The sequence below is a fragment of the Gilliamella sp. B2923 genome (assembly GCF_026536565.1).
In the GTDB taxonomy this organism is placed as follows: domain Bacteria; phylum Pseudomonadota; class Gammaproteobacteria; order Enterobacterales; family Orbaceae; genus Gilliamella.
The window spans coordinates 403,701-461,371 of the sequence record NZ_JAFNNZ010000001.1 but is presented as its reverse complement, the minus strand read 5'-3'; the positions used below and the strand labels follow the sequence as shown (position 1 = coordinate 461,371).

Genomic DNA, 57,671 nt, shown 5'->3' with positions numbered 1-57,671 from the left:
GTCACCAATTCGGAAATTTTCACGTGGTAACATATCATGACGTGACATCATAGCATCAGCATTGTTACCTAAATCAAGAATAACGCTATCGCGATTTGTCTTTTTAACAATACCTGTAACAATATCACCAATTCGATTTCTGAACATGTCAATTACCATTGCACGTTCAGCTTCACGGACTTTTTGTACGATGACTTGTTTAGCCGTTTGCGTTGTTATACGGTCAAATGCTACAGACTCAATTTGTTCCTGCACATAGTCACCAACTTGCACTGTTGGGTCTTCATACTGCGCAGCTTCGAGTGTCATTTCTTTAGTCGGTTGCGTGACTTCATTAACCACTTGCCAACGGCGAAATGTGTCATAATCACCTGTTTTGTGATCAATTTTAACAACAACATCAATATCTACCGCATGTTTCTTTTTGGTTGCTGTCGCTAATGCTGTCTCTAGCGCTTCAAAAATTTTGTCTCGCGTTAGTGCTTTTTCATTTGATACCGCTTCAACAACAGCTAAAATTTCTTTATTCATCCTTTACACCCGTACTCTATTTAAGGTTAAAATTCGGTACAATATTTGCTTTTTGAATATTACTAAAAGCAAATACTTCATCACTACCATCCACGGTCAATGTAATCATTTCATTTTCGATAGACTTAATTCGTCCTTTCCACTTACGACGATTTGCAACTGCAATACGCAAACTAACCGTGATTTCTTCGCCGATAAAACGTTGATAATGTTCAATTGTAAACAGTGGTCTATCCATACCCGGCGATGACACTTCAAGATTGTAGGCATCTTTGATAGGATCTTCGACATCAAGTACTGCGCTAATTTGTCGACTAACATCAGCACAATCATCAACAGTAATACCATTTTCACTATCAATATAAACTCGTAACACTGGGTAACGGCCACGAATGTATTCAATACCGACCAGTTCAAAACCAAGTGCATTGACTGGTTCTTGAATGATATCGGTCAATTGCTGTTCTATATTAGCCAAACAAACCTCCACTGCAGAAAATAAAAAAGGGCATAAAGCCCAACATTCCTTTTAAACTTACGCTTAAATTATTACATACAAAAAAGCCTCGACAAGCGAGGCTACATTCAAAACAAACTATAATGAAGCCACTTGATATGAACTTTCAGACAATAATAGGATAGTTAATATATGAATGAAAATTTAAAGTGGTTGCGGGGGCTGGATTTGAACCAACGACCTTCGGGTTATGAGCCCGACGAGCTACCAAGCTGCTCCACCCCGCGATAGATGGCTGAAGATTATACTGTATTTTCCAAAAAATGCAACTCAAAATCACAGTGATTTTGGTAATTACGCTTAAACTAAGTGAAAAATAGCACCCCAAATTTTGTTGCTATTTTAACAATAACTGAACAATATCTGAATCTCATTATGGGTGCTATTTTCCACTTTTCAAGTCAGCAGGCATAGCTGACCAATTCGCTAAAAAACTACTGAGCGGTTGCCATTTTCATACTTTTAACAAAGTGGGCTAACTCATCAAGCATTTTTTCAGGATTATCTAAGTTTTTCTCAATTAGTTTTACAGTAGCTGAGCCGGCAATGGCGCCGGCTGCACCGGATTGAATCGCTTCGCTTACTTGACTAGGATCGGAGATACCAAATCCTTGTATAGCCGGCGGTGCATTAAATTCAACCAATTTTTTTAATAAATGGGTGAGCGGTTTATTGGCTCTGTTTTCTGTTCCGGTCACACCAGCACGAGACACTAAATAAGTATAACCCTTACCTTGTTGGGCAATTTTTTTCATGACTTCATCATCAGCATTCGGTGGACAGATAAATATTGGGGCAATGCCATGTTTTTCTGCATACTGAGTGAATTCTGAAGCATATTCCACCGGTAAATCAGCAATTAAAACTGAGTCGACACCTGCTTGGGCGCATTTGGCATAGAAGTTATCAATGCCTTGTTTGAAAACTAAATTTGCATAAATCAATAGCCCGATAGGAATATCGGCATTATCTTTTCTGATTTGAGTTAACATAGCAAAACATTTATCCACAGTGATTCCACCATGAAAAGCCCGAATATTGGCATTTTGAATGGTTGGTCCATCGGCCATAGGATCAGAAAATGGTATTCCTAGCTCCAACGCATCCGCGCCGGCATCGATTAGAGTCTGTATAATTTTTAATGAAAGCTCAGGGTTAGGATCGCCAACTGGGACAAAAGGAACAAATGCACCTCTTTTATCTTGTTTTAATTTATCAAATAGTTTTTGATAACGGTTCATTCGACTTCTCCTTTTGCTTTTAAAATATCATAAACAGTAAAGATATCTTTATCCCCTCGACCAGAGAGATTGACAATCAATAATTGCTCTTTATTTGGATTTTCTTTGATCATCTTAAGTGCATAAGCTAATGCATGAGACGATTCTAACGCCGGAATAATACCTTCACTACGTGATAATGCTTTGAACGCATCTAAAGCTTCATCATCAGTAATCGACACATAATCTGCTCGGCCAATACTATCTAAATAAGCATGCTGTGGCCCGACAGACGGAAAATCCAACCCGGCTGAAATCGAGTATGATTCTTCAATTTGTCCTTCATCTGTTTGCATCATTGGGGATTTCATTCCAAAGTAGATACCCAGTTTTCCATGTTTTAACGATGCACCATGCTCACCACTTTCAATACCATGACCACCCGGCTCTACACCAATTAATCTGACCGATTTATCTTCGATAAAATTCGCAAACATGCCTATAGCATTCGAGCCACCGCCAACACAAGCAATAACCGCATCAGGTAACCGCCCTTCTTTTTCAAGGATTTGCTGTTTTGCTTCACGGCTAATCATTTGTTGAAATTCACGTACAATAGTTGGGAAAGGGTGTGGGCCTGCGGCAGTACCTAACATATAGTGTGCTTTTTCGTAGCTGCCAGACCAGTCACGCAAAGCCTCATTACAGGCATCTTTTAACGTCGCTGAGCCAGTTTCAACCGGAATCACTGTCGCCCCCATTAATCGCATTCTAAACACATTAGGCGCTTGACGTTTTACATCTTTTGCACCCATGTAAATTCGACACTTTAAGCCCAGTAAAGCACAAGCCAAAGCTGAAGCCACGCCATGTTGTCCTGCGCCCGTTTCGGCAATAATTTCCGTTTTTCCCATTCTTTTAGCCAGTAACGCCTGCCCTAAAACTTGATTTGTTTTATGCGCCCCACCATGCACCAGATCTTCTCGCTTTAAATAAAGTTTAGTTTTGCTGCCGGCAGTTAAATTTTTACATAAGGTCAGTGCAGTAGGCCGACCGGCATAATTTACTAAAAGATCATTAAACTCTTTTTGGAAACCGGGATCATTAATTGCTGATATAAAGGCATCCTCAAGTTGCTCAAGCACTGGCATTAATATTTGGGGAACATATTGCCCACCAAATTCACCAAAGTAAGGATTTAATTTAGACATAACCATTCCTTTTTTAATTTAATTTAATTTGTTCAAATACGGCTGTAATTTTTTGTTTGTCTTTAATGCCGGGTGACGCTTCTACACCAGAGTTAAGATCAACACCAATGACATTTGTTGCTAAGGCAGATTTTATATTTTGAGGATTAATGCCACCAGCTAAAATCACATTATCTAAATTGTGACCATTTAACAAAGACCAATCAAAACACTCACCTGTTCCACCCGCACCATTATCAAAAATATAGCGACTCACCAAAGGATTATGATGCTGAGGAATCACGCTACTAATGCTTATTGCCTGCCAAATTTGGCACGATTGAGGCAGTTGTTGGCGTAAAGCTTGTAGATAGTTATCATCTTCACCACCATGCAACTGAACAGCATAAAGCGATAACTGCTGGGCTATTTGGCTAACTTGATTAACGCTCTCGTTTTTAAAAACCCCAACCCAATTAAGTGGTGCTGCTGCGATGACAGAACGAGCTTTTATTGGTGAAATATAGCGTGGTGATGTAGGTGCAAAAATTAAACCACCATATACCGCACCCGACTGATAAGCAGCGACAGCATCTTCAGCTCGGGTTAAACCGCATACTTTATTTTCACCAAACATTACTTTTCTAATCGCTAATGTTAAATTTGATTCTGACATTAAGGCACTACCAATCAAAAAACCATGGGCATAGGCACTTAATTCCTTGACTTGATTATGTGTATAAATACCCGATTCACTGATAATAATACGATCATCAGGAATAGTTTTAGCGAGAGTTTTTACCCGATTTAGATCAACACTCAAATCACGCAAATTCCGATTATTGATTCCAATCACCTTAGCACCAAGCGCAATTGCTCGTTCGACCTCTTTTTCGCAACTCGCCTCAGTTAATATCCCCATATTGAGTTGATGCGCAATTTCACTTAAATAACGATACTCATCATCAGATAAAACAGACAACATTAATAAAATTGCATCGGCTTGATAATGACGGGCTAAATAGATTTGGTATTCATCGATAATAAAGTCTTTACAAAGAACGGGTTGAGTAACTTCATTGCGGACTATTGGCAAAAACTCAAAACTACCCTGAAAATATTTTTCATCTGTTAGCACCGAAATAGCCGAAGCATAATCTTTATAAACTTTAGCAATATTAGCGGGATCAAAATCATCACGAATCAATCCTTTAGACGGCGACGCTTTTTTGCACTCTAAAATAAACACAGTTTTAGGCTGACTTAATGCTTGATAAAAATCACGATCGCTCGGTTTTATAGCCGATTTAAATGTTTCTAACGGCTTTATTGCTTGTTGCTCGGTTAACCATGCCTGCTTATCATCGATGATCTTTTTTAATACCGTCGCCATTTCAACATTTTTGGTCAATGCTGCAATTGCCATAACACTCTCCCTTCCTATCTCGCCGCTAATTGTTGTAAAAGCGAATAAGCCTTGCCACTACGCATCATATCAATGGCCTGTTTAGCGTTTTGTTTTAAATCTGTTTGACCAAACAAGCTCATTAACATTGCGACATTAGCTGCAATAGCCGCTTCGTGAGCTGGTTTGCCGTGTCCTTGTAAAATTGCAATTAACATATCACGATTCATCTCTGGAGTGCCACCTTCAATATCTTTTAAGGCATACGTATTGAGTCCAAAATCTTGTGGCGTCAACGTAAAATAACGGATTTCACCATTTTTAACTTCGGCAACTTGAGTCTCACCATGAATAGCAACCTCGTCCATACCTGCGCCATGAACCACATAAGCATGAGTATAACCTAGCATTTTTAACGTTTCGGCAATCGGTTTAATCAAATCCGGATGATAAACACCTAATAAAATACGTTTTGGTCTGGACGGGTTAATCAACGGTCCCAATACATTAAAGATTGTTCTTGTTTTTAACTGTTGACGAACTGGGGCTGCATGGCGAAAACCGGTGTGATACTGTTGTGCAAATAAGAAACAGACACCAAGCTCATCTAACGCCTTTCGTGACGCTTCGGCTGGCATATTTAATTTAATCCCTAAAGCCGATAAGACATCTGATGAACCGGATTTACTCGATACTCCACGATTACCATGTTTTGCCACTTTATAGCCTAAGGCAGCAGCAACAAAAGCGCTGGCTGTTGAAATATTAATACTATTAGTTCCGTCACCGCCAGTTCCCACTATATCGGTAAAATCATAATCCGGAATATCGAAACTATCAGCATTTTCAAGTAATGCTTGAGCCGCTCCCGCTATCTCATCAGGTTTTTCACCACGAACTTTCATACTAATCACTGCGGTGGCAAGTACTGTAGGCTCAATTTTTCCTTGAATAATCAGATTAAACAGCATTTTACTCTCTTCTTGAGTTAATACTTGTCCTAAATACAATTTATTAAGGATTGGTTGAATATTGTATTCTTGTTTATCAACTATCGCTTCTTGTTTTGGTTGTACTTGAGGTTGTGGCGGATTAAGTGCCCATTCAATCGTCTGTTCTAATAGTTTTACACCTTGAATAGTTAAAATTGATTCGGGATGAAACTGAAAACCGCAAACTCGGTCTTGATCGTTACGTACAGCCATAACAATATTATTGCAAAGGGCATTAATCGTTAATGTTTTAGGAATATTTTCCCCTTTTAATGAATGATAACGAGCAACCGGTAATGGGTTAGGTAACCCTTTAAACATTGCTTGTTCATCGTGTTCTATCAGCGAAGCTTTACCATGCAAAATATCACCAGCTGGCACGATAGTACCACCGTAAGACTCAACAATGGCTTGATGACCTAGACAAATACCAATGATTGGTAACTGCCCTTTTAAACGTTTAAGCAGTTCCGGCATACAGCCTGCTTCGCTCGGCGCACCAGGTCCAGGGGATAACATTAAAATAGGGTTATGCATTTGAGATAATTTTTCGATAATAACATCGGCAGGTATCGTATTACGATAAATCGTCACACAATGTTTGCTATTACGTAATTGATCGACTAAGTTATAAGTGAATGAATCCACATTATCAATAAATAAAATATTAGCCATTAAAATACTCCTTCTACATTATGTGCTGCCATAATTGCTCGCACGACTGCACGTGCTTTGTTACGGGACTCATCGGACTCTAATTGAGGTTCAGAATCTAAAACCACACCAACCCCAGCTTGAACGGTTGCAATTCCGTTTTCAACATAGGCACTTCGAATAACAATACAAGTATCAAGATCGCCATTAGCGGTAAAATAACCTACAGCACCGGCATAACTCCCTCGTTTAACTTTCTCCAATTCAGCTATCAACTGCATTGCCCGAACTTTTGGAGCACCGGTTAACGTTCCCATATTCATCGTAGCTCTATAAGCATGTAAGGCATCTAAATCATGACGCAGTTGACCCACAACTCTTGACACTAAGTGCATAACAAAAGAGTAACGGTCTACTTTTAATAGTTCCTTGGTGTAACGCGTGCCGGGCTGGCAAATTCTCGCTAAATCGTTCCGTGCTAAATCAACTAACATTAAATGTTCAGCCAGTTCTTTTTTATCTGTTCGCATCTCAAGCTCTAATCGACTATCAAGATCATGATCGACTTCGCCGTTCTGTTTTAAGCCTCGAGGGCGAGTACCGGCAGTTGGATAGATTTCAACTTGATTAGTCGCCTTAGTATATTTAAGTGCACTTTCAGGAGATGCACCAAATAACACAAAATCCTTATCTTGCATATAGAACATATAAGGACTTGGGTTACTGGCTTTTAAAACTTGATAAGCCGATAATGGTGCCGGACAAGGTAATGAAAAACGTCTGGATGGCACAGCTTGAAAGATTTCACCTTGCTCAATCGCATCCTGCATTTTTTTAACCGCTGTATTAAAATCGTCATCACTTTTATTACACATTACTTTAACATTTGCCAATGATTGGGTCTTAATCGGTTTAACGGGTTGTTTCAGCATTGACTGTAATTCGGAAAATCTATCAGTTAATCGTGAAATTTCTTTGTCGTCAGAAGTAAAAGCGGTAGCTTTGAAAATTGATACATGGGATTGGTGATTAATTTCTAATAGGGTTTCTGCTAAGTAAAAGCAGAAATCTTCACAATGTTGTTCCGTTGGTAAAATCGGTAAGTTTTCAAAACCTGCAACTAAGTCATAACTAAATAGGCCACCAACAAAAACGGCATCGGCATGGCTGTGTTGTGGAATGTTAACCAGATTTAGCAATGCTCGTAATGCATCAAAAATGGATTGTGATTTTAAGCGAGAATCCTCATCTTGCAGATCATCTACAGCAGGAAAAACCAACGTTAATTTTTGGGGAGTAACAAGCTTTTGTTCGACACTATCTGAAAAAGTATTTTGCAATAAAGGCAGCAGTTTTTCACCATTGGTTGTCAATGCCTCGAAAGTCACTTCGTTATTTAACGCCGATATGCGCATCGCACTATCGACAATCATCACACTTTTAATACCTTGCTTGTTATCAATTTCCGCTGATTCTAACAACAATGTTGCTGGTCGATTATCACATAATTGATTAAACACTTGAGTCGGATCTTTTAGATAATCAATAGTCTTGGTTATCTGGGTTAACGTTGGCTTATTCATTGTTGACTCTCCTATTATGCAAATTTTTATTTACAATTTATTTTTTAACTTATCAGAAACTAAAAAACCCGCAGTTAGCGGGTTTAAGAAAAAACAATAATTCATCACATCACCCGCAAAAAAGTAATGCGCCACCAATCAAAGCTAGTGAACATACGGGTAGTTAAGCGTAAATATTGTGTTTTCATTTTAGTTATCAGTTTTAAATAAATTTTGTACTATTAAACTAGTTCATTAGTTTATTGTCAAGAGGATATTTTGTGTGCAGCATAAAAATTAACTTTAATCGATTTAACTAACCAAATGATATAGTCAAAGACACTCGTTAAAAGTCGTGCTTTGCTAATAAAAATTATCTTGTTTCAACAAGGCTTAAGGAGGTCTAACGTTAGTTAGGCACAATGGTATAACCTTTGACAGATATTTCAATCGATTACACGATAAAGCCGCTTTAACTTTATTGGTTTATTTTTATTAGTAGATGAATAATTTTATGCCAATCAAACGTTAATTTAACAGATTATTAAAAATATACTTACATTGTTAATTAAAACTAGTCAAATAGGGTAAGAACGATTAGAATGACTCACTTACTAAACCAACCATAAATTTTGAGAGATTTAGATATATGCCAATGTTTTATATTCTTATCGGTATCATTGTTTTACTTGCAGTTGTAACAGTACTAAAAGCCATTACTATCGTTCCACAAGGTTTTCAATATACTATTGAACGTTTTGGAAAATATACGCACACTCTAGAACCTGGTTTAAATATTATTATTCCATTTATGGATGGTGTGGGTCGTAAAATTAATATGATGGAACAAGTACTTGATATTCCGTCGCAAGAAGTTATCTCTAAAGATAATGCCAACGTACAAATTGATGCAGTGTGCTTTATACAAGTTCAAGAAGCAGCCAGAGCAGCTTATCAAGTTAACCAATTAGAGCGCGCAGTAATAAACTTAATGATGACTAACATTCGTACCGTTCTTGGTAGTATGGAGCTGGATGAAATGTTATCACAACGTGATCATATTAACTCAAAATTATTGAGTATTGTTGATGACGCAACAAGCCCTTGGGGAATTAAAATTACTCGTATTGAGATTCGAGATGTTCGCCCGCCAGCTGAGCTAATCGCTGCCATGAATGCGCAGATGAAAGCTGAACGTAATAAACGTGCGGAAATTCTTGAAGCAGAAGGTGTTCGTCAAGCAGCAATTTTACGTTCTGAAGGTGAAAAACAATCAGAAATATTAAAAGCTGAAGGTGAAAGACAAGCTGCATTTTTACAAGCTGAAGCCCGTGAACGTGCTGCTGAAGCTGAAGCGAAAGCAACTCAAATGGTTTCTGAAGCGATTGCCGCAGGTAATATCAATGCAATTAATTACTTTGTTGCACAAAAATATACCGAAGCGCTACAAAATATCGGCTCATCAGATAATAGTAAAGTTATCATGATGCCACTCGATGCAGCAAGCTTAATGGGTAGCATTGGCGGCATTGCTGAACTTATCAAAAATACTAAATAATTATCGTAAGATTTAGAAAATCTATCTCCTTGACATCATTGACTTGATGTAAGGAGATAATTATTAGTTTTTAATCAAATAAGTCTTGTAGGAAATCGATCATGACAGATTTTGCACTAATTATCTATAATTCACCTCATTGGGTATTTTTTATTTTAGGCGGTATTTTGTTGATCGCTGAATTACTTTGTTCTGGTGGATATTTACTTTGGAGCGGTATTGCAGCCATTATCGTTGGTTTAATCGCATGGTGTTTACCACTTTCTTGGCCTATCCTTTGGATTTTATTCTCTATTTTTACTTTAGTTTCAGCTTATATTTGGTGGGGTTGGCTCAAAAAGAAGGGACAGGATAAATCGAGTAAAGGTGAGATTAATCAACCACAACAAGACTTAATTGGTACTAAAACCGTTGTTACAAAAGCCATTGTTAATGGTTCTGGTCGAGTTAAAATAAAAGACGGTACATGGTCAGCTACCTGTGATAAAGATTTACCAGTAGGACAAGTCGTGATTGTGACTTCTGTGGATGGAATAACATTAAATGTTGAACCTATCCTTTAAAAAGTTTCAATATTTAATCATGTAGGAAAATAAAGAATGATGAAAAAATTTACACCAATTTTAGCGCTGTTAATTTCCGTTAATATTCACGCGGATCCAAAAGATGATTATAAAGAGGCTTATGTCACACCTGTATTTAAAGATATAGCGGGTTTTCCGTTTCCTGATATTACGCTTAAAGAATGGAATATTGAAAACAATATCTTTCTTTTAAAATACAAAGAAGAAGATATTGATAAAGTAATCGATATTTGTAAAAAAGAGAAAATCCCTGATTATAGTGAAAATGGTGATCAGACATTATTGGTGAAAACCAAAATATGCAACAAAGCAAAAATAATGAGTAAACTTTATCATATATCTCAAGATGAAACTTCTACTACACCTGATCCAGCCTATAGTGAAGCATGGATCACGCCAGTGTTTAAAGATATACCCGATTTTCCACTTCCGGATATCACAGCCGATGAATGGCAATATACGCCTCTATCTGTATTGAAAAACAAATATGAGAAAACCGACATTGAGAAAATGATTAAAATTTGTAAAGAAAATAAAATCCCTTTTTGGACTGATGATACTAAAAATGCACCAAAATTTATGCAATCGTTATTGTGTAACAAAGCAGAATCATTGATTAGATACTACTAACTTTTACATTAATTTATTTTATTAGCCAATATTAATTATTGGCTGATTTTTTAATGAATAAACTGCAAATATTTACCTATCAGTAAAAATAAATTATTCACATTCTTTTTACCTATCCATGCTACTTGCTATCAATCTATAAATGACAAATAGATAGTTAAAGCGGCATCGCTAAATTAGCTGATTTGACACTCGTTATTTTCAATAGTTGAAGCACTTTTTTAAAGCCAAAATAAAAAAGCCCAACAATGATCGATTGTTAGGCTTTAGCTAAAATAATTTGAGTTTACTGTTGAGATGCAATATCGCTACTACATCCTAATTAGCTCAAACTAATGTGACATTGATGTTTTTACACCACCTTTAGGAATTGGTATATACATTCTTTCTTTATCTGTTCTTTGTTTATTTTTGAAGGCTTTGATTGCCGTTTTAATACCAAAAAAGATAATACCATAAACAACAACTAAGAACAGGATACTTAATCCCGCATTGGTGTAGTTGTTTATTACAATGTGGTGCATATTATCGATTTGTTGTGGTGTTAAATCGCTACCTTCGGCAATACGACGATTATATTCATTCGCTAAATAGAAGAATCCTTCAAGTTGTGGATTGTTGCTAAATAGTTTCAATCCTAATGCCCATGTTGTACAAATTAATAACCATATAGCAGGAATAATCGTTACCCAAACATATTGAGCACGTTTCATCTTAATTAACACAACTGTTGCTAAAACTAAGGCTACTGCGGCTAACATTTGATTAGAAATACCAAACAATGGCCACAAACTCTTAACACCGCCTAATGGATCGACAACACCTTGATATAACAGATAACCCCATAAGCCAACACAACCTAGCGTACCAATGAAACCGGCAACTAACGAATCAGTTTTTTTCAAGAATGGCACAAAATTGCCTAACAAATCTTGAAGCATAAAGCGACCTGAGCGGGTACCTGCATCTAAGGCTGTTAAAATAAATAAAGCCTCAAATAAAATACCAAAGTGATACCAAAAGCCCATATCAGCACCAGGAATAATCTGATGAAATACATGTGCAATCCCAACAGCTAAAGTTGGCGCACCGCCTGCACGATTTAAGACTGAAGGCTCACCAATATCTTTTGCGGTCTGTAGTATCTCTTCAGGTGAGATCACAAATCCCCAAGAACTGACCGTTGCAGCGGCATGAACGGTTACCTCTTTCAATTGTTCAATAATCATCGGAGCTTGATCGGTACCTAATTTATGAAGATCGGGCATAGTAATACCTAAAGCTGCCGGAGGCGTATTCATGGCAAAATAAAGTCCCGGCTCAATGATCGATGCCGCAACTAAAGCCATCATAGCGACAAATGATTCCATTAGCATTGCACCGTAACCAATAAAACGGGCATCGTTTTCATTTGCCAGTAATTTTGGCGTAGTACCCGATGCAATTAATGCATGGAATCCGGAAACCGCACCACAAGCAATAGTAATAAATAGGAATGGAAATAATGCGCCTTTCCATACCGGACCTGTTCCGTCGACATATTGTGTGATATCAGGCATTTTAAGATCAGGATTTAAAATAACGATACCAATGGCTAGCCCAACAATAACACCAATTTTTAAGAAAGTAGCAAGATAATCACGAGGCGCTAAAATTAACCATACAGGTAACATGGCAGAAACTAATGCATAACCAACTAGTGCATAAGTAATCGTGGTTGCTTTAAAAGTTAAAGCTGGTCCCCAATATGCATCATGAGCAATTACACCACCAAACCAAATTGAGAGAATTAATAAAACAATCCCTATAACCGAGACCTCAAGAACACGGCCTGGTCTGATAAATCGCATATATATTCCCATAAATAAGGCAATAGGTACGGTTGAACAAACCGTAAATACACCCCACGGGCTTTCAGCTAAGGCTTTAACTACAATCAATGCTAATACCGCAAGGATAATAAGCATAATCAGGAAACAGCCAAATAATGCGATAGTGCCGGGAATAGATCCCATCTCTTCTTTAATCATTTCACCTAATGAAGAACCATTACGGCGAGAAGACAAAAATAACACCATAAAGTCTTGTACAGCACCCGCCAACACAACCCCGGCAAGTAGCCAAAGGGTACCAGGCAAATAACCAACTTGAGCAGCTAAAACAGGGCCAACAAGCGGTCCGGCTCCGGCAATAGCAGCAAAATGGTGACCAAATAAGACATATTTATTAGTTGGTACATAATTCAAACCGTCATTATTTATGACAGCAGGCGTTGCTCGAGTAGGATCTAATTGCATCACCTTCTTTGCAATATACATACTGTAATAACGGTATGCGACAAGATAGATTGAAACAGCAGCGGCAACTATCCATAGTGCACTGACATGTTCTCCACGTCGTAATGCAACTACCGCCAGACAGCATGCACCGACAAAAGCTAGGATCAACCATGGAATATGTTTGAAAACTTTATTATTCATAATGATTCTCTTTGTGGGTTTATATTAATTAGTAAGAAACTTAGCCACCCTTAACCAGTTAAAAATTGGTTAAAAATCAAAAGTACATCATAAAAGATGACTTTTGACAATTAGCGACCTAAGCGCTTACTAAAGGTTCCTTTATATCCAAGCGTATAGTAATTTTTTATTGATTTGAAAGAAATTAGTATTTTAGTTATAGGCTAAATCAAGCTGATAAGTGGTTAAATTTAGCCAATGAACGGTCGAATTATTTCAATTGTTATAATCCAATAGTCTCTTTGAAAGGTTTAAGATACCGACGACTTACCGGTACTGAAATATCGTTTATTAGAATGATATCAACACCGCCAGCATCATTAAAACGAATCTCTTTTAATTTTTTAGGATTGATCAGATATTGCCTGTGGCAACGAATCAAAGGGGTTTTGTCCTCTAATGTTTTTAATGTTAATTCGGTGAAATACGCACTATTTTCATGATTAAAAACATAAATACCACTGACTTTTGAGGCGATATAAAACACATCATCCATATTTAATAAATAAATCCGATTGTGACCAACACAAGGAATATAATTAAATTCTTGCTCAATTGACGCTAATTGTTCAATATTTGACGGGCATTGCTGATGAAGCCGAGTTAATGTCTTATTTAATCGCCCTTGCTCAACAGGTTTTAACAAATAATCAAAAGCTTGTTCTTCAAATGCTTTAACAGCAAATTCACTATAAGCCGTTAAAAAAACAATATGCGGCATCGTATCAGGATCCAGCATTGAAAGCATTTCAATACCGTTTATTTTCGGCATTTGTATATCTAAAAACACGACGTCAGGTTGTAGACGATGAATTTCTCGAATCGCTTCCATGGCATTTTGACACTCAGCAACAATGGTAATTTCAGGATCGTTTTGCAATAAACACCGTAAATTTTCTCGTGCAGGTAGCTCATCATCAACAATAATTACATTTAACATTGAACAGTCACATCCTCTTGCAACGGTATGGTCAGTCGAACTTTAGTACAACTGTCGGGTATACAATCAATTGTTATCCCATACTTCTCCCCATAGCGAATATTAATCCGTTTATCAACTAAATTCAAACCAAGACCATTAATATCTTTTCTATTTTCCCGATAATTACCCGCATTATCAATGACTTCTAATATTAGCGTTTGAGCTTGCTGGTAGGCTTTGATAATTACCTTTCCTTTGCCTATTAATTGAGAAGTCCCATGTTTTATCGCATTTTCAACTATAGGTTGCAATGAAAAAGCCGGAAGTTGAACGTATTCTAATTCACTCGGAATATCGATTTCGACGGTTAACTGTTCCATAAATCGCATTTTTTCGATTTGTAAGTAAGCATTGACATGCTCTATCTCGTCTTTTAGCGATACCATTTCTTCGGTTCGTTTAAGATTTTTGCGGAAAAAAGTCGAGAGATTTTGAACTAATTGCGAAGCTTGAGTTTGATCCCGACGAATAACAGCAAGTAAAGTATTTAAGGCATTAAATAAGAAGTGAGGATTAACTTGCGCATGTAAAAGTTTAATTTCGGTTTTCGATAATAGTTGCTTATAGCGCTCATTTTGACCGGCAAGAATTTGGGCTGATAATAAACTGGCTATCCCTTCGCCCAAAGTACAATTTATCGAACTAAATAAGGTATTTTTGGCTTCATAGAGTTTAATGGTACCTACTACAGTATTATTTTCACCGCGTAAGGGAATAACGAGCGTCGAGCCTAAACGGCAATTTTTATTAATTGAGCACTGATAAGGCTGATGTACACCGTCAAGATATTTCACATCATTTTCTTCAATTGCTTTTAAGGTAATATCTGACGTAATCGGCGTGCCGGGCAAGTGATGATCATCACCAATACCAATAAAAGCTAATATTTTTTCTCTGTCAGTGATAGAAACTGCACCAATATCGAGTTCTTGATAGATAATTTCGGCAACTTTTGTACTATTGATCTGATTAAACCCTTCACGCAATAAACCTTCAGTACTAACCGCAATTTTTAACGCTTTAGCCGAAAAAGCCGATGTATAACGTTCAAAAATAGCTCGTCTATCTAACAAGATTCGCATAAACATTGCCGCCCCAATGCTGTTAGCCACAATCATCGGTGCAGCTATGCTACCAACTGCATGTAAAACCACATCAAACGGTCGAGAGATTAATAACACCATAATCATTTCAATCGATTCAACAATTAAGCCTAATATCCCAACTAATAATGGGTTATAGATAAGATCAACTCGCCCTTTTTTCATTAAAATATAGTGAAGTAATCCACTGATTAATCCGGTTAAAATGGTTGAGAGCATGCAACTTTCAGCGGTGATCCCCCCTAAAGTGTAACGATGCACACCACCGGTTATCCCCACTAACAGACCAACCATGGGTCCACCGAGTAACCCCCCTAAAATAGCGCCAATTGCTCGAGTATTAGCAATTGTGTCTTCAATGTGTAAGCCAAAATAGCTACCCATAATACAAAATAGTGAAAAAATTAAATAACAGATTAATTTGTGAGGTAAGTGAACGGTAACTTGCATCAGCGGAATGACAATGGGTGTTTTACTTAGCAAATAAGCAATGACTAAATAAATACACATTTGTTGTAAAAGCTGTAATACAAGATCAAATTCGAACATGATGCTGACCATAGATGCAAACCGTCGATGACTATCGACGGTTGATTGTTAACTTATTTATCAAGCAAAGTAAACGTTTGCTTATTTTTTGTAGTTGAGTCATCACCAACATACACATTAAACTTTCCGGGTTCGGCAACATATTGCATTTTATCGTTCCAAAATTTTAACATGTCATATTTGATAACAAACTTAACTTGTCCTTTTTCTCGTGGCTTTAAAGTAATATTATCAAAGCCGATTAACTGTTTGACAGGTCTGCTTACTGACGCCGTTACATCTTGAAGATAAAACTGAACAGTTTGCATACCGGTTTTATCACCAATATTTTCCACATTGGCAGTCACCACAATTTCACCGCCCGGCAACATCTGATCACTTGATAAAGCAAAATCAATGGTAAAATCGGTGTAACTTAAACCAAAACCAAAGGGGAATAAAGGTTCATTTGGGCTATCAAAATATGAAGTGGTATATTTACCCATGTTCTGCGTACCACGTGGGCGTCCGGTATTTAAATGACTATAATAGACAGGTATTTGCCCTACATTCATAGGGAAAGACATTGGCAATTTACCTGAAGGGTTATAATCACCGAACAAGACATCTGCAATGGCATTTCCTCCTTCTGTACCTAAAAACCACGTTTCGAGCATTGCATCGGCTTGGTCATACTCTTCTGGCAATGTCAGAGGGCGTCCATTCATTAATGTAATCACAACCGGTTTCCCCGTTGCCTTCAATGCTTTAATCAACCGTTTCTGACTGTCTTGCAACGCAAGATCTGTACGGCTTGAAGACTCATGCGCCATACCTTGTGCTTCACCCACAAAAACCACAACAACATCAGATTCTTTAGCGGCAGCAACCGCTTGTGCTAACATCTCATCCGCCGGCCTTTCATCAAATTTACTACTCATTCCGTATAAATTTAAAAATTTAAATAAGTTCGGATCATCAGATAGATTTGCACCAAAAGCATAACTAATCTGTTTAGGATCTTTTACGGCATTTTTAATACCTTCTAGTGGTGTGACGGCTAAATTAGCTCGCCCTGCCCCAGACCAACTACCTAAAATATCTCGTTTAGAATCCGCTAAAGGCCCAATGACTGCAATTTTCATATCTTTTGTCAGTGGTAAAAGATGATCGTTATTTTTTAACAATACAATACTACGGCGGGCAACATCTCTAGCTTCTTGTCTATGTAAGCGATTATCAGCAAACATTGTGTCGATATCTAAATTCGGATCTAAATTACGATAAGGATTTTTAAATAATCCCATATCATATTTTAATTCTAAAACTCGACGACAAGCCCGATCTATTTCATTTTCAGAAATCACCCCTTGATCAACAAGTTCCGGTAAAAATTGTAAAAAATACTCATCGTTCATACTAATATCAATACCGGCTTTGATCGCAACACGCACCGCATCTTTAGGATCGCTGGCTACACCATGATTAATTAATTCCCGAATTGCACCATGATCACTGACAACAACACCGTCAAAATGCCATTTGTCACGTAATACTTCTGTTAATAACCAGTGATTAGCACTTGCCGGAATACCATTGACACTGACCAAAGATACCATTACCGCACGGCTGCCGGCATCAATGGCCGCTTTATAAGGAACCAGATACTCTTGAAACATCTTGCGTTCACTCATATCGGTACTATTATATTCACGCCCACCCTCAACGGCGCCATATAAAGCAAAATGCTTCACCGTGGTCACTAAAGATTTTTTATCTTGTAAAGACTGTTTTTGCATTTTTTCAACAAAAATACGACCGGCTTCTGATACCAAATAAGGATCTTCACCAAATCCTTCTGATACCCTACCCCAACGTGGATCTCGAGTAATATCAACCATTGGCGCCCAAGTCATGTTTAAACCGTCACTGGTTGCTTCATCAGCAGATACTTCGGCAACTTTACCTATTGCTGAACGATCCCATGTCGATGCTATAGCTAAATTGATTGGAAATATCGTGCGATGACCATGAATAATATCAAAACCAAAATAAAGTGGAATTTGGTTGCGAGATTGCAAGGCACGTTCTTGCATTTGAGATAAATCAGGTTCAACAACGGTGTTAAAAATACCACCAATTTCACCTGCTTCAATTTGATCGAGAACTTTACTTAAAGTTAATTCACCACCAACGCTGATCAATCGTAATTGACCGACTTTTTCCTTAATCGTCATTTTCGATAAAAGGTTATCAATAAAAACTTTCTTTTCTTCATCAGGAGTTTGCGCAATCAACGATCCGGAAAATATAAATAAGACTAAAAAAAGAACGATTTTTTTCATCATAATAAGTCGTACAATCATTAAGCAGTTAGACAGATCAATAGCATAACGTATCCACTACAAAAAATCTTGTTTTTTACGAAGTTTATTAGGGTAAAGGAGGAAAGGCAGCATTTACTATCGAAAATTTTTATACTTAAACGTATAGTAAATCTGAAATCTTTTGACAAAAAATACCCATATAAATGGGTAATAAGCAACTTTGCCGAATAATATCGGCAAAGATAAATAATTAATCTCTAAAGTTAGTAAATTGGAACGGTTGGCCTAATTCACCATTTTTCACTAATGCCATGGTCGCTTGTAAATCGTCCCGAGATTTACCCGTTACACGCACTTGTTCACCCTGAACTTGAGCTTGCACTTTAAGTTTGCTATCTTTTATCAACTTGACAATTTTTTTAGCTAATTCTTTATCAATCCCCTGTTTTAACTTAACGGTAATACTATAGAATTTACCACTATGTTCCAGCTCTTCGGGAATGTCTAAAGCACCGCCGTCAATGCCTCGTTTAGCTAGCTTATCACGCAAAATATCCAGTAATTGTTGTACTTGAAAGTCTGATTGACTTGTTGCTTTGATAGTTTGATTTTTTTCATTGAGCTCAAATGAAGCTTCAACATTTTTAAAATCCCAACGAGTAGTTAATTCACGCGTTGCGTTTTCAACGCCATTTTTAACTTCTGGCATTTGGATTTCTGACACAATATCAAAAGAAGGCATAAGTTTTCCTCTTCTAATGGTTATAAATGATATTAATATAAAAGATGAATGATGTAGTTAAAAGCCGCCAAACGACTTTGACGGCAAATTAAGAAGTGATTAGTAAAAATTAATCAATGGTACGAAGTAATTCGTTAATACCTACTTTACCTAACGTTTTAGCATCAACTTTTTTAACGATAACAGCACAATAAAGGCTATATTTACCGTCTTTTGTTGGTAAATTACCTGAAACCACCACAGAACCAGCCGGTACACGACCATAGTGCACTTCACCGGTTGCACGATCATAAATTTTAGTACTTTGACCGATAAATACACCCATTGAAATAACACTGCCTTCTTCGACAATAACACCTTCAACAATCTCACTACGTGCACCGATAAAACAGTTATCTTCTATGATAGTCGGGTTAGCTTGTAATGGTTCTAAAACGCCACCAATACCAACACCACCGGATAAATGCACATTTTTACCAATTTGCGCACACGATCCGACAGTTACCCAAGTATCAACCATGGTACCTTCATCGACATATGCGCCAATGTTGACATAAGACGGCATTAATACAGTATTACGAGCGATATAGGCTCCTTGACGAGCAATCGCAGATGGAACAACACGGAAGCCTTCTTGTTGGAATCGAGCTTCATCATATTGGGCAAATTTTAATGGCACTTTGTCATAATAATTAGTCGCCCCACCATCGATAAGTTGGTTTTCATTAATGCGGAAAGAGAGTAATACAGCTTTTTTTAACCATTGGTGAGTCACCCAGTCCCCATTGATTTTTTCTGCGACACGCATCTTACCGCTGTCGAGTAAATGAATACATTGATTAATGGCATCACGTGTTACCGTATCAACATTTGATGGGGTGATTTCAGCACGACGTTCAAATGCGGCTTCAATAATAGTTTGTAGTTGTTGCATCTCTCGTTTCCTTTAACTTTTAGTCCGTTAGCAAATTCAAATAGGCAAACAGTATAATATAATATGTCGTGATTTTTAAGTGGTTTGTCATATCATTAACTTTTTTAAGTAAAAATAAAAAATGATTTGTGGCATCTGTTCCAAAATAACAACAAATATCTGCCCTCATCTTCCTTTCAGTTAACATAGCGCTACCTTATGATAATCAAATTCAGCTATGCAAAATTTAGGATTTTCTTTAATTGAATTACTCATTGTTGTTTGTATTAGTGCCATATTAGCTAGTGTGGGTATTAACCATTGGCAAGCCCAAAAGTTGCGTAATGAATTAGAGATAACCACCAAACAATTAGCTTCTTTTTTGAGCGAAGTTCAAGTAAAAGCTTACACGAATAATGATAATTACTATCTTCATCTTTTTGTTTCACCTTGGTGCTTAAGTATTACTCAAGGTGAAAAACCTCAATCTTGTCATCAAGGTTTATTGCAATTTATCAAGCCCGACAATTCAGTCGTTATTAGCGGATTGAATGATAACCAAAGCGCCACATTTTGGGGGCGCCGTAATATGGCCAAAAATATCTCTTTCGAATTAAGTAATCGTATCGGTACCAGCAAAATCTTTGTTTCATCGCAAGGGCGTATCCGGTTTTGTCGAAAAAGTAGCTACCTCACGGGGCTGCCGCCATGTTAAATCAGTCAGGATTTTCATTATTAGAAGCGCTAATCAGTATAACATTATCGACGATAATGGTGCTCGGCATAAGCTCTTTTTACACACAATTGCAAACCAATATTTATCATCATTATCAAAAAAAACATTTACAAACAATTGTTGAGCAAGGACTAGTAGGCTTATCAAAGGATATCAGACGAGCTGGATTTATTGCTAACGATCCAACAAAAATGACAGCAAAACCGATCGATATTACCTCAAATCCTTACTGTATAACGCTACGTTATGATAGCGAAATACGTAATGATTGGATCTATAACCCCAATTTCACCCGATATTCAGACATATTTAGCTATCGTTATAATCAAAAAAATATCGAGTACAAAACAGGCGAGCTTAACTGTCGAAGTTCGCAATGGGAAAAACTGTTCGATCCTGCTGAAGTGAAAATCACGCAATTTTCAATTAAACAGCAAAAAAATGGTTTGGAAATTACCCTTGCGGCAGAATTAAAACAAAACAAAAAAATTAATTATCAAATAACTAAATTTATAAAAAATGAAAACCCACTATCCCCCTAATTCGCTGTCAGGTTTCAGTACGATATCAATGGTCATTATATTAACCATTATTGGGTTGCTATTATTAACAGGATTTCATTCGTTAATCATTTCCGAACAAAAAACAATTATTAGTCAAACACAATATTATCAACGATTTAATCAAGCGAGCTCCGCTTTACAATGGGCTATAACGCAAAATTGGCCGACTCCAACGGATCAATGGCAATGCTTAATTGAAGCAAGATTTCAACTAAAAGCTTGCATTAAAAAATCACTATTAAAAATTGATGACTATATTCTAGTTCGAGGTGAAGCGGAGCATTTTTATCTTTATCAATTGACCCATTATGACAGTCATAAACTTATCAGCCAACCAGGTCACTGGCTTGATTATTGCCCGGAAAAAAGGAGTATCGATTGTGAATAAGCCGCACCAAACAGGCTTTAGCCTTATCGAAGTTATGATAGCTAGCTTATTAATATCAATCATCATGATAAGTTTCGTTGGCTATCAGAAAGTGTTGTTTCACCAACAACACGACTTATCCAACTTTAAACAAGCACAACACATCGCCTTTCAATTACTTGATAGTTATCCCGAAATTGCCAGTTATATTGTTCCGGATAATTGGCAATTTCACATTCATACTGAATCCTACCTTGCGTCTTGTAAAATGGTTAGCATCACAATCATGCCACCCAACCAAAAACAAGTTAAACAACAACGCCTTTTTTGCAACAATTAGCTTTTTATGACTTTAACTATAATCAGTTAATTTATTAGCCAACTATGAAGAATTTGCAAAACTTGTGCTGTTTTTTCGGCGTGGACATTATGCCCGGCACCTTCAACAAGTTCAATTTTTGCATTGGGAAACTGTTCAAATATCGCCGGATAATCTTGATCGGTAATATAGGGTGAATCCCCACCACGAATAAATAAAGCTGGTTTTGTCCACACAGTAGCAAGAGGCTGCCAATCACAAAGTTGTTGATACTGTTCAATAATGACTTTGGCATTAAATAGCCACTGTCCATTTTTGAATGATTTCAATAAAAACTGAATTGTCATATCCGATAAGCCTTGTTGCTGCATCATCGCAATAATCTGTTTTTTATCATTCAGTTGCATCATAAGGCATTGTGCTAATGCCTTCAAAACTAAAGCATTAGAAGAAGTGGGATACTTAACAGGTGCGATATCAATTGCGACCAATTTTTCAATGTTATCAGACATAATTTGAGTTAGCTCAAAAGCCACCTTGCCGCCCAAAGAGTGTCCGACAATAATTAATTTATCTAAGTGTAACTGCTGAGAAAGTTCAGCCACATCCTCCGCCATATCCTTAAAATTTATTGAATCTGACCAAGGAGATAAGCCGTGATTTCTAAGGTCAATTTGAATTGTTGTATAGTCAGAACAAAAATCCCGAGCTAGCATATTTAAATTATCCAAACTGCCAAATACGCCGTGTATGAACAATATCGGTTGTCCACTCCCTTGTAATTTATAATTTAGTTTCATCGGTTAACTCTGTTCATTATGTTGATAAATCGCATTAGATGTTAATTTTAGCAAGTGACAGATGATTAATTCAATAACCCCAAAGCACATAAATGTGATAGAATTTACGCCTTATTTTTTTATAGCGTTAAGTACTATGTTCCAAAATAATCCCCTACTTGCAAAGTTAAAACAAGAACTGCATCAACAAACTCCCCGTGTGGAAGGAATCGTTAGAGCCAATGAAAAAGGATTTGGTTTCTTAGATGTTGATAATAAAACCAGCTATTTTATCACTGTAGCAAAAATGAAAACCGTTTGTAACGGTGATAAGGTATCCGGTACGATCATCAGTTATGATGATAAAGAATCTTTTGAACCTGAAACGTTAATCGAAAGTTCACTACAAAGATTTATTGGTAAAATTGGGGTTCAAGACAAGGTCATGGTCATCTATCCTGAAAATATGCCTGCCAATTTTGCCATACGCTGTAAAATTAATAAAAAAGTGAGTGAAAGTCTAACCGAAGGGGATTGGGTTGTTGCTACACTGACTTCACATCCATTAGAGGAAGATAAGCGCTACTTTTTTGCTGAGGTCACTCAATTTATTGCTAGCAGCACCTCTAAATATCTATTGTGGTTGAAAACGTTAGCCCGTTATGCTTTAGAAGCACAAGCACCACAAGAAGACAATTTATCGATCACCGATAGTGAGCTGGAAAATCGACAAGATTTAACTGACATCGACTTTTTCACCATTGATAGTGAAGATACCCAAGATATGGATGATGCCATTGCCGTTGAAACAGATGAAAATGGCAATTATCAACTCTATGTCGCTATCGCCGATCCGACTGCCTATATTTTACCTGACAGTCATATCGATAATATCGCCAAAGAGCGAAACTTTACCACTTATTTGCCCGATTTTAATATTCCGATGCTGCCTAAAGCGTTGGCCGATGATCTGTGCTCTTTAAAAGCTAATCAAAAACGCCCTGCTATGGTATGCAAAATAACTATCGATCAGCATGGTGATATTGCGCCAAATAAAGTGATGTTTATACCAGCATGGATTGAATCAAAAGCAAAACTTTCTTATCACAATGTTTCTGACTTTTTAGAAAACGCTAACCAACTGGCAACTGATAATCAAAATATTGTCGATCAACTTAAATTATTATCCAATCTGGCTACACTCCGAATAAATTGGCGTCAGCAAAATGCACTGGTGTTTAAAGACAGCAACGATTATCGATTTGTGCTTGATGAGGAACGGCAAGTTAAAGCAATTATTAAAGAGCCTCGCCGTACAGCTAATCATCTTGTTGAAGAGATGATGATTTTGGCTAATCAAGCGTTAACGATGCAACTAAAAGACAAAGTCGGTTTTGGTATTTTTAATATCCACCTTGGGTTTGACAATAAATTTATTGAACAAATTTTAAAAGTATTGAACGACAATGGCATTACTGAATTTGACAAAGAGTCGTTACTCTCTTTTGAAGGTTATGTAAAACTGCGTCGCATGACTGAAGATAATAATTTCCTTGCCACACGGTTACGTAAGTTCCAAACCCCTGCTGACTTTTCAATTACCCCTCAACCGCATTATGGTTTAGGATTCGAAGCTTACGCAACATGGACTTCACCTATACGTAAATATGGCGATATGATTAACCACCGGTTGATTAAAGCTTATTTGCTTTCACAACCGCTTAACAAACCGGATAATGATCAATTAAAACTCATGAGTGATCGCCGTAAAATGCTTCGCTACGCTGAGCGTGATATCGCCGATAATCTTTATGCTCAATATCTATCGGACAAAATTGGACAGACTTTTGAAGCTGAAATAATTGACATTAATCGTGGCGGTATAAGAGTACGAATGAGTGATATTGGTGCTTTTGCCTTCGTGCCTATTTCGATGATTCACCCGGTGCGTGAAGAGATAGTTTCAATACCGGAAGATGGTATCATCAAAATTAACGATCAAGTTTGTTATAAACTTGCTGATTCGGTGCAAATTGTTATTCATCAAATAAAAGGCGAAAACCAATCAATTATTGCCAAATTAGTTAAATAAAAAAACATAAGATAGTTAATCGGAATTAATGGATTAATTATCTTTATTTTTTTCTAACATAAGTGAGTAAACTATAAATAAAAATTGATGATATTTTTAATCATTAACCCTTTTTTTTATTAATAATATCTGATATCTTTCATGCTTAATTTGACTAGCTACTGTGAGGAACAATATGATGTCAATTCACGGACATGAAGTTTTACAAATGATGAACGGTAATGATTATACCGAATCTTCTTTATTAAAAGCGATTGTTGAAAAATTTGGCGCTGATGCTAAATTTCATACCTGCTCAGAAACTGACATGAACGCACAGCAACTTATCGAATTTCTAAAACAGAAAGGCAAATTTAAACCTGCCAACATTCAACAAACTGCATTCACAGTCAATACTGATAAAATATGCCGACATTAGTAATTTAAATACCCAATTATAATTAATCTGTTTTTTATATATAAATTTAATTTAATCATTTAGTGTATTTAAGAAGAATATGAGTATATAATTTTCCGCTGCTATGATACAAGTCAATGTGGCAAGGTGAAATACCTTGAAATTACAACTCAAGAATATGTTCATGGAATTTGATATATGAAAATAAGTAATATCCTTACATGCGCCATTGTTTCTATTCTTGTCGCAGGTTGTGCTAACAATAATCTCTCGCCAACCAATACCGTTAAAGGGAAAACCTCAGCAACAGAACAATTGCTTTTACTCAGGCATCAAACTGAATCTAATAATGACTACGTTGTAACTGCGAAAAACCAATTACATCAAATGTTGGGTAATAAATATTTTAATAATTATGTGATTAAGCATGGTTTATTAAACTGTGCCAGTGATACCAACCAATCGTCTTGTGTGTTGAGCTTTTATCTTAACCATTATTATAAATTAAAATATGACGCCCAACTCAAGAAAGTCATTGAAGAGAGTCAAGCTCAACAAAATATTGAACTAAGCAAAATTAAAGCCAGCCCGACCAATATTAACAATTATTGCCAAAGATCAGCTGATTTTACCTTAGCAATTTATGCCAAAGATAAATCAAAAATAGCAAATTATTATCAACCATTGTTCAAAATGACTGAACAAGACGTCTCAACATTGCAAAATAAAATTCTTAAAGATAACTATTCACAATTTTTAATCAGTGAAAATCCAACCATTCTTCAAGAAATAAAGGCTGACTATGTTGAAAAATGCTTAAGTGATCCTGAAAGTAACATTATTAACTATTTTAATATTTTTAGATAATACTAATGCGAGTCTTTTATGTACAATTTATTTTCAATTAGTCAATATAGTAAAAAATTAACTTGCAAACTCCTATTTGTGGCTTCTGTGACTTGCGTGAGTTTTTCTGCGTTAGCTTTTTCGTTCGATGACGTGGCTGAAAAAGCAGAGAATTTATCAAAAAAAGATTACGTCCAACCTTCAAAAAATATACCGAGTGAATTAGCCTCTTTACAATTTGCCGATTATCAGAAAATATTATTCAACCATGATAAAGCTTATTGGAACGACCATAAAAGCCGGTTTAAATTAGAGTTCTACCATGAAGGTATGTACTTTGACGTACCTGTTAAAATCAATGAAATAGTTAATAATGAAGTACATGAAATCCAGTATGATCCTAGCTACTTTGATTTAAGCCAACTCAAATTAGATAAGATTGAAAACAAACATCTTGGTTTTGCCGGATTTAAAGTTCACTACCCAATTAATTCACCAACTAAAACCGATGACGAAATTTTTACAGCGCTTGGCGGTTCGTATTTCCGTGCGGTCGGTAAAGATCAACGCTATGGACTTTCGGCGCGTGGTTTAGCCATTGACACGGGGGAAATGTCTGGCGAAGAGTTTCCTCGCTTTAAAGAGTATTGGATCGAAAGACCCGAAGCCAATCAAAAGCATCTGGTAATTTATGCCCTTCTTGATTCACCTCGAGTGACAGGCGCATATAAAATCGTACTCGTCCCGAGTATTGATACAACGGTGACGGTTGAAGCAAAAATATTTTTCCGTGATTCGGTAAAAAAATTGGGTATCGCACCACTTACCAGCATGTTCTTATTTGGACCAAACCAACCATCGCCACTCTTAAATTATCGTCCTGCAATGCATGATTCGAATGGTTTATCGATTTTGGCGAATAATAATGAATGGATTTGGCGACCATTAAATAACCCGAAACGATTATCTTTTTCATCATACAGTTTAGAAAATCCTAAAGCATTTGGTTTAATTCAACGTGATAAAGGTTTTGAAGACTATCAAGATCTTGATGATCACTACGAAAAACGCCCTAGTGTCTGGGTTGAAACGCTCAACAATTGGGAAAAAGGCCGGGTAGAATTAGTCGAAATTCCAACTGCTGATGAGACTAACGACAATATTGTCGCTTTTTGGGTACCTCAAAAAGAGTATAAATCGGGAGATAGCTTATCGTTTAAATATCGTCTACATTATACGTTAAATGAGCTCAAGCGTTATCCTGATAATGTCGCAAGAGCAACCAGCACACGCTTATCACTTGGGGATATTAAACAAGCTAATTTAATTCGTAAACTCGACGGATCTAATGCCTATGTTATTGATTTTGAGGGGCCTGAGTTATCCGATAAAGTGCCAGTTAAAGTGATTTCAAGCATTAACAACGGCTCAATTGTAAGCAGTGATGTCCAATATAATTCGGTTACCAAAGGATGGCGTGTAATTGTGCGGTTTAATGTTGATGACAGTAAAAAAGCAACCGATATTCGTATTCAATTAGCATCACAAGCAACAAATGAGGTCTTATCTGAAACTTGGAGCGGGCAATACCCTGCACAATAATTATAATAATTTAAAAATATATGAAAAAAGATTACTTTAAGAATCTACCTGACGCCGACAATTGGCGTCAGACATCTGAAAACAATATTCCACCAACTGACGATGTTGAATTTATTAAGTACCGTCTGGATCAAGTTGGTGACACTTCAGCTTTTATTGATGAAAGAAAGCAGCAGCCTAGTTACCCTAAAGTTGAGCGAGTTTCAGTCCAACCTCAAAAATGGAATGAGCGTTTTAAAGCCAAATCAAAACTTGGCATTAATGTTATGGCATTAATCCGTCGCTTTATCATGTTTGCCCTTATTGTGACACAAACTTACTATGGCACGGTTTACTTATCTTCATTACTACCTTATCAAAGCTGGCAAAAAATTAATTTTATGGCTAACTGGGATATCAACCCGGAGCTTGCCATTTACAGCATTATACCTTACATCATTCAAGGATTTATCATTGGCCTGTTTGCCATTTTATTTTGCTGGATATCTATCGGGTTTTGGACTAGCATAATGGGCTTAATCTTAGCTGTGATAAGAAAAGATCGTTATACCATTCCAATTCCCCAAAACCCAGCCGAGCACATTAATCCTAATCATCGTACCGCATTGGTGATGCCGATTTGTAATGAAGATGTTGCTCGAGTTTTTGCTGGTCTACAAGCTACTTATCAATCGCTAGCCGAAACCGGACATGCGAGCTGTTGTGACTTTTATATTTTAAGTGATACTAACGATCCGGATCTCTATGTCAACGAGTTAAAAGCATGGACGCAGTTCAATGCGCAAAAGCAAGATGACGGGTGTAACATCTACTATCGTCACCGTAAACGTCGTGTGAAACGCAAAAGTGGCAATATCGATGATTTTTGCCGTCGCTGGGGACATCTTTATGAATATATGATGATCCTCGATGCAGACAGCATAATGACCGGTGATTGTATTTTAAAAATGATCGCCATGATGGAGATAACACCAAAAGCTGGGATTTTACAATCACCACCAAAATCGGTCAGAATGACAACGCTTTATGGTCGTATTCAGCAATTTGCTAACCAGATCTACAGCGATATTTTCTGTTCTGGTACACACTTTTGGCAATTAAGTGAAGCGCAGTATTGGGGTCATAATGCGATGATCCGCTTAAAACCTTTTATTGAGCACTGCATTTTATCACCAATCCAAAAACGCAAAGGCCCAATACACATATTGTCACATGATCTGGTTGAAGCAACCTTAATGCGACGTGCCGGCTATGGTGTTTGGATCGCTTACAATATTAACGGTAGTTATGAAGAACTACCCGGCAATATGATAGAAGATCTCAAACGTGATAATCGCTGGTGTATGGGAAACTTAATTAACCTAAGATTAATTTTTAAAAGTGGTATCAAACTGACGCATCGAGTGATGTTTATAACCAGTGGCATGGCTTATATCTCGTCACTACTGTGGTTAGTGTTTTTAATATTTTCTACCCTTTTATTGCTGGTATTTAATATTTCTGAACCCCAGTATTTTTTCCAATCGAATCAGTTTTATCCTACTTGGCCTCGGTGGAATGAACAATTAGCGATACAGCTTTTATCGACAACAATGGTATTACTGTTTGCACCTAAATTTTTTAGTTACGGCATTATTATCGCCAGAACAGGGGCAAAAGATGTCGGTGGCATTTTCAAATTAACCTTATCAATACTGATCGAAATGCTTTGGTCGATGATTCTTGCGCCTATTCGCATGATTTTCCATAGTAAATTTGTATTAAAAGCATGGCTTGGCAGCAAAATACAGTGGAAATCGCCTTCACGAAATGATGATGCGTTAACATGGGGTGAATCATTCTATTTCTGCTGGCCACTATCACTATTAGGCATCGTTTGGCTTGCAATTATTATTTGGTTAAATCCGCAATTTACTTATTGGTATATCGCCATACTTATACCACTAACTATTTCGCCGTTAGTCATTCGAGTATCGGGATTATCAAGTTTAGGAATGAAAGCCAAAAAGGCAGGACTATTTTTAACACCGGAAGAAACTCATCCGGCAAAAGCAGTGCGTTTAACTGGCGAATATTTAGTCCAAACCCGAGCTGCTTTTGTGGAGCATGGTTTTGTTATGGCGCTTGTCGATCCTGTTTATAATGCGCTTGCTTGCGCATTGTCGACATCAAGGCACTTACCTAATAGCAAAAATCAACAAAAACGCGCCGAACTTATCGAGCACTATCAACAAGTTGATTTAGAAAAAATAAGTCAAGAACAGCAATTAATGATTTTAGAAGATCCTATTATACTTTCTGCACTACATCGCCATATTTGGCTACAACAAGAAAAATACGACAATTTGTTCACATTGTGGCAAAATGAACGCCAACAATAAGAGATAGGGTGAGTAACACCCTATTTCTCTTCTTTTTTAGTAACTGATCAATTCCATGGATATTTTTTATGACTTGGCAACCTACTGCATCTATAAATAATTTACTTAAGCGAGCTAAAATTGTTTCTCAAATAAGACAATTTTTTACCGATCGCTGTATATTAGAAGTTGAAACACCGATTTTAAGTCAATATGCAGTAACAGATGTTCATTTAAGTTCTTTTCATACGCAATATTTAAAACCTGGGGAAGATGAAGGACAACAAGGGCGTAAGATGTCATTAATTACTAGCCCTGAGTACCATATGAAACGCCTATTAGCTGCTGGTAGTGGACCGATTTATCAGCTGGTTAAATGTTTTCGTAACCATGAAGAAATTAGCCGAATTCATAATCCGGAATTCACTATGCTTGAATGGTATCGAATTCAGTTTGATATGATGCAGATGATCAATGAAGTTGATGATCTGCTACAAACAGTTTTAGATTGTGAACCGGCTGAACGAATTAGCTACCAAAAAGTTTTTCAACGTCATCTTAACATCGATCCGTTAGAAGCTGACCATGCAACTTTAGTTAATGCGCTGACTCAACTCAATGTTGAAATCGATGCTAATAATTTTGACAGAGATACACTACTACAATGCTTGTTCTCCTTCGGGATTGAACCTCACATTGGTCAAGATAAGCCTGTTGCAGTGTTTAATTTCCCTGCATCACAAGCGGCACTTGCCGCCATTAGTTCAGAAGATCATCGTGTAGCCAGCCGTTTTGAGTTTTACTACAAAGGAGTCGAACTTGCTAACGGCTTTAAAGAGCTGACAAATCCACAAGAACAAAGAATGCGTTTTGAGCAAAACAACATTGATCGTGCTAATCAAAACTTACCACCTCAAAATATTGATATTGAACTACTAGCAGCCATGGAATCAGGTCTACCTGATTGTGCCGGGGTTGCAGTCGGTTTAGATCGATTAATCATGTTAGCACTCAACGCTGATAGTTTAGATGATGTCATGTCATTTACTTTTGAAAGGGCTTAATTATGCTAGAAACGTTAAGCTCAATTGACTGGATTTTAGTAACAATCAGTGCAGTAGCACTGATTTTATTGATTCTGGTTATTAAACTTAAATTATCTTTAAATAATTTAGATCAAATATTTGAGCTGCAATTCACGCAAAAAAACCAAGAAAATCAAACATTACTTTTACAAGTTAAACAGCTTGATGCGCAATTGAATCAGTATCGTGAACAACATATTGCCCAAAATATCAAAATAAGTGAGCTAAAAACCCGGTTAGAAGAGACGTTAAGCTCCGCCCATGAAAAGCAAATCCTGCTTGAACAAAGTGAACAGCGCTTAACAACCCAATTTGAAAATCTGGCTAATCGTATTTTTGAAAGCAGTGGTAAAAAAATTGAGCAACAAAATAAGCAAAGTTTGGATTTTCTGCTTTCACCACTAAAAGAGCAATTAGAAGGGTTTAAAAAGCAAGTTCAAGACAGTTTTGGGCAAGAAGCCAAAGAGCGCCATACCTTAACCCACGAAATTCGTAACTTGCAACAACTTAATGAGCAGATGACCAAAGAGGCAACTAATCTTACCAATGCTCTAAAAGGTAATAATAAAACGCAAGGTAATTGGGGTGAGTTTATTCTAAGCCAAATTTTGGATAATTCCGGATTGCGAATGGGGTATGAATATGAAACTCAAGTCAATTTAACCAATGAAAATAAGCAACGTCTACAACCGGATGTGATTGTTCACCTTCCTCAAGGAGGTGATGTGGTTATCGACTCTAAAGTAACGCTGGTTGCTTATGAGCGCTTTTTTAACAGTGACGATGAGGTAGCTCGCGCTAAAGCCATGAGCGAACATTTAACCGCAGTTCGAAATCATTTAAAACAGTTAAGTCAAAAAGATTATCATAAATTAATTGGTATCAATTCGCTTGATTACATTTTAATGTTTATTCCGGTTGAGCCTGCGTTTTTATCCGCAATTGATAACGATCCGGCATTAATCAACGATGCACTAAAAAATAACATTATGATAGTTAGCCCAACAACGCTGTTAGTCGCACTACGGACTATCCATAATTTATGGCGATACGAATATCAAAATCGAAATGCCGAACTGATTGCCGATAAAGCAAGTAAATTATATGACAAAATGCGAGGCTTTATTGAGGATATGGAAGGATTAGGCAATTGCTTAGATAAAGCACAACAGACCTATCAAAGCTCAATGAACAAATTAGCAAAAGGTCGTGGCAATGTTATTGGTCAAATCGAACGCTTTCGAGAGTTAGGCATCGAAGTAAAAAAACCAATAAACCCAGATATAGCACTATTATCGATAGATGAACTGGAGCAAGAAAACGAAAATTAACTATTTTTGTCAAGAAGTTTCAGAAAATACCTACGTTTCAGTATAAAATATCGTAATTCACCATGATCAAAAATACGTGTATACTCATTTAGCAAAAAGAAGGAGTACATTATGGCAAAAAAACAGGATAAAGAACCGAGTTTTGAAGAAACAATCAAACAACTCGAAACTATCGTGACTCAACTGGAAAATGGTGATTTACCATTAGATGAAGCGTTAAACGAATTCGAGAAAGGCATAAAACTGGCTAGAGCCGGGCAAAAACAGCTCAGCCAAGCTGAACAACGTATTCAAATTTTACTGTCTGAAAATAGTGAAGCACAATTATCAGAATTTGAACTTGATGATAATGAATAATCTTAAGCCTTTGCAGCAACGAATCAATTCCTTCTTAACCGATTATATATCGCAGTGTGAACACTCAAACCTACAACAAGCAATGAGTTATAGCCTGCTAGCCGGCGGTAAGCGCATTCGACCTGTATTAGTCTATTTAACCGGTCAGATGTTTAACTGCCCACTGACTAAGCTTGATTCAGCTGCGGCGGCAATTGAAGCAATTCACACTTACTCATTAATACATGATGATTTACCGGCAATGGATAATGATGATCTGCGGCGAGGAAAGCCAACTTGCCATATCCAGTTTGGTCAAGCCCAAGCTATACTTGCCGGCGATGCATTACAATCGTTGGCCTTTAGTTTAATATCAGAGTGTGAAAATATTAATGATCAAATCAAAGTCAATATGATAGCAGAGCTTGCTCGTGCAAGCGGTTTATCGGGGATGTGCTTAGGTCAGTCACTGGATCTGCAAGCAGAGCACCAAACTATTTCACTTGAACATTTACAGCAAATTCACCGATTTAAAACCGGTGCCCTTATCAAAGCTGCTGTACGCTTAGGTGCTTTTGCCAGTGGTGATATTGCCCTACCCTATTATTCGATGCTGGATAACTATGCTCAAGCGATTGGATTAGCTTTTCAAATTCAAGATGATATTTTAGATGTCATCGGCGATCAATCTATCATGGGAAAACCTCAAGGATCGGATATTGCACTTAAAAAGAGTACTTACCCGGCACTTGTTGGTTTACAAACTGCGACTAACATGACTAAAGCGCTACATACTCAAGCTATCGATAGTCTGAAGAAAATACCTTATAATAGTCAACCACTGCAAGATCTTGCTGATTATATTATTAATCGAAATAGTTAACCAATAACTTAATGGCAAAAATGAATTTAGACAATTACCCGTTATTAAAACAAATTAACTCGCCTGAGGATCTCAGACGATATCCGCCATCGCAACTAGCGGCTATCTGCCATGAGTTAAGACAATACTTGCTTGCCAGTGTCAGCCAGTCTAGTGGTCATTTAGCATCGGGACTTGGAGTCGTTGAGCTAACTACCGCTTTACATTATGTCTATCACACACCATTTGATAAAATTATATGGGATGTAGGGCACCAAGCTTATCCACATAAGATCTTAACCGGACGCCGTGATCAGATGTTAACCATACGTCAAAAAGACGGTTTACGTCCCTTTCCACATCGTGATGAAAGTGAGTATGATGTCCTTACAACCGGCCACTCCTCCACCTCGATTAGTGCGGCTTTAGGCATTGCCATTAGTGAACAAAAAAAACAGTCTGGACAAAAAGTTGCTGCCATTATAGGTGACGGCGCATTAACTGCCGGTATGGCTTTTGAAGCGATGAATCACGCAGGACATATTAAGCCCGATATGCTGGTTATTGTTAATGACAATGATATGTCGATATCTGAAAACACTGGCGCACTGAATCAACATTTAACTCAAATTTTAGCCAGCAGAACCTACGCATCTTTTCGTGAGAGCGGAAAACGCGTGCTTGAAAATATTCCGCCATTAAAAGAACTTTTTAAAAAGACCGAGGAGCATTTAAAAGGTTTAGTCACACCGGCAATACTTTTTGAAGAGCTAGGATTTAACTATATTGGACCAATTGATGGCCACGATATTGAAAATTTAGTCAGCACGTTACAAAAAGTTAAGCAGTTAAAAGGCCCACAGCTACTTCATGTGATCACTCAAAAAGGCAAAGGCTATGCGCCGGCTGAAAAAAATCCCACTTTGTGGCACGGTGTACCTAAATTTAATCCTGTTGACGGTGTATTACCAGCCGCCGATAAAATTACTCCAACCTATAGTCAAATTTTTGGCGATTGGTTGTGCGAAGTGGCAAAAACGGATAAGCGCTTAATGGCAATCACACCGGCTATGAGTGAAGGTTCCGGCATGACTGAATTTGCCCGCCTTTATCCCGAACAATTTTTCGATGTTGCCATTGCCGAGCAACATGCCGTCACACTCGCAGCAGGTTTTGCTATTAGTGATTTAAAGCCTGTTGTGGCAATTTATTCAACCTTCTTACAGCGGGCTTATGATCAGCTTATACATGATGTTGCCATTCAAAACTTACCGGTACTATTTGCGATCGATCGAGCCGGTATTGTTGGTGCCGACGGTGAAACACATCAAGGTGCTTTTGACTTAAGTTATTTGCGCTGTATCCCAAATATGGTCATAATGACACCGAGTGATGAAAACGAATGTCGGCAAATGCTAAATACCGGTTATTTGCATAATGGACCTTCTGCTGTGCGTTATCCTCGAGGAGAAGGAACAGGCGCTAGTTTGACACCCCTTACAACAATTCCAATAGGTGAGTCGAGATTATGCCGAACAGGTGAAAACATTGCTTTACTCAACTTTGGCACATTATTGCCTGAAGTTTTACAAGCCGCTGAGCAAATTAATGCTACAGTCATTGATATGCGTTTTGTCAAACCATTGGATGAAAAAGTCCTTTTGCACATTAGCCAAAGCCATAATATACTTGTTACTGTTGAAGAAAACAGTATTAAAGGTGGCGCCGGAAGTGGCGTCAATGAATTTTTATTATCGAAAAAAATAAAATGTGATATTTTAAACATCGGTTTACCTGATGAGTTTATCCCACAAGGCTCACAAAATGAGATCCGTTCAGAAATGGGATTGAACTGTGAACATATAATCGAAAAAATTAATGAATTTAAAAAACGATAGGTTAAATATGGAAACTCAAGCTGTCACGATTCAAATTTTTGGACGAACTTTAAAGTTTAACTGTCCGGTAGATGAAGTTGACGCATTAAAAAGTGCCGCTCAAGATCTTGAAACCCGATTAACAAATTTACGAGAAAAATCGCCCCAGATTGGTAGCGATCAACTTATCATGACTGCAGCACTCAATATTTCTTATGAATTGACTAAAGAAAAACAAAAAAGCAATGAATTTAGTAATCGTTTAAAAATGTTACAACAATTGCTTGATTCAGCTCTTAATACCAACATCTAACCAAATAATTTGTAAATTTAACACAAATACTATTGTATGATTTTCTAAATTTTGTATTATGTTAACCATCTCTGAGATGTTCGCGAGAAGGGTTAGTCCCCTGAGCCGATATTCTTTATTTTAGAACGGTGTGATTTTTAATTGGTGTGTATGCCTTATTTATAAGGAAACCTAAAAATTAAAACATATTGTTCACCTTGAACCTTGGGTTCAAGGGTTACAACCTTAACGACATCTTGGAGTGTTTTACCCCTTACGTTGCTGAAGATTAATCATGAATATTCGTCAGTTCATCCGTCAAAAAAGACGCCAATTGTCTAACCATGAACGCCAACTTGCTCAGCAAGCGATTTATCAGAAAATTGCTAATCATGATGTAATTAAAACAGCTCGAAATATCGGTATCTTTCTGTCGTTTGATGGCGAAGTTGACACCAAACCGATTATTGAATATTTATGGCAACAAAATAAATCGGTCTACTTGCCAGTAATTCACCCTTTTGTGCCTTACCATTTATTATTTTTGAAGTTTACGCCCGATACGCCACTTAGCCAAAATCAATATGGCATTTTACAACCTGCCTTAAATGTATCAAACGTTTTACCCTCCCCACAGCTTGATGTTATTTTTACACCACTGGTAGCATTTGACGACCGAGGATTTCGTATCGGTATGGGGGGTGGCTATTATGATCGTTTGCTTGAAAATTACCAACAACAGCAAATTTATCCTATCGGTTTGGCATTTGCCTGCCAAAAAATTGATCATGTTGATAATCAGCATTGGGATGTTCAATTACCGGAAATCATTTATGCTTAATCTAGTTAATGAGTCATTCTCATATTCATTACCGCTCATAGCGAGATTAAAAAATAATTAATTTGTTTTTTCTACAATTAAAAGCCAATTTAGTTATATAATAAATCGAGCAATATCTTTTTTTACACGCATCACCGTCTTTATCTTATTCCTTAATAAATTAATTTTTCAATAAAATCAGTCACAACTCTTTAACTATAAAGGTACGATCTAATAACCAGAAGGAGTGTTGCAATGTCAGAAAAAAAAGAACTCACCACCAATAATGGTGCCCCTATTGCCGACAATCAAAACTCTCGCACTGCAGGCCCTCGTGGACCCGTATTGATTGACGACTATCAATTGATCGAAAAACTCGCTCAGTTTAACCGTGAAAATATTCCTGAAAGACGAGTGCATGCCAAAGGCTCCGGTGCTCATGGAACATTCACCGTCACCAATGATATTACTCAATATACCTATGCCAGTATTTTTGCCAAAGTAGGCAAACAAACTCCCGTTTTTGCTCGATTTTCAACTGTTGGCGGTGAACGTGGTTCATCAGACACAGCACGTGATCCTCGTGGATTTTCAGTAAAATTTTACACAGATCAAGGTAACTGGGATATCGTCGGTAATAACACGCCAGTATTTTTTATTCGTGATGCACTCAAATTCCCGGACTTTATTCATACGCAAAAACGCGATCCTAAGACCAACTTAAAAGATCCGCAAATGATGTGGGACTTTTTTTCTTTATCGCCAGAATCACTTCATCAGGTAACGATTCTATTTTCTGACCGAGGCATTCCGGACGGGTTTCGGCATATGCATGGTTTTGGTAGCCATACTTATAGTTTAATCAACAAAGACAATGTACGAACTTGGGTAAAATGGCATTTTAGAACGGAACAAGGTATTAAAAATATTCATCCTAAAAAAGCCGCAGAACTCGACGGTAGCAATCCTGATTCAGCACAAGAAGATCTCTTTAATGCCATTGAACAAGGTAACTATCCTAAATGGCGACTTTATATACAAGTGATGAGTGAAGAGCAAGCGAATAACCACCCGGAAAACCCATTTGATGTCACTAAAGTTTGGTCGCAAAAACAGTTTCCACTTATTGAAGTCGGTGTTATGGAGCTTAATCGTAATCCGGAAAACTATTTTGCTGAAGTAGAACAAGCCGCATTTGAACCAAGTAATCTCGTACCCGGTACCGGCTTATCACCGGATAAAATGTTACAAGGGCGGGTTTTTGCTTATGCCGATGCGCACCGTTATCGTATTGGTACAAACTACCAACAATTACCAATCAATGCACCTAAATGTCCGGTACACAATTATCAACGTGACGGAGCTATGCGCTTTTATACGCCGGATAATGCACCAAACTATGAACCAAATAGTGTTGATAGCGCACCTAAACAACAACCGCAGTATGCTGAGCCACCGATGCATGTCCCTGCTGGTACAATGGATAGACACGATCATCGTGTTGACGGTGATTACTACTCCCACCCACGTGCATTATTTAATTTGATGCGTCCGGATCAAAAACAACTGCTTATTGATAATATTGTCACTTCAATGAAAAACGTCGATCGTGATATTCAAATTAGACAGCTTAAACATTTCTATAAAGTACATCCCGATTATGGTTCAGGTGTGGCAAAAGGGTTAGGTGTTGAAGTTGATCTAATCAAAAGCTAAAAAGCCAAATAATAGTGCCGACACCATTGTGTCGGCATTGGCCTTTGTCTTGATAGAGATAAATGTTAATACCTTTACTGTATCTCCTCACATGTTTCATAGACCTTGTCAAACTTATCGGGCTGATTAGTCATTACAAGAGAAAATGAATGGTATAAATGCCAAATTAAAGTATTTTCATCCTTAACTTCATAACTTATGCTATCAGAGTAGCTACATTTTGGTTCTAAATCGATAAAATATTTGCCGTCTTTAAAGTAGCTCGATTTTATCTCACATGAAATCATTTCTTGCCCGGTATAATCATCCAGTTTACCTTTTTGATAATTGATAAACCGATTACCGGAATAACAAGGCTCATAAATCACATTTTTATTATTTAACTCGGTCAACATCACCCACTTGCCATAATTTTCATGATCCAAATGAGGCTTAGCATTTACCACAAACATAAAAACGATAAAAATAAATAGCAGTCTTTTCATGATTTAGCTCATTGAACTTGATTGATTAGAAATGGCTTATCAAAATCTTTAATTGCTATATTGAAAGAATTTTTTGTATTTAAAATGTTATTGAGAAGATAAACGAAAAATAAAACTAACCTATTTCACTATTGATCCATAATTGCCTATTCCTACAATCAAATCTGATCCATTTGCTTTGTCACCCTAAATATAATGCCGATTAACGTTAATCGGCATTGATTATCTGATGAAGCTATTGTTTAATGATTTGTTTCAGTTTTGCCAATAAACCCGAATAATCAACTTGATTAAAATGGGTAACATCCACTTCGATCAACTGCCCCAAAGCAAACTCGTCGTACTGTCTAGTTTGACAGATTTGATAAAATTGTGATTTAGTGACTAAATCGTCGGCCAAACTACGATCTTCAAGTTTATCGCCATAGTGATAGTGCTGCATAATATGACTCAAATGCCGTTCCGGCGAGCGGTCTCGTTGATAGCGACGTTGCCATAACACATCAAAATCAGCAATTAGGCGGATTGTGATGACTTGATAATGATACTTTTGCGCCAACTCACTCAGTCGCTTTTTTTGCTTATCACTAAAGGGGTATTCAGAAATAATAATGCGTTTACCGGCATCCATATACAGTTGTAAAACAGCATAATAAAAATGCCAAACTTTGTGCTCAAGTGCCTGCTTTTCGGCTTTCGAATTAAAACCGACAGAGTCAGCATATAAAACTTTCGCCTCATCGGGTGTTATCACGAAACTATCTTTAAATTGTTGTTGCAATTTATTAACCAGATAAGTCTTTCCTGTACAAGGGCAGCCAGCGAGTAAAATTAAATATTTACGCATACTCACGCTCACTTAGTTTACACAATTATTGGTATTGAGAAATAAACGCATTTTATGCTTCACTATCTCTTTAACCGCCTCATTAGCTGGAATAATATTATGGCGTAATGATTGATTAATTTCAGTCTGGGAAAATTTATCTTTTGCAACTTGTGTCCAGTTAACTAATAACTCTGTGCCAACATTAAATTTACGTATACCGTTATTAATCAGTTCCGGATAGTCCTCCTCTTTGACTCCTGTTCCGCCGTGAATGACCAAAGGAATATCAACCCTAGCATGAATTTCTTTCAATAACGGTATATTTACCTCTGTTTTTGACTTAAATTGCCCATGATTGGTACCTATAGCAATGGCTAAAGCATCAATCCCCGTTGCTTTTACAAATGCCAGTGCATCTTCAGGTTTGGTATAAACTTTATCGTTAGCATCAACATGAACGCCTTCCTCTGTTCCGCCGATTGTCCCTAATTCTCCTTCAACTGATACGCCATGAGCATGGGCATATTCCACCACTGCACGAGTTTTTAAAATGTTTTCTTTAAATGGTAGTGAAGATCCGTCAAACATGACCGAAGTAAATCCGCTATCAATCGCCTGCTTTATATCATCAAAATTTTTAGCATGATCGAGGTGTAATACCGCATCGACTATCTCTTCATCGGCAATAGCTTTTACGGCATTGACTAAAACTTTAAAGCCAATATACCTTGCGGTATCAACGCTTGTTTGGATGATAATTGGCGCGCCAACCTCTTTTGCCGCCCGTAACATCGCAGGTAACATTTCTAAATTATGCGTATTAAACGCACCAACAGTGAAATTTAATTTTTGGGCTAATAAAGTTACATCTTTAAGTGTGGTGTACATAATTATTTCCTTTAATCTCGTTGAATAGTCATCTGTTTAGCAATATTGCGCATAGCATCCATTTTGTTCATCCAAATATCGATATCAGCCAATGAGCCATGCTGAGCGGCATAAGCTCGCTTAGCGTTATACAAATTCATTAATGTTTTATAACCCTCGCCAATTGATTTCTTATGCTGTTGGCTCTTTTCTAAATACTCAATAGCCAAATCAATATGATTTAATTGATGATAAAGCAAGCCGATTTGTTCACATGATGAAGCTAATATCAGCAAATCATCGGTCTTTTCGATCTGCTCCAATAATGGGTTAATCTCTAGCTCAATCTGTTCAATTTGCTGTGCTGTCAGACTGCTTTTAACCTCTGAATCGGGAGCGAGATTTGTTTTAGGCGCCTTTTTTTTAAAAAAGTTAAACATGTCAAACTCCTAAACTAAAAGTGCTTCAATATCGGGCTTAATATCCATGCATAAAGCAGTGCCACGGTGACGGTATCGACATCGGTTGCCGTTGCATTGATAAACCCCATTTGATTAAAGATAGTGACAAGTAAAGCAGGCAGCAAAGTAATAAATATCCCATGCGCAATACCGCCGATAAGCGCACCACGGCGACCACCAACTGCATTACCAAAGATCCCTGCCGTACCGCCGGCAAAAAAGTTGGTTAACATTCCCGGTAAAATCATCGCCAGACCAAAGGCAGGTAGCGTTAACATGGCAATTACGGTACCTATAGATGTGGTAATAAAACCTAAAATCACCGCATTTGGGCTATAAGGGAAAAATACCGGGCAATCAAGCGCCGGAATTGCATTCGGTACAACTTTCATTGCGATACCTCTAAATGCCGGAACAATTTCACCGAGTAATAACCTCACACCGGCAAGTAATACATAGGTTCCGACGACAAAAATTATCGCTTGGGTAAAGGCGTAAATGACGTAATTTTGACTACCGGATAAGGTTGAAGCATACGCTTCACCAGCGAAAAGAGCGGTAATAATATAAAGCGGGATCATAACCACCATGACGGATAAATAAGTATCTTGCAAAAATTCAAATGATTTAGGCAACTTCATATCTTCAATAGAACGCTTGTTTTCACCTCGCTCCCCTACCAGATAAGCTACGCCAGCCTCGAATAAATATCCGATTGTACAAAAGTGCCCTAATGCAATGTCATTGGATCCGGTCACTTTACGAATAATGGGTTGGGCAATGGCCGGCATAAATACAGCAAAAAGTGCACCAATAAACCCGCCAACCAAAATTAGTGTTATTCCGGACAGTCCGGCAAAACTACCAAATACCGTTGTCATTGTTGCCATCCATAAAATGGCCTGCCCAGTTAAAAAAATGAATTTCCAACGGGTAAAACGAGCAATAAGAATATTGAAGATAAAGATCATCAAAAACGTTAGAGCAATATCACGACCTAATCCTAACTGATTCATTGCTTGCCCGTTAATTGCTTCAATCGAGGGAATGATGCCTTGCATATCAAAGCCAGCGGTAAAAATATGCCCAAAATAGGTCAAACTTCCCACAATGATACTGGATCCGGCATTGAGTACTTGAAAACCCAATAAGGTTTTCAGTGAGCCGGAAATAATTTGTCCAACGGATTTACGTTGCAAAATCAACCCAAACATAGCAATTAAGCTAATGGTTATCGAAGCTTGAGTTAAAATATTGTCGATAATAAAGTTAATCACATTCATGGTAGTCTCCTTTTTGTGGATTTAAAGCAATCCCTTTTGTTGCAATACTGGACTTAACTTCTCATCAATTTCCGCTTTTGATACTATATTTTTAAGATAAACCACTGCGGTTTGTTCACTGATATTGAATTTAGCAAACTGAGGGCGGAAATTTTCAGCTGTGATGATAATATCGGCCTTGGTTGAGGCCGCAGATGAAATATCGGTGTGATCTAACTTGGCTTCGATACCTTTTGCTTTTAATACATCTTCGGTTGCCATTTGTGCAGCAAAACTACTGCCTAACCCTGCACCACATACAAATAAAATGGTTAAATTACTCATGTTGTATTCTCCTTCGGATTTAACTATTCAATCCGATTTTGCTTCATTAAATAAAATTGACTTAAATTGCGTTATGCTTTGACATTTGGTTAAGTGCTCCAGTTTTTGTTCATCATTAATTAATTCAATCAAACTGCGCATAATGTTGAGATGAGAAAACGAATCGATAGCGGCTAAACAAAATATAATTTTCACTGGCCCCATATCATCATTACCAAAATCAACCGGTTGACGCATCGTCACTACGCTCAGACCTAATTGGTTTACCCCGTCTTCAGGGCGAGCATGCGCTAGGGCTAAATTTTTACCAATCACAATATAAGGGCCATACTGTTCAACCGATGTGATCATGGCATCGACGTAAGAAGGTAAAATAAACTGTTTGTTTAATAGTGGTTCAGCAGCGATTTGGATAGCCTTTCGCCAATCATGGCAGTCTTGATGTAATAAAATGTCATCATCAGTAAGAATATCTTTCAACATAGGCTGGATTTTCCTTTTATTGATTTTAAGATTATTAAGCGCTAAACACTTTTCAAGTTGGTTATAGATAGGCTCGGACACAATACCGCCACTTTCTTTAATTAAATTAACAAGTGAATAGAACAGATCCGTTGCATCTGTTAGGTGATTGATACGCCGATTAGCACGATGTTTAGTTAAAAAGTCTTTAATGATTGGATGATTTTTTTCTTTTAATATGGGTTCTAACACTAAAACCGGATGAGCAAAATGCTGCAAAGGGAAAGTAGAAAATATTAAATCAAAATCAAGCTGATCCAATAAATTTAAATCATTGCGACCCAAAATCGCTAAAACATCTATACTAAAAAACTCTTTGAGTGTCTGTGCAAGTAGATTAGAAGTTGCTATACCATGACAACACAACACCACAGCTTTAAAATAGTAACTGCGATCTTGATTAATGGCGCTGGCAAAGGTTGAAAAATGAATTGTCAAAAAAGCGATTTCATCATCAGAAATCTTATGGCTAAGTTTTGTTTCAAGCTCATGCATAAAAGTGGTAATAGCTGCATGAATTTCACCATAATTTTGTTTAATGCTATCAAGCAATGGATTAATAATGTGAATATTATTACTCACTCTGGCAATCAACCCGGCTAAGTGCTTGCAAAGGTTTTCATATAACTGTTCTTGTTTGGTCGAAAATGGGATTTGCGTTTTATCTTCAACATAATTAACCAATTTAATCGCTAATAACTGTGCATTGAGCCATTCGACATAGTTATTAATATCCTTAGTATTAAATGCCTCCAGCATGTAAATGATATATTGGCGCTCTTGCCAATTTACCTGCAATGCGAAATGCTTGCACACCAAATGAATAAAGTTAGCTATTTGTCCCTGTTCGTTATTATTAAAATCAGATCTGACCATTGTCAGATGATGTTGATGCTGATTACGAACAATCCAAATAGCGGTAAAAATAACAATTTGTTGAACATAAATTTCATCATGTATCTGACTGATAGTTCGGTGCGCTAACTGCAATAAGTTATCAATCAATAATTGAGGAATATAATTAAACAAATGTTGTTGTATCGAACTGAGTTCATGTAGAGGCTTATCTAGCTCTAAATTTGCGGCAAATTGGTTAATAGCTTCATACATCATTAAACGAATCGAGCGCTCTAATCCGACAAATTGCATCCCTTGTTTAGGTTGGCTAATTAATTCAATATCATATTTTTTTAATCGTGCTCTGATTTTACGAATATCTTCATCTAACACACTTTTTGAAACAAAATAGACCGCTTCTTTATGACTTAAAATAACAGGTGTTTTAGCAAAAGCAATTGACAATAACAAATCAAACTGGCGCTCATCTTTGCTCAAAACGGCTGATGTGGGCAAGCCAAGTAATGCATGTTGAATAAGCTGTTTTTGATCTTGATCGGCATGGATAATAAATCCTTTATTACGCACAGTGGTGATTAAAGTGAAATGTCTTTGGGATAAGAACTCATTAATTTCTTGAATTTCATTACGAATAGTTCGAGCGCTAATTTGAAACTCTTCTGTAAGCATTTCAATGGTTAATGGGTAGTCGACTGAAATGAATTTTTTAAATAATTCAATGGTTCTACTTCGCATAAACTTCTCACCTATTTACTTCTTAATTTAAGTATAAGTGAGATGAATTTGCTTACCTAGTTGGTATTTTTGCAAAGATAAATTGCAAAATTGTTGGTAATAAATGATGTTATTTCGGGAGGGAGTAAATTACGCTAACGAAATTGATTAAGTGCATCGATCTTGTGGCTTCAACCCAATCAACCTCTAACGTTAGCGCTTTTTGCGACGCTTAATAGCAACCAATAATGAACGATGACATTTATAAATCATATCCGGTGGCAGCATAATTAATTCAGCTAACGGCTCTGTCCAATTTGGAATGATAGTATTTTCATGATTATTTTCATCAATAGGGTTATCAATTGAGTATCGCTAAGGGCAGGAAAATAGTGCCTGTTTTTTGGCAACATCTTTATCATCTTCATCACTTAGCATATTGCAGCAATTAAGAACTTCTTGGGCAAAAAGGTCTGGCCAGTTATCAGGAACGTTTCTAATTTTTACAAATTCAGCAAGATAGCGAAGCATATCGCGGAATAGTAACAGATAAACCATTTGTAAATTTCGCCCGGACAGTTGTGCTAATTGTTCATCAGATAATTTATCGTTAATTACACTCGGTATCCATTTAAAAAACAGGGTATCTTTATACATATCAATAACGGGCTTAATTGATTTAAATTTCGGTTTAACTAACTTATCAATCTCACGAGAAATCTGCATAGTAGGATAACCTACATTATTACGCCCGTTAAGATCACGCCCGGTTAAGGGCTGAACTTTTTTCCGTATGAATAATTTTTTAAGCAATCCTAGCATATAACCTTCCTTGTTAGCGGTTTTTCTGGCGAACAATCTCAAATAAGCAAACACCTGTTGCAACTGACACATTAAGCGATGACACAATGCCAGCCATTGGAATACTCACTAACTCATCACAATGCTCTTTAGTTAAGCGACGCATACCTTCACCTTCTGCCCCCATAACTAAAGCGAGTGAAGTTGCATTTTTAAAAAAGTCTGTTTGGTATAGCGTGCTTTGCGCTTCACCGGCCGTTCCAACTATCCATACTTGATATTCATCTTGTAACATACGCATAGTGCGGGCTAAGTTGGTGACTCGTACCACCGGAACACTTTCCGCAGCGCCACAGGCAACTTTTTGAGCGGTAGAATTCAGTGGCGCAGAACGATCTTTCGGTACAATAATAAAATCAACACCAGCAGCATCAGCTGTACGAATACAAGCACCTAGATTATGTGGATCAGTTACGCCATCTAAAATTAGAATTACCGCATTAGGCTGCTTATCCATAAGTAAAGGAATATCATTTTCTTGATAACGGCGGCTCGGTTTAACCATTGCCAAAATTCCTTGATGCACACCATTGTTCGATTTTTCATCTAACCATTGGCGATTGGCGATTTTAATAGTCAAACCGAGCTGTTCCAACTCGTGTACCAACCCATTTAAGCGTTTATCATCACGCCCTTTAGTAATATATACTTCAATAATTCTTTCTGGTGCTCGTGTTAATAATGCTTCAATGGCATGGATACCATATACTGTTTCACTCATCTATTTTTTACTCTTTTGTTTTTTGATACTCGATTTTGACTTAGTCCGTTTTTTATTTTTAGCTTTACTATTGATTTTCTTTGCTTCGCCGGCACTATTTTTGGTACTCGTTTTTTTAGTACTCGCTTTTTTACTTTTGCGTTTTACCGGTAAATCAATGTCCTTGCTTTTGTCAGTTTGTTTGGATTTATCTTTAGCCGTTTTGCCTTGACGTTTTGGCTTATTATTACTGCCAACCAAAGAAAAATCAATTTTGCGCTCTTCAGGATTCACATTATCGACTTTGACTTGTACCTTATCGCCTAAACGATAACTAAAACGGGTATTTTCGCCGATTAACCGATTTCGGGCTGCATCATAAAAATAGTAATCATTTTCTAAGGAAGAAACATGCACAAGCCCGTCAATGAATAAATCATCAAGACGAACAAAGAAACCAAAATTCACCACACTGGAAATGGTACCGTTAAATACCTCACCAACATGATCTTGCATATAATCACATTTTAACCAATCAACTACATCTCGAACGGCTTCATCTGCTCGTCGCTCAGTCATCGAACAGTGTTCACCAAAATAGAGCATTTCACTGGTAGTGTAACAATGCCCACCAGTTTTACTGGTTTTGTGTTTTTCATTTGCCAAAATCCATTTGATTGTACGATGTAATAATAAATCAGGATAGCGACGAATTGGTGAAGTAAAATGGGCATACTCTTGTAGCGCTAAGCCAAAATGTCCACGATTCTCAGGATCATAAATTGCTTGTTTCATTGACCGTAAAATAACCGTTTGTAACATTTCGTGATCCGGCCTTGCTTCGACAGCAACCATTAACTGAGCAATATCTTTCGGTGTTGGTGTTGCGCCACCATTAAGGCTTAGACCCAGCTCACTTAAAATACTGCGTAAGTTGTTTATTCGGTCTTCATCTGGCCGGTCATGAACACGAAACAGAGCCGGAACTTGAGCACTAATCACAAATTTTGCAGCCGCGACATTCGCTAAAATCATACACTCTTCAATGATCTTATGCGCATCATTGCGCTCAGCAAATTCAATACTCTCGATTCTTTTATCTGCATTAAATATAAATTTTGGTTCCTGTGATTCAAAACCGATTGCTCCACGTGCAATTCTTGCCTTATCTAATACCTTATATAAGCCATTTAGATTTTCCAGATGAGGGACTAAATCTTGGTAATGTTGGCGTAACTCAGTATCGCCTTCTAATATTTTAGCTACTTTTGTGTAAGTTAATCGTGCATGTGAATTCATCACCGCTTCATAAAATTGGTAGCTCGTCAAACGCCCTCTATTTGATACCGTCATTTCACAAACTAAACATAACCGATCAACTTGAGGATTTAATGAACAAAGTCCATTAGATAACTCCTCCGGCAACATAGGGACAACACGAGAAGGAAAATAAACAGATGTACCACGCAAACACGCTTCTTTATCGATAGCTTTGCCTGGTCTGACGTAATAACTCACATCAGCTATCGCCACCCACAAGCGATACCCGCCACCACGATTTTTTTGACAATATACTGCATCATCAAAATCACGAGCGTCCTCGCCGTCTATGGTAACTAAAGGTAAATTTCTCAGATCCTGCCGACCTTTTTTGGCACTTTCCGGCACCTGATCCTTAAATTTATTAACCTCCTTTACTACCGCTTTAGGTAACTCATAGGGGATTTCATGATTTCGCAATGCAATATCGATTGCTAAATTTGTTCCCATGATTTCACCCAGCACTTCTTTTATTATTCCGACAGCTTTTTTACCACGCTCCGGACGTTGTTGTAACTCGACAACAACCACTGCCCCCATACGAACGGTGCGATCGGGTTTGCCTGCAATTAAAATATCAAAATTTAAACGGCTGTCATCGGGCACCACAAACCCAACGCCTTGTTCAATAAAATAACGTCCAACTATTTGATTGGTTCGTGGTTCAAGTATCCGAACAACTCGTGCTTCTGTTTTCCCTCGATATTGATTGCCAAGAGGCTGAGCTAAAATCACATCGCCTTGTAAGACTTTTTTCATCTGTTCCGGCGATAAGAAATAATCTTCGGGTTTTCCTTCAACACGTAAAAAACCAAAACCATCACGGTGTGCAATCACCTTACCTTTGACCATATCTAATTTTTCGGGAAGTGCATAACATTTACGGCGCGTAAATACAACTTGACCGTCTCGTTCCATTGCACGCAAGCGGCGATGTAGCGCTTCTTTTTGTTCTTGATTTTTAATAGAGACTGCTTGGGCAATTTTTTCTAAATTAGCAGGCTTGGCTTCTTTGGTTAGGTAATCTAATATTAATTCGCGGCTAGCTATTGGAGAGTCATACTTTTTCGCTTCTCGTTCATAAAATGGATCGTTTATCATATGCAATATCCAGTGATCATATATAGTCGGTAGCATAACATAGAGTCATGTAACTTAAAATAAACATTGCTTTTGACGACGAATCTTTATCGATATAATTTACCTTGCTAAACAAAATTGAATGATTAATTATATTTTTTAATATTCTTGAAATTGATTATTTTTTGTCAACGATTCTTAGCAGCTTTATATGTTTCATCCGCTGCCCCCATTTTCTAAGTGCTTTATCGTATTGGAGTACATTGATGAGGAAATGTTATCCGCTTTCATACAGAAAGCTTTGTGACCCGTTGGGTTAAACTCATCATAAGTGAGTTGGACGATTTTTTGATAAGACGGTTTTTCACAAGCTATTATTAGTAAACTGCCTAATGTTATTAATCATAATTTTTCATTGTACAACCGTAATTCATGTTGATTGAGTCATATCATAAAAAATATGAATGATTAAAACCATAAACGAATATAATTCGGCACTTTTAAGCCGGTAAAAAACCGATATAAATCAAGTTATTGTTTACCCATCTATTTAGTGTTATTTTCTCGCTCAATGGCTCGATAACCTATATCATGACGATAAAAACAGCCATGCCAATGGATTTTATCAACTTGTTGATAAGCACGTTGTTGAGCTTCCAACACCGTATTTCCTAAAGCGGTAACACAAAGCACACGACCACCATTGGTTAACACATGCCCTTTTTCAAAACTGGTACCCGCATGGAACACTTTACAATCAGGTGTCGATTCGTTAGGTAAACCAATGATTGTATCTTGGGTGTTATATTCACCCGGGTAACCACCAGCAGCCATAACCACGCCTAATGCAGGTCTTCGATCCCAATTGGATTTAACTGTATTTAATTTACCATTTATCGCCGCCAAACAGAGTTCAATCAAGTCTGACTGCATGCGCATCATAATGGGTTGGGTTTCGGGATCACCAAAACGGCAATTAAATTCAATCACTTTTGGATTACCCTGTTTATCAATCATTAAGCCTGCATACAAAAAGCCAACATAAACATTGCCTTCTTGAGCCATGCCATTTACAGTTGGATAGATAATTTGTTCCATGACTTTAGTAAATACTTCATCTGTCACAACAGGCGCTGGAGAGTAAGCGCCCATACCACCAGTATTTAGACCCGTATCACCGTCACCGACTCGCTTATGATCTTGGCTTGTTGCCATTGGCTCGACATGCTTGCCGTCAACCATGACAATAAAACTGGCTTCTTCACCCTCTAAAAACTCTTCAATCACTACTCGATGACCGGCATCACCAAATGCATTACCCGCTAGCATGTCACGTACGGCATCTTCCGCTTCTTCAAGGGTCATGGCAACAATAACCCCTTTACCAGCCGCCAACCCGTCGGCTTTAATCACAATTGGGGCGCCTTTGTCACGGATATAGGCAAGAGCAGGATCAATTTCAGTAAAATTTTGATATTCAGCAGTTGGTATGTGATGACGTGCTAAAAAATCTTTCGTAAAAGCTTTAGAGCCTTCTAGCTGAGCTGCCGATTTAGTTGGTCCAAAAATTTTTAATCCGGCTTTTTGAAAACTATCAACCACGCCAAGAACCAATGGGACTTCTGGCCCTACTATGGTTAGATCAATTTGCTGTTGCTGGGCAAAATTAAGTAATCCACTAATATCATTTGCTTTAATATTAATATTTTCTAAATTAGGCTCAAGTGCTGTACCTGCATTACCCGGTGCGACAAAAACTTTTGTTACCAAGGGTGACTGTGCCGCTTTCCATGCTAAAGCATGCTCACGACCACCATTACCAATAATTAATACTTTCATACCCAATCCTTTAACATGTTCTCAAATAACTCTTAATACAAAAATCAATGGCGAAAATGACGCATATTGGTAAATATCATCGCAATATTATGCTCATTTGCGGCTTGAATGACCTCATCATCACGAATAGAGCCACCTGGTTGAATGACACAAGTTACCCCAACTTTAGCAGCGGCATCTATACCATCTCTGAATGGAAAAAATGCATCAGATGCTACCACACAACCTGCAACTTCAAGATTTTCATCTTGCGCCTTTATCCCAGCAATTTTAGCGGAATAAACACGACTCATTTGACCAGCGCCTATGCCAATGGTCATATTATCTTTGGCATAAACAATCGCATTAGATTTCACAAATTTCGCCACTTTCCAACAAAATAACGCATCAGCTAGCTCTTTATCCGTCGGCTTACGTTTGGTTACTACCGTTAAATTATCTTCAGTAACCATCCCCAAATCACGCTCCTGGACTAAAAGTCCACCATTCACACGTTTAAAATCCAAACTAGTGTCAAAAGAAGAGTGTGACCACTCACCACTTTCAAGCACACGTACATTTTTTTTAGTTTCAGTAATGGCCAGTGCATCTTGATCAATTGAAGGGGCGATGAGGACTTCAACAAATTGATTATCAATAATGGTTTTGGCAGTTTTGGCATCTAACGGGCGGTTAAAGGCAATAATGCCACCAAAAGCAGAAGTCGGGTCGGTTTTAAAAGCATTTAAGTAAGCATCTAAAATATTATCACGGACTGCAACACCGCAAGGGTTTGCATGTTTGACAATAACGCAGGCAGGGTCTTGAAATGATTTTACACATTCAAGGGCTGCGTCTGTATCGGCGATATTGTTATAAGATAAGGCTTTACCTTGCAACTGCTTAGCCTTCGCAATTGACGCTGGAGCGGCATTTTCTTCAATATAAAAGGCTGCTTGCTGATGCGCATTCTCACCGTAACGCATATCTTGTTTTTTAATAAATTGAAGATTTAACGTGCGTGGAAATTCGCCAGACGGCTTATCGGTTTGTCCATAATAAGGTGGCACTAATTGCCCAAAATAGTTAGCAATCATTCCATCATACTTGGCAGTATGCTCAAAGGCCTTAATCGCCAAATTAAATCGGTATTGAAAAGGAAGTGCATTTTGCTGCTCATCCATGATATTAATGATATCTGCATAATCATGGTAATCGACCACTATTGCGACATCTTTATGATTTTTCGCAGCAGAACGAACCATAGTTGGTCCACCTATATCGATATTTTCAACAGCTTCTTCCAATGTGCAGTTTGGTTTGGCAACCGTTTGGGCAAATGGATATAAATTAACAACAACCATATCAATAGGCTCAATATGGTGTTTAGCCATTATCTCATCATCAACGCCACGCCGTCCTAAAATTCCACCATGAATTTTAGGATGTAAGGTTTTTACACGCCCATCCATCATTTCAGCAAATCCCGTATAATCCGAAACTTCAGTGACAGGGATATGATGTTCAATTAATAATTTAGCGGTACCGCCAGTTGAGAGAAGTTCGACATTTCGTTCTGATAGTGCTTTGGCAAATTCGATGATGCCAGTTTTATCAGACACGCTTAATAAAGCTCGACGGATAGGACGAAACTGCTGCATGAGAAAGCTCCGAGTTGATATTCTACATCCAATTTAATGAGTGGCTATTATATATAAAACAGGGATAGATGTTTAGTACAAACTTACCAAAAAAAATCCTAAAAAAACATTAGTTCGGTAATATTTGACTTGGATCACAAAATTCATATTTTCATATAAAGTGTGACTTGCGTCTCTTTCTTTTTTGAATTTTTCAGCATAATGTTATGCGTAACTGTTACGCATAACATTATTTTATTTAAAAAGGAGAAAACAATGCAGTCATTATTCGAACTCAAAGGTAAACGTGCTTTAATCACTGGTTCAGCACAAGGTATTGGTAATTTGTTAGCTAAGGGGTTGGGGCAATATGGCGCCAGTATCATTATTAACGATATAACACAAGAAAGAGCCGAACAAGCCGCCAATCATTTAAACAAGCAAGGTATTGATGCTATCGGTATAGGATTTGATGTAACCAATTTAAATTCAGTCACCCAAGCTATCGAACATATTGAAAAAGAGATCGGTCCAATTGATATCTTAATCAATAATGCCGGCATCCAACGTCGACACCCTTTCACAGAATTTCCGGAAGCTGATTGGGATGCGGTAATTAATGTAAACCAAAAAGCAGTCTTTTTAGTATCGCAACAAGTGGCTAAGTATATGGTAAGTCGCAAACAAGGCAAAATCATTCATATATGCTCGATGCAAAGTGAGCTAGGTCGAGACACGATAACCCCTTATGCCGCGTCTAAAGGCGCAGTAAAAATGTTAGTGAAAGGAATGTGCGTCGAACTTGCTCGCTATAACATACAAGTCAATGGTATCGGTCCTGGTTATTTCGACACTGAAATGTGTAAAGCACTTGTTGAAGATAAAGCATTTACCAAATGGTTGTGTCAACGAACTCCTGCTGCGCGTTGGGGTAAACCTGAAGAGTTGATCGGTGCGGCGGTATTTTTATCTTCGGCTGCATCAAATTTTGTCAATGGACATATTCTTTACGTCGATGGCGGTATGTTAGCTGCAGTTTGACGATGTTTGACGGTAATGTCATTTGATTCATCGTTAAAACGGTTAAATGGCTAAATACATTACCTCTTTAATATTTACTAAAATTTCGTAATGAGAATACATATGAATACCACAAATAAACTTGCGCCTTCTCGTTGGTGGCGTTTGATCCCGATCATTTTTATCACTTATAGTTTAGCCTATTTGGATCGGGCAAATTATGGCTTTGCAGCCGCTGCAGGGATCAATGATGATCTGGGAATAACAAAAGGGACTTCATCATTAATTGGAGCTTTATTCTTTTTAGGCTACTTTTTTTTTCAAGTCCCCGGATCGATTTATGCAGTAAAGAAAAGTGTAAGAAAACTTATTTTTGTTTGTTTAATTTTATGGGGACTGTGCGCCGCTTTAACCGGAATGGTAAGCAATATTGCCTCACTCATGATTATTCGGTTTGTTTTGGGTGTTGTAGAAGCCGCTGTGATGCCATCGATGCTTATTTATATTAGTACATGGTTTACCAAAGCAGAACGTTCTAAAGCCAACACTTTTTTAGTTTTAGGTAATCCGGTCACCGTGTTATGGATGTCCATTGTCTCAGCTCACCTGATCGACCTTTATGGTTGGCGTGAGATGTTTATTATCGAGGGTTTGCCTGCCGTATTATGGGCTTTTATCTGGTGGGTTTTAGTAAGAGATAATCCTTCAGAAGTAACTTGGCTTACCGCGAAAGAAAAAGCCGACTTCAAAGCCGTGATGGATAAAGAACAACAAAATATTAAACCTATGCGCAATTATGGCGAGGCTTTTCGTTCAGCCAATGTTATCAAACTTTGTGCAGTACATGCCTTGTGGAGTATAGGTGTTTATGGTTTTATGATGTGGATGCCTTCAATTATAAAATCGGCAGGTAATGTTGATATTGTTTCAGTAGGTTGGTTTGCCGCTATTCCTTACTTTGTTGCGATAGCAATGATGGTAATTGTCTCTTTTTTCTCAGATAAACTTCAAAACCGCAAATTATTTGTTTGGCCATTATTATTGATTGCCACAATTGCCTTTTTTACTTCCTATGTACTTGGCTCAGAACATTTTTGGATCTGCTTTATCTTATTATCTATTGCCGCAGGTTGTATGTATGCCCCATACGGACCATTTTTCGCATTAATTCCGGAGCTTTTGCCTGCTAATGTCTCCGGCGTTTCAATCGGTTTGATAAACAGTTTTGGTGCACTAGGGGCATTTATTGGAGCTTGGTTAGTGGGTGTAATCAATGCAGTTACGGGTAGTGCGGGAGCTTCTTATATTTTTATGGGTATGGCTTTAGTGTTATCTGTAATACTCATGGCTAGCGTAAAAGCGCCTAAAAACGAATAGCGACTATTTTGACATAAGAAGGTAAAGGTTATTGTTTTTACTTTTAGATAAAAGTTAAAGCCGGCTGGGCTGATGATGAGCGAGCTTTACCAAGTTTAGGTTATAGTGATGACGAATCACAAACACTATATAACTTACTATCAGGCATAAATAATGCCTGATTATTTTATAAATTAGCCTACCAAATCAACATTTTTCAATCTGACTTAAAACAACTAATGTTATTGATTTTCTTCTTTTACTGGTAAAATGCTTCAATCCTAACTAAATTCTTTTCTTACATTACATCATAAAGTATGAAAGATAAACGCATTAGTTTACAAGATATCGCTGATTTAACGGGCGTAACTAAAATGACGGTGAGCCGCTATTTTAGAAATCCAGATCAGGTTTCCGATAAAAATAAGCAAAAAATTGCCCAAGTTTTAAAAGATATTCATTATATTCCAAATCTAGCACCACAAATTATGTTAGGCTCTCGTAGTCATTGCATAGGCATTGTTATTCCTTCTTTTAAAAATCAAATCTTTTTAGAGGTACTGGCTGGTATAGAATCAATTGCCTCAGCCAATAATTATCAAACTATTATTACCAACTATAATTATGATAAACAGCTTGAAGAAGAAAAGATCATCAATTTACTATCTTATAATATTGATGCCTTAGTACTAATGGAAAAAGCGCATACCGATACGACATTCGAATATTTAAAAGCAGCCAATATACCGGTAATTGAATTAATGGATATCAGCAAAGATTACTTTGATATTCAAGTGGGTTTTGATAATGAGCAAGCTGCATTTGATATGACAAGGGAGATGATTGCATCGGGTAAAAAAAATATTATCTATTTCAATTCGGTTGACAATGCTCGTGATACGCAACGTTATCAAGGTTATCAACGAGCAATGAAACAGTCAGGATTAAAACCTCACCAAATTGTGCCGGATCAAATCTCATCGATTGATTTAGGTAAAAGCTTATTTTATCAAGCGGTACAACTCTACCCTGATATGGACGGTGTTTTATGTACTAATGATGATATCGCTGTAGGGGTGCTGTTAGAGTGCCAAAATTATAGCATTCCTGTTCCGGCACAAATCGCCATTGCCGGGTTTCATGGTTTAGAGGTTGGACGAGCTAATAGTCAAAAAGTTGCCACGGTTATCACACCACGTTTTGAAATGGGTAAAGTAGCCATAGAGCTGTTACTTCAAAAATTAGATGGAAAGCAAGTTAAAACCAGTGTTAATTTAGGCTATAAAATCGATAAAGGGCAAACAATTTAATATTAAATCAAGTCAGGGATGTTGATTTGGCAGGCTAATTTATAAAATAATCGGGCATTATTGATGCCCGATTATAAGTTGAAAAGGATTTGTGATTAGTCATCACTATAACCTAAACTTCGTAAAGCTCGCTCATCATCAGCCCAGCCGGCTTTAACTTTTACCCAAAGCTCTAAATGAACTTTGTTATCAAAAAATGATTGCATATCTTTACGTGCTTCAATGCCGATTTTTTTAATTTTTTCACCTTTGTTGCCGATAACCATTTTCTTTTGGCCGTCTCGTTCAACTAAAATTAATCCATTGATGCGATACATTCCATTACGTTCATCAACTTTGAATTGTTCAATTTCAACAGTCACTGAATAAGGTAGCTCATCGCCTAAAAAGCGCATGAGTTTTTCACGAATGATTTCTGATGCCATAAAACGTTGTGAGCGATCAGTAATATAATCTTCCGGGAAATGGTGCTCCCCTTCCGGTAAATGTTTTTTGACAATATCTTTAATAATGTCAACACCTTCACCTTTTTCGGCGCTAATAGGTATCACATCAAGAAAGTTAACTTTCTGGCTGATTGCTTCAATATGCGGTAAAAGCTGAGTTTTATCGGCGACATTATCGATTTTATTAATGACCAATAATACCGGAGCTTTACAACCTTTAAGCTTATTGGCAACCATTTCATCATCGTCAGTCCAGTGTGTACCTTCAACAACAAAGATAACTAATTCAACCTCACCAATCGAGCTACTAGCAGCACGATTCATTAAGCGGTTAATTGCTCTTTTTTCCTCGATATGTAAACCGGGAGTATCAATATAGATGATTTGATCATCTCCTTGAGTATCAATACCAACGATGCGATGACGTGTGGTTTGGGCTTTGCGTGATGTAATTGAGACTTTTTGGCCAAGTAATTGGTTTAAAAGTGTTGATTTGCCTACATTTGGTCGGCCAACAATGGCAACAAATCCACAATGTTGTATTGTATTTGTCATTTTATACCTAATTGATCTAATGCTTCTTGAGCTGCGGCCTGCTCCGCCTTACGACGGCTTAAGCCACGCCCTAAATATTGATGATCATCGTTTTCAATTTTACATTGTATTAAAAACTCTTGTTCATGATTATCGCCTGTCACTTCGAGAATTAAGTAACAAGGTCTCTCATGACGAATCCCCTGTAAATGTTCTTGTAAACGTGTTTTAGCATCTTTTTGTCTGATACCGGGTTTAATCTCGTTTAAGCGAGATTGATACCAGGATAAAATTAACTGGCGGATAGTTTCAATATCACTATCTAAGTAGATAGCGCCAATAATTGCCTCTACCGCATCGGAAATGATCGATTCACGGCGGTATCCACCACTTTTCAGTTCACCTTGACCTAAAATGAGATAATCGCCTAATTTAAAATCTTTGCCGATTTCAGCTAACGTTTGGCCACAAACTAAACTCGCTCGCATTTGACTTAAATCACCTTCATCTTGTTGTATAAAGCGGTGATAAAGTTCGTCGGCAATGACAAAACTCAGGATAGAATCTCCTAGGAATTCTAAACGCTCATTATGTAACTTATTAGCACTTCGATGAGTAAGTGCTAATTCAAGATAGGATAAGTTTTTAAATTGATAACCAATTGATTGTTGTATTTGACTTAATTTTTTCATAACTATGATAATTAATGTATTCCACCAATACGGCTGAATCGAATACCTGTCGGCCATTCATCTGGTTGTTTTTCAAAACTGACCCAAATTGCAGTTGCCCGCCCTACAAAGTTTCCTTCCGGAACAAAACCGAAATAACGGCTATCACCGCTATTATCACGATTATCACCCATCATAAAATAGTGTCCTTTAGGAACAACCCAAGTCGCTTCAG

The 57,671-nt window shown here is 37.4% G+C and carries 52 protein-coding genes, 1 tRNA gene and 1 other RNA gene (2 of these 54 cut by a window edge); 24 read left to right on the top strand and 30 right to left on the bottom strand.

What is annotated here, in order from left to right; genetic code table 11:
* The 8 genes from nusA to J3U42_RS01985 all read right to left on the bottom strand — a co-directional run.
* Positions 1 to 531, bottom strand: partial view of a transcription termination factor NusA gene (gene nusA, locus J3U42_RS02020; protein ID WP_267329793.1) — the 5' end (the start) only. It extends 945 nt beyond the left edge of the window; 531 of the gene's 1,476 nt are visible here — the first part of the coding sequence; the start codon lies at positions 529 to 531; its stop codon lies beyond the left edge, outside the window.
* 16 nt (positions 532 to 547) lie between these two features.
* Entirely contained in the window at positions 548 to 1,009 is a 462-nt protein-coding gene (gene rimP / locus J3U42_RS02015; RefSeq protein ID WP_220217799.1) for a ribosome maturation factor RimP, read from the bottom strand.
* Between the two features lie 189 nt (positions 1,010 to 1,198).
* Positions 1,199 to 1,275, bottom strand: a tRNA-Met gene (locus J3U42_RS02010).
* Between the two features lie 207 nt (positions 1,276 to 1,482).
* Positions 1,483 to 2,289 (bottom strand): tryptophan synthase subunit alpha, encoded by an 807-nt coding sequence (trpA, locus tag J3U42_RS02005; RefSeq protein WP_267335221.1) that lies wholly within the window; start codon positions 2,287 to 2,289, stop codon positions 1,483 to 1,485.
* Complete coding sequence (trpB, locus tag J3U42_RS02000) at positions 2,286 to 3,479, bottom strand: tryptophan synthase subunit beta (protein ID WP_255556117.1); 1,194 nt, start codon at positions 3,477 to 3,479, stop codon at positions 2,286 to 2,288. Before trpB ends, trpA begins: the two co-directional genes overlap by 4 nt.
* Positions 3,480 to 3,492: 13 nt before the next feature.
* Entirely contained in the window at positions 3,493 to 4,884 is a 1,392-nt protein-coding gene (trpCF, locus tag J3U42_RS01995) for a bifunctional indole-3-glycerol-phosphate synthase TrpC/phosphoribosylanthranilate isomerase TrpF (RefSeq protein WP_324169854.1), read from the bottom strand.
* Positions 4,885 to 4,898: 14 nt separating this feature from the next.
* Positions 4,899 to 6,530 (bottom strand): bifunctional anthranilate synthase glutamate amidotransferase component TrpG/anthranilate phosphoribosyltransferase TrpD, encoded by a 1,632-nt coding sequence (gene trpD, locus J3U42_RS01990; protein ID WP_267335219.1) that lies wholly within the window; start codon positions 6,528 to 6,530, stop codon positions 4,899 to 4,901.
* A complete protein-coding gene (locus J3U42_RS01985) occupies positions 6,530 to 8,092 on the bottom strand; it encodes an anthranilate synthase component 1 (RefSeq protein WP_267335217.1) in 1,563 nt (520 codons plus the stop codon). The genes trpD and J3U42_RS01985 overlap by 1 nt, the downstream gene beginning before the upstream one ends.
* Positions 8,093 to 8,726: 634 nt before the next feature.
* Between J3U42_RS01985 and J3U42_RS01980 the strand changes: the two genes are divergently transcribed.
* The 3 genes from J3U42_RS01980 to J3U42_RS01970 all read left to right on the top strand — a co-directional run bounded on the left by J3U42_RS01980 (position 8,727) and on the right by J3U42_RS01970 (position 10,843).
* Positions 8,727 to 9,629 carry an SPFH domain-containing protein gene (locus J3U42_RS01980; protein WP_294832873.1) on the top strand — a complete coding sequence of 301 codons (903 nt, stop codon included), beginning with the start codon at positions 8,727 to 8,729 and terminating at the stop codon, positions 9,627 to 9,629.
* Between the two features lie 101 nt (positions 9,630 to 9,730).
* Complete coding sequence (locus J3U42_RS01975; protein ID WP_220217806.1) at positions 9,731 to 10,192, top strand: NfeD family protein; 462 nt, start codon at positions 9,731 to 9,733, stop codon at positions 10,190 to 10,192.
* A gap of 36 nt (positions 10,193 to 10,228) precedes the next feature.
* Positions 10,229 to 10,843: a hypothetical protein gene (locus tag J3U42_RS01970; protein WP_267335215.1), complete on the top strand. Its 615-nt coding sequence runs from the start codon at positions 10,229 to 10,231 to the stop codon at positions 10,841 to 10,843.
* 332 nt (positions 10,844 to 11,175) lie between these two features.
* Here the strand turns inward: J3U42_RS01970 and J3U42_RS01965 are convergent, their stop codons facing one another.
* The 6 genes from J3U42_RS01965 to dapD all read right to left on the bottom strand — a co-directional run bounded on the left by J3U42_RS01965 (position 11,176) and on the right by dapD (position 19,978).
* Positions 11,176 to 13,323, bottom strand: a complete 2,148-nt coding sequence (locus tag J3U42_RS01965) for a carbon starvation CstA family protein (RefSeq protein WP_370633969.1) — start codon at positions 13,321 to 13,323, stop codon at positions 11,176 to 11,178.
* Between the two features lie 262 nt (positions 13,324 to 13,585).
* Entirely contained in the window at positions 13,586 to 14,302 is a 717-nt protein-coding gene (btsR, locus tag J3U42_RS01960) for a two-component system response regulator BtsR (RefSeq protein WP_220217808.1), read from the bottom strand.
* Positions 14,296 to 15,996, bottom strand: a complete 1,701-nt coding sequence (locus J3U42_RS01955; RefSeq protein WP_267329788.1) for a sensor histidine kinase — start codon at positions 15,994 to 15,996, stop codon at positions 14,296 to 14,298. Before J3U42_RS01955 ends, btsR begins: the two co-directional genes overlap by 7 nt.
* Positions 15,997 to 16,049: 53 nt before the next feature.
* On the bottom strand, positions 16,050 to 18,320 hold the full coding sequence (gene bglX / locus J3U42_RS01950; protein WP_416380432.1) for a beta-glucosidase BglX: 2,271 nt from the start codon (positions 18,318 to 18,320) through the stop codon (positions 16,050 to 16,052).
* A 232-nt stretch (positions 18,321 to 18,552) separates the two neighbouring features.
* The gene (locus J3U42_RS01945) at positions 18,553 to 19,044 is read right to left on the bottom strand and encodes a YajQ family cyclic di-GMP-binding protein (RefSeq protein ID WP_220217811.1); all 492 of its coding nucleotides are present in this window, start codon (positions 19,042 to 19,044) and stop codon (positions 18,553 to 18,555) included.
* 109 nt (positions 19,045 to 19,153) lie between these two features.
* Complete coding sequence (dapD, locus tag J3U42_RS01940) at positions 19,154 to 19,978, bottom strand: 2,3,4,5-tetrahydropyridine-2,6-dicarboxylate N-succinyltransferase (RefSeq protein WP_220217812.1); 825 nt, start codon at positions 19,976 to 19,978, stop codon at positions 19,154 to 19,156.
* 217 nt (positions 19,979 to 20,195) lie between these two features.
* On the opposite strand from dapD, the gene J3U42_RS01935 reads away from it, so the two are divergent.
* The 4 genes from J3U42_RS01935 to J3U42_RS01920 are packed head-to-tail and all read left to right on the top strand — an operon-like array spanning position 20,196 to position 21,963.
* Complete coding sequence (locus J3U42_RS01935; protein ID WP_267335211.1) at positions 20,196 to 20,672, top strand: prepilin-type N-terminal cleavage/methylation domain-containing protein; 477 nt, start codon at positions 20,196 to 20,198, stop codon at positions 20,670 to 20,672.
* Positions 20,666 to 21,235, top strand: coding sequence for a prepilin peptidase-dependent protein (locus tag J3U42_RS01930; protein ID WP_220217814.1), 570 nt, complete (start codon positions 20,666 to 20,668; stop codon positions 21,233 to 21,235). Before J3U42_RS01935 ends, J3U42_RS01930 begins: the two co-directional genes overlap by 7 nt.
* Positions 21,236 to 21,263: 28 nt before the next feature.
* The gene (locus J3U42_RS01925; RefSeq protein WP_220217815.1) at positions 21,264 to 21,644 is read left to right on the top strand and encodes a DUF2509 family protein; all 381 of its coding nucleotides are present in this window, start codon (positions 21,264 to 21,266) and stop codon (positions 21,642 to 21,644) included.
* Positions 21,637 to 21,963, top strand: coding sequence for a type IV pilus modification PilV family protein (locus J3U42_RS01920; protein ID WP_267335208.1), 327 nt, complete (start codon positions 21,637 to 21,639; stop codon positions 21,961 to 21,963). The genes J3U42_RS01925 and J3U42_RS01920 overlap by 8 nt, the downstream gene beginning before the upstream one ends.
* Before the next feature lie 26 nt (positions 21,964 to 21,989).
* On the opposite strand, the gene J3U42_RS01915 is transcribed toward J3U42_RS01920, so the two are convergent.
* The gene (locus J3U42_RS01915; protein ID WP_267335206.1) at positions 21,990 to 22,742 is read right to left on the bottom strand and encodes an alpha/beta fold hydrolase; all 753 of its coding nucleotides are present in this window, start codon (positions 22,740 to 22,742) and stop codon (positions 21,990 to 21,992) included.
* Between the two features lie 61 nt (positions 22,743 to 22,803).
* Between J3U42_RS01915 and J3U42_RS01910 the strand changes: the two genes are divergently transcribed.
* The 14 genes from J3U42_RS01910 (at position 22,804) to J3U42_RS01845 (ending at position 38,337) form a co-directional block, all read left to right on the top strand.
* Complete coding sequence (locus J3U42_RS01910) at positions 22,804 to 24,813, top strand: exoribonuclease II (protein WP_267335204.1); 2,010 nt, start codon at positions 22,804 to 22,806, stop codon at positions 24,811 to 24,813.
* A 175-nt stretch (positions 24,814 to 24,988) separates the two neighbouring features.
* Positions 24,989 to 25,231 (top strand): YecH family metal-binding protein, encoded by a 243-nt coding sequence (locus J3U42_RS01905; RefSeq protein WP_220217819.1) that lies wholly within the window; start codon positions 24,989 to 24,991, stop codon positions 25,229 to 25,231.
* 177 nt (positions 25,232 to 25,408) lie between these two features.
* Positions 25,409 to 26,077, top strand: a complete 669-nt coding sequence (locus tag J3U42_RS01900; protein ID WP_220217820.1) for a hypothetical protein — start codon at positions 25,409 to 25,411, stop codon at positions 26,075 to 26,077.
* 18 nt (positions 26,078 to 26,095) lie between these two features.
* Entirely contained in the window at positions 26,096 to 27,658 is a 1,563-nt protein-coding gene (locus J3U42_RS01895) for a glucan biosynthesis protein G (RefSeq protein WP_220217821.1), read from the top strand.
* A gap of 20 nt (positions 27,659 to 27,678) precedes the next feature.
* On the top strand, positions 27,679 to 30,039 hold the full coding sequence (gene mdoH / locus J3U42_RS01890) for a glucans biosynthesis glucosyltransferase MdoH (protein ID WP_267335201.1): 2,361 nt from the start codon (positions 27,679 to 27,681) through the stop codon (positions 30,037 to 30,039).
* 68 nt (positions 30,040 to 30,107) lie between these two features.
* Entirely contained in the window at positions 30,108 to 31,082 is a 975-nt protein-coding gene (gene epmA, locus J3U42_RS01885; protein ID WP_220217823.1) for an elongation factor P--(R)-beta-lysine ligase, read from the top strand.
* A gap of 2 nt (positions 31,083 to 31,084) precedes the next feature.
* A complete protein-coding gene (gene rmuC, locus J3U42_RS01880) occupies positions 31,085 to 32,434 on the top strand; it encodes a DNA recombination protein RmuC (RefSeq protein ID WP_267335199.1) in 1,350 nt (449 codons plus the stop codon).
* 111 nt (positions 32,435 to 32,545) lie between these two features.
* Entirely contained in the window at positions 32,546 to 32,791 is a 246-nt protein-coding gene (gene xseB, locus J3U42_RS01875) for an exodeoxyribonuclease VII small subunit (protein ID WP_220217825.1), read from the top strand.
* A complete protein-coding gene (gene ispA / locus J3U42_RS01870) occupies positions 32,778 to 33,653 on the top strand; it encodes a (2E,6E)-farnesyl diphosphate synthase (protein WP_370633971.1) in 876 nt (291 codons plus the stop codon). Before xseB ends, ispA begins: the two co-directional genes overlap by 14 nt.
* Positions 33,654 to 33,673: 20 nt before the next feature.
* The gene (gene dxs / locus J3U42_RS01865; RefSeq protein WP_267335197.1) at positions 33,674 to 35,530 is read left to right on the top strand and encodes a 1-deoxy-D-xylulose-5-phosphate synthase; all 1,857 of its coding nucleotides are present in this window, start codon (positions 33,674 to 33,676) and stop codon (positions 35,528 to 35,530) included.
* Between the two features lie 7 nt (positions 35,531 to 35,537).
* Positions 35,538 to 35,822, top strand: a complete 285-nt coding sequence (gene zapA, locus J3U42_RS01860) for a cell division protein ZapA (RefSeq protein WP_267335195.1) — start codon at positions 35,538 to 35,540, stop codon at positions 35,820 to 35,822.
* Between the two features lie 65 nt (positions 35,823 to 35,887).
* Positions 35,888 to 36,068: non-coding RNA, 6S RNA (gene ssrS, locus J3U42_RS01855), on the top strand.
* Positions 36,069 to 36,096: 28 nt separating this feature from the next.
* The gene (locus J3U42_RS01850; RefSeq protein WP_267329777.1) at positions 36,097 to 36,642 is read left to right on the top strand and encodes a 5-formyltetrahydrofolate cyclo-ligase; all 546 of its coding nucleotides are present in this window, start codon (positions 36,097 to 36,099) and stop codon (positions 36,640 to 36,642) included.
* Positions 36,643 to 36,876: 234 nt separating this feature from the next.
* Positions 36,877 to 38,337: a catalase gene (locus J3U42_RS01845; RefSeq protein WP_267335193.1), complete on the top strand. Its 1,461-nt coding sequence runs from the start codon at positions 36,877 to 36,879 to the stop codon at positions 38,335 to 38,337.
* A gap of 74 nt (positions 38,338 to 38,411) precedes the next feature.
* On the opposite strand, the gene J3U42_RS01840 is transcribed toward J3U42_RS01845, so the two are convergent.
* The 12 genes from J3U42_RS01840 to purH all read right to left on the bottom strand — a co-directional run bounded on the left by J3U42_RS01840 (position 38,412) and on the right by purH (position 52,120).
* Entirely contained in the window at positions 38,412 to 38,822 is a 411-nt protein-coding gene (locus J3U42_RS01840) for a hypothetical protein (protein ID WP_267335191.1), read from the bottom strand.
* A 235-nt stretch (positions 38,823 to 39,057) separates the two neighbouring features.
* Positions 39,058 to 39,669 (bottom strand): AAA family ATPase, encoded by a 612-nt coding sequence (locus tag J3U42_RS01835; protein WP_267335189.1) that lies wholly within the window; start codon positions 39,667 to 39,669, stop codon positions 39,058 to 39,060.
* Positions 39,670 to 39,681: 12 nt separating this feature from the next.
* The gene (locus J3U42_RS01830; RefSeq protein ID WP_267335188.1) at positions 39,682 to 40,539 is read right to left on the bottom strand and encodes a class II fructose-bisphosphate aldolase; all 858 of its coding nucleotides are present in this window, start codon (positions 40,537 to 40,539) and stop codon (positions 39,682 to 39,684) included.
* Positions 40,540 to 40,550: 11 nt separating this feature from the next.
* Positions 40,551 to 40,958, bottom strand: coding sequence for a hypothetical protein (locus J3U42_RS01825; protein WP_267335187.1), 408 nt, complete (start codon positions 40,956 to 40,958; stop codon positions 40,551 to 40,553).
* A 14-nt stretch (positions 40,959 to 40,972) separates the two neighbouring features.
* Entirely contained in the window at positions 40,973 to 42,262 is a 1,290-nt protein-coding gene (locus tag J3U42_RS01820) for a PTS sugar transporter subunit IIC (protein ID WP_267335186.1), read from the bottom strand.
* Positions 42,263 to 42,283: 21 nt separating this feature from the next.
* Complete coding sequence (locus tag J3U42_RS01815) at positions 42,284 to 42,586, bottom strand: PTS sugar transporter subunit IIB (RefSeq protein WP_220217836.1); 303 nt, start codon at positions 42,584 to 42,586, stop codon at positions 42,284 to 42,286.
* Between the two features lie 27 nt (positions 42,587 to 42,613).
* Positions 42,614 to 44,701: a BglG family transcription antiterminator gene (locus tag J3U42_RS01810; protein ID WP_267335185.1), complete on the bottom strand. Its 2,088-nt coding sequence runs from the start codon at positions 44,699 to 44,701 to the stop codon at positions 42,614 to 42,616.
* A 354-nt stretch (positions 44,702 to 45,055) separates the two neighbouring features.
* Entirely contained in the window at positions 45,056 to 45,502 is a 447-nt protein-coding gene (locus J3U42_RS01805) for a hypothetical protein (RefSeq protein ID WP_267335183.1), read from the bottom strand.
* Positions 45,503 to 45,515: 13 nt separating this feature from the next.
* Positions 45,516 to 46,262: a 23S rRNA (guanosine(2251)-2'-O)-methyltransferase RlmB gene (gene rlmB, locus J3U42_RS01800; RefSeq protein ID WP_220217839.1), complete on the bottom strand. Its 747-nt coding sequence runs from the start codon at positions 46,260 to 46,262 to the stop codon at positions 45,516 to 45,518.
* Positions 46,263 to 48,662: a ribonuclease R gene (gene rnr / locus J3U42_RS01795; protein ID WP_267335181.1), complete on the bottom strand. Its 2,400-nt coding sequence runs from the start codon at positions 48,660 to 48,662 to the stop codon at positions 46,263 to 46,265. It lies immediately after the preceding gene.
* Positions 48,663 to 49,187: 525 nt separating this feature from the next.
* Complete coding sequence (gene purD, locus J3U42_RS01790; RefSeq protein WP_267335179.1) at positions 49,188 to 50,480, bottom strand: phosphoribosylamine--glycine ligase; 1,293 nt, start codon at positions 50,478 to 50,480, stop codon at positions 49,188 to 49,190.
* A gap of 44 nt (positions 50,481 to 50,524) precedes the next feature.
* Positions 50,525 to 52,120: a bifunctional phosphoribosylaminoimidazolecarboxamide formyltransferase/IMP cyclohydrolase gene (gene purH / locus J3U42_RS01785; RefSeq protein WP_267335177.1), complete on the bottom strand. Its 1,596-nt coding sequence runs from the start codon at positions 52,118 to 52,120 to the stop codon at positions 50,525 to 50,527.
* Between the two features lie 255 nt (positions 52,121 to 52,375).
* Here purH and idnO point away from each other — a divergent pair, with 255 nt between their 5' ends.
* The 3 genes from idnO to idnR all read left to right on the top strand — a co-directional run bounded on the left by idnO (position 52,376) and on the right by idnR (position 55,785).
* On the top strand, positions 52,376 to 53,140 hold the full coding sequence (gene idnO, locus J3U42_RS01780) for a gluconate 5-dehydrogenase (RefSeq protein ID WP_220217843.1): 765 nt from the start codon (positions 52,376 to 52,378) through the stop codon (positions 53,138 to 53,140).
* Positions 53,141 to 53,242: 102 nt separating this feature from the next.
* Complete coding sequence (locus J3U42_RS01775; protein WP_267335175.1) at positions 53,243 to 54,496, top strand: MFS transporter; 1,254 nt, start codon at positions 53,243 to 53,245, stop codon at positions 54,494 to 54,496.
* Positions 54,497 to 54,792: 296 nt separating this feature from the next.
* Complete coding sequence (gene idnR / locus J3U42_RS01770; protein WP_220217845.1) at positions 54,793 to 55,785, top strand: DNA-binding transcriptional regulator IdnR; 993 nt, start codon at positions 54,793 to 54,795, stop codon at positions 55,783 to 55,785.
* A gap of 95 nt (positions 55,786 to 55,880) precedes the next feature.
* On the opposite strand, the gene era is transcribed toward idnR, so the two are convergent.
* The 3 genes in view from era to lepB are tightly spaced (at most 11 nt apart) and all read right to left on the bottom strand, a layout consistent with a single transcriptional unit that may run on beyond the window.
* Complete coding sequence (gene era / locus J3U42_RS01765) at positions 55,881 to 56,786, bottom strand: GTPase Era (RefSeq protein WP_267335173.1); 906 nt, start codon at positions 56,784 to 56,786, stop codon at positions 55,881 to 55,883.
* Positions 56,783 to 57,457, bottom strand: coding sequence for a ribonuclease III (gene rnc / locus J3U42_RS01760; protein ID WP_220217847.1), 675 nt, complete (start codon positions 57,455 to 57,457; stop codon positions 56,783 to 56,785). The genes era and rnc overlap by 4 nt, the downstream gene beginning before the upstream one ends.
* A gap of 11 nt (positions 57,458 to 57,468) precedes the next feature.
* Positions 57,469 to 57,671, bottom strand: the end of a protein-coding gene (gene lepB, locus J3U42_RS01755; protein WP_267329764.1) for a signal peptidase I. The gene runs 799 nt beyond the window's last position; 203 of the gene's 1,002 nt are visible here — the last part of the coding sequence; the start codon falls outside the window, past its right edge; its stop codon occupies positions 57,469 to 57,471.

Bases quoted from the DNA above. Each gene is read 5' to 3' on its own strand.
- J3U42_RS01850 (WP_267329777.1), top strand. From the start codon at position 36,097: ATGAATATTCGTCAGTTCATCCGTCAAAAAAGACGCCAATTGTCTAAC.
- J3U42_RS01975 (WP_220217806.1), top strand. From the start codon at position 9,731: ATGACAGATTTTGCACTAATTATCTATAATTCACCTCATTGGGTATTT.
- trpB (WP_255556117.1), bottom strand. From the start codon at position 3,479: ATGTCTAAATTAAATCCTTACTTTGGTGAATTTGGTGGGCAATATGTT.
- trpD (WP_267335219.1), bottom strand. From the start codon at position 6,530: ATGGCTAATATTTTATTTATTGATAATGTGGATTCATTCACTTATAAC.
- J3U42_RS01805 (WP_267335183.1), bottom strand. From the start codon at position 45,502: ATGCTAGGATTGCTTAAAAAATTATTCATACGGAAAAAAGTTCAGCCC.
- J3U42_RS01810 (WP_267335185.1), bottom strand. From the start codon at position 44,701: ATGCGAAGTAGAACCATTGAATTATTTAAAAAATTCATTTCAGTCGAC.
- purD (WP_267335179.1), bottom strand. From the start codon at position 50,480: ATGAAAGTATTAATTATTGGTAATGGTGGTCGTGAGCATGCTTTAGCA.
- xseB (WP_220217825.1), top strand. From the start codon at position 32,546: ATGGCAAAAAAACAGGATAAAGAACCGAGTTTTGAAGAAACAATCAAA.
- btsR (WP_220217808.1), bottom strand. From the start codon at position 14,302: ATGTTAAATGTAATTATTGTTGATGATGAGCTACCTGCACGAGAAAAT.
- rmuC (WP_267335199.1), top strand. From the start codon at position 31,085: ATGCTAGAAACGTTAAGCTCAATTGACTGGATTTTAGTAACAATCAGT.
- J3U42_RS01935 (WP_267335211.1), top strand. From the start codon at position 20,196: ATGCAAAATTTAGGATTTTCTTTAATTGAATTACTCATTGTTGTTTGT.
- J3U42_RS01895 (WP_220217821.1), top strand. From the start codon at position 26,096: ATGTACAATTTATTTTCAATTAGTCAATATAGTAAAAAATTAACTTGC.
- J3U42_RS01930 (WP_220217814.1), top strand. From the start codon at position 20,666: ATGTTAAATCAGTCAGGATTTTCATTATTAGAAGCGCTAATCAGTATA.
- J3U42_RS01985 (WP_267335217.1), bottom strand. From the start codon at position 8,092: ATGAATAAGCCAACGTTAACCCAGATAACCAAGACTATTGATTATCTA.
- rlmB (WP_220217839.1), bottom strand. From the start codon at position 46,262: ATGAGTGAAACAGTATATGGTATCCATGCCATTGAAGCATTATTAACA.
- J3U42_RS01825 (WP_267335187.1), bottom strand. From the start codon at position 40,958: ATGTTTAACTTTTTTAAAAAAAAGGCGCCTAAAACAAATCTCGCTCCC.
- J3U42_RS01775 (WP_267335175.1), top strand. From the start codon at position 53,243: ATGAATACCACAAATAAACTTGCGCCTTCTCGTTGGTGGCGTTTGATC.
- J3U42_RS01905 (WP_220217819.1), top strand. From the start codon at position 24,989: ATGATGTCAATTCACGGACATGAAGTTTTACAAATGATGAACGGTAAT.
- rnr (WP_267335181.1), bottom strand. From the start codon at position 48,662: ATGATAAACGATCCATTTTATGAACGAGAAGCGAAAAAGTATGACTCT.
- J3U42_RS01840 (WP_267335191.1), bottom strand. From the start codon at position 38,822: ATGAAAAGACTGCTATTTATTTTTATCGTTTTTATGTTTGTGGTAAAT.
- idnR (WP_220217845.1), top strand. From the start codon at position 54,793: ATGAAAGATAAACGCATTAGTTTACAAGATATCGCTGATTTAACGGGC.
- J3U42_RS01945 (WP_220217811.1), bottom strand. From the start codon at position 19,044: ATGCCTTCTTTTGATATTGTGTCAGAAATCCAAATGCCAGAAGTTAAA.
- mdoH (WP_267335201.1), top strand. From the start codon at position 27,679: ATGAAAAAAGATTACTTTAAGAATCTACCTGACGCCGACAATTGGCGT.
- J3U42_RS01900 (WP_220217820.1), top strand. From the start codon at position 25,409: ATGAAAATAAGTAATATCCTTACATGCGCCATTGTTTCTATTCTTGTC.
- epmA (WP_220217823.1), top strand. From the start codon at position 30,108: ATGACTTGGCAACCTACTGCATCTATAAATAATTTACTTAAGCGAGCT.
- trpCF (WP_324169854.1), bottom strand. From the start codon at position 4,884: ATGGCAATTGCAGCATTGACCAAAAATGTTGAAATGGCGACGGTATTA.
- dapD (WP_220217812.1), bottom strand. From the start codon at position 19,978: ATGCAACAACTACAAACTATTATTGAAGCCGCATTTGAACGTCGTGCT.
- purH (WP_267335177.1), bottom strand. From the start codon at position 52,120: ATGCAGCAGTTTCGTCCTATCCGTCGAGCTTTATTAAGCGTGTCTGAT.
- zapA (WP_267335195.1), top strand. From the start codon at position 35,538: ATGGAAACTCAAGCTGTCACGATTCAAATTTTTGGACGAACTTTAAAG.
- ispA (WP_370633971.1), top strand. From the start codon at position 32,778: ATGATAATGAATAATCTTAAGCCTTTGCAGCAACGAATCAATTCCTTC.
- J3U42_RS01820 (WP_267335186.1), bottom strand. From the start codon at position 42,262: ATGAATGTGATTAACTTTATTATCGACAATATTTTAACTCAAGCTTCG.
- trpA (WP_267335221.1), bottom strand. From the start codon at position 2,289: ATGAACCGTTATCAAAAACTATTTGATAAATTAAAACAAGATAAAAGA.
- J3U42_RS01910 (WP_267335204.1), top strand. From the start codon at position 22,804: ATGATTAATTCAATAACCCCAAAGCACATAAATGTGATAGAATTTACG.
- J3U42_RS01845 (WP_267335193.1), top strand. From the start codon at position 36,877: ATGTCAGAAAAAAAAGAACTCACCACCAATAATGGTGCCCCTATTGCC.
- J3U42_RS01925 (WP_220217815.1), top strand. From the start codon at position 21,264: ATGGTCATTATATTAACCATTATTGGGTTGCTATTATTAACAGGATTT.
- bglX (WP_416380432.1), bottom strand. From the start codon at position 18,320: ATGAAAAAAATCGTTCTTTTTTTAGTCTTATTTATATTTTCCGGATCG.
- dxs (WP_267335197.1), top strand. From the start codon at position 33,674: ATGAATTTAGACAATTACCCGTTATTAAAACAAATTAACTCGCCTGAG.
- idnO (WP_220217843.1), top strand. From the start codon at position 52,376: ATGCAGTCATTATTCGAACTCAAAGGTAAACGTGCTTTAATCACTGGT.
- J3U42_RS01835 (WP_267335189.1), bottom strand. From the start codon at position 39,669: ATGCGTAAATATTTAATTTTACTCGCTGGCTGCCCTTGTACAGGAAAG.
- J3U42_RS01830 (WP_267335188.1), bottom strand. From the start codon at position 40,539: ATGTACACCACACTTAAAGATGTAACTTTATTAGCCCAAAAATTAAAT.
- J3U42_RS01970 (WP_267335215.1), top strand. From the start codon at position 10,229: ATGATGAAAAAATTTACACCAATTTTAGCGCTGTTAATTTCCGTTAAT.
- rnc (WP_220217847.1), bottom strand. From the start codon at position 57,457: ATGAAAAAATTAAGTCAAATACAACAATCAATTGGTTATCAATTTAAA.
- J3U42_RS01815 (WP_220217836.1), bottom strand. From the start codon at position 42,586: ATGAGTAATTTAACCATTTTATTTGTATGTGGTGCAGGGTTAGGCAGT.
- era (WP_267335173.1), bottom strand. From the start codon at position 56,786: ATGACAAATACAATACAACATTGTGGATTTGTTGCCATTGTTGGCCGA.
- J3U42_RS01980 (WP_294832873.1), top strand. From the start codon at position 8,727: ATGTTTTATATTCTTATCGGTATCATTGTTTTACTTGCAGTTGTAACA.
- J3U42_RS01955 (WP_267329788.1), bottom strand. From the start codon at position 15,996: ATGTTCGAATTTGATCTTGTATTACAGCTTTTACAACAAATGTGTATT.
- J3U42_RS01965 (WP_370633969.1), bottom strand. From the start codon at position 13,323: ATGAATAATAAAGTTTTCAAACATATTCCATGGTTGATCCTAGCTTTT.
- J3U42_RS01915 (WP_267335206.1), bottom strand. From the start codon at position 22,742: ATGAAACTAAATTATAAATTACAAGGGAGTGGACAACCGATATTGTTC.